We start from the raw sequence: 57,671 nt of genomic DNA on the forward strand, positions 1-57,671 counted from the left end.
GTCCTGGACATCAGTTTCGGGTACATATTTGGCCGCATCTGTTGCCGACACTAACGATTGTCTTCATGCAACAGTTCGTTCAGACATTAATGGTCCTGATCCATCTCTCGTTGTTCGGCTTGTTTTTTGGCGGAACACTCGTCTTATTCGAAGGTGGCGCGGCCCCGATTATTTTTGAATGGGCGTCCCAGTTCGGCTACTATTTCCTGCAATTCTCAGCCGTTTCGTGGATCAACCATCTGTTTTTAGTTCCGGCGATTGCTTTAGCTTTGCTCGTGTTCTTTGCCAATTTACTGACCAGCCGCCTCGAGCGTGCTTACCGCTTGCGCCGCCAACAAATAAGTAGTTCAACTCCATCCCTTGCTGAAGCGGAAGCAGCGACAGCCCATTTGTCTCACCCGTTTGATCCGGTCGACATTTCAATCAAATCCTAGGAGGATGTATGAAGCGAATAATCATTGGTGCCGTCATTGTTCTTTATATGGCGGTTTTTAGTTTTTCCATTTGGTCTTATCAACACCCTGTCCTGACCAGTTCCGATCAGTCAAACTTACTCCCGACCCGTGTCAAACAGATTCGGTCGGCAACTTCGACGGATGACCTGAAGTCCTGGATTGAGCAAGCAAAACAACGCCAGGAGACGGTGTCGATTGCCGGTATGCAACACAGTCAAGGCGGGCAGACATACCTGCCGGACACGACAGTCCTTGATATGACCAAGTACGATCAGATTCTAGATTATACTCCCAGAACGAAACGGATTACCGTCCAAAGCGGCGCCACCTGGGGTGAAATTCAAGACCGGATTCAGCCGGACGGTCTAGCAATTCAAGTCATGCAGTCGCAGAATATCTTTACAGTCGGCGGCGCACTCAGCGTCAATGTCCACGGCCGGGATATCCGTTACGGTTCCCTGCTTGATACGGTCGATTCGTTTCGGCTGTTGCAAGCGGACGGTTCCGTCGTCAACGTCAGCCGGACGGAACATGCGGATTTATTCCGCCTGGTCCCCGGCGGATATGGTCTCTTCGGTATCATTTTGGACGTTACTTTGAAACTGACAAACGATGAATGGTACGCCGAGCAGACTGTCTCCTTGAATTATCAGGATTATCCGGCTTATTTCCGGCAACATGTCCTCGGTGACGATGACGTCCGTATGCACATCGGACGTATTTCTGTCGCGCCGGACGGATTTTTCAAAGACATGTATGTCACGAACTATCGCAAAACAGAGCGGACAACTCCGATTGAAGAGGAACCGCTCAAACAAGAAACCATCATTGCTTTGCCGAAAGCATTACTCGGCATCTCCCGGTACAGCGACTTCGGAAAAAATCAGCTCTGGTCATTTCAAAAATCGTATTTCCTGAAGCAGAGCGGAACGTTCGAATCCCGTAACAATGTCATGCGTTCCGACAGTGCGTTTATGGAATATACGAGTCCCGGTCGAACCGAATTACTCCAGGAATACTTCGTGCCGGTTGATTCGTTTGTTTCCTACATCGATCAATTGCGGTCGATTTTGACAGCCGAGGAACTGAATGTCTTGAATATCACGATCCGGTATGTCGAGCAGGATGAAACAGCTGCCTTGTCCTATGCGAAACAGGATATGTTTGCCCTCGTCTGGCTGATCAATACGGAAACGGATCCGATATCGATCAACGAAACGAAACGGATTGTCCAAAAGTTGATTGATGCGACACTCGCACATCAGGGCAGTTACTACCTGCCGTACTATCCGTTCGCAACACGCAAGCAGTTCCATGACGCCTATCCGAATGCTGCTACTTTTAAAGAAGCCAAACAACAGCAGGATCCCGATGGCCTTTTCATGAACCAATTTTATCTCGACTATTTTAAGTAAGGAGACGATGATGAACTATTCACTTTTTGTTCGTATTCAAAGCATGATTTTAATGAGCAGCAGTATCATTTTTCCGTTTTATTTATTGCTTGTCCGGCAAATTGGAGATTCCTATGCCCAGTTCGGTCTTGCCTACGGTCTCTTCACGCTGACTTCAGCGTTCGCTTACCTCGGAATCGGTCGTCTGAGTGACCGGTTCGGCGACCGCTCATTGCTTGTCACCCACACGTTTGGCATGGCACTGGTTTTATTGTACGTACCGATTGTGACGTCCATTAGCCACGTCTACCTGATTCAAATCATCATGGGAATACTTGGTGCGTTGCAAAAGAACACGGAAAAAACAATCCTTGCCCGGCAGGAACTTGCCTTGACGACGGTTGGCCGGACAATCGGCCGCTATCATTTCAAGACATCATTATGGTCGGCACTTGGAATCATAGCTGCCGGTTATCTGATTGATTTTTTAACGATTGGCAGTCTGTTTTACATCATCTCTGCCGTCTATTTTTATGTAACGTTGCGTTTACTGTGGGACCGTCCACGTTCAGAAAAAAAACATACGGAAGATTCATCATCGGGTGTCGAAGCGGGTATAAAGAAGTAGAAGGGATGTGATCGTATGATTGACGTAACCCATTACTCCCAAGCGTTCGGGAAACGCACGGTCTTGAGAGATGTCCAGTTTTCAATTGGTCAAGGTGAAATTGTCGGTTTAATTGGTCCGAGCGGTTCCGGAAAAACGACTTTAATCAAGTCGTTGATTGGTCTGCAACAACCAACGACCGGGACGATCATGGTTCTCGGCACCAAACAACCCTCGCTCGCCCAAGCGGAGAACATCGGCTACATGGCACAGTCGGATGCGCTTTATGAAGACTTAACGGCGCGCGGAAATCTGCGGTATTTCGGAAAACTATACGGTTTAAAAAAAGCACGTCTTCGAGCGCGCATCGAAACCGTCCTTGAATTCGTCGATTTGAAGAAAGATGCCGATCGTCCGATCCATCAATTTTCCGGTGGAATGAAAAGACGACTCAGTCTGGCCATCGCCTTGATCCACGAACCGAGTCTTCTGTTGCTCGATGAACCGACGGTCGGGATTGATCCCGCGCTTAAGAAAACATTTTGGCATGAGTTTGAACAACTGCGCCAGTCCGGTGTAACGGTACTCGTCACGACACATGTCATGGATGAAGCTGAGCGTTGCGACCGGTTATTGTTGATCCAACATGGTCGTCTAATCGAAGCCGGTACCCCCAATGATTTGATTCAACGTTTTGGTTCCATCGATGAAGCTTTCATTCCAAAGGAGCGAGTATAATGCAAATTCTGACAGTAGCGGAACGTGTGATTTCACAAATTTTTCGGGATAAACGGACGATTGCCATGATGTTTCTCGCTCCCTTATTTGTTCTGTTCTTACTGTCGACGATTCTCGGTTCGAGCTCGGACGATGTGACAATCGGTACGGTCGATTTACCGGTGACCTTTCAAGATACACTGAAAACCAAAACAGACATCCGCACCTTTTCAAGCAAAGCGGCTGGTATCACTGCCATGAAGGATCGACAGATTGATGCCTTGATCACCTTTCAAAAGAATCAGCCGAAAATTTTAATTGAAGGCGGCGACATTTCAAAAAACGCCGCAGCGCTCCAACTCATTCAAGAAACCTTGATCACGATTCAAGGAAAACAAGCACTCACAGCCAATACGAAACTCACGGCAACCGTTCAACAGTTGCAACAACAATTGACGCAATTAACGAATCAAACATTCGATACGCCGCAACCTGCATCACCCACTCTTACCAAACCCGACATCCAATTTTTATACGGCAATCCGGATGCTGAATTATTTGATCAAATCGCCCCTGCCTTGATGGGGTTTTTCATCTTCCTATTTGTCTTCATCATTGCCGGTGTCAGCTTTTTACGGGAGCGGTCGAGCGGTACACTCGAACGGACGCTTGCGACGCCGCTCAAACGCTCGAGTATCGTCTTCGGTTATTTTGTCGGTTTCTTTTTATTCGTCACGATCCAGACGATTCTTATTCAGTTATTCATCGTCAACGTGCTTGACGTGACGCAACAGGGAAACTACTTCTTACTTTTGTTCGTCAATCTCCTGACGGCAAGTGTCGCCTTGTCGCTTGGTTTACTGCTGTCGAGTTTTTCCCGGACTGAATTTCAACTGATCCAGTTCATTCCGTTAGCCATCGTGCCTCAGATTTTCTTCAGCGGATTGTTTGATTTGGGTGATGCTCCCGTGTGGGTCGAAATCATTAATCGGTTGATGCCATTGACTTATGCCGCGCATGCTCTGCAAAATATCATGACTCGGGGCTACGGGCTTCAAGACATTTGGCTCGATCTTGTCGTATTGGCAGGTTTTGTCCTCCTGTTCGTCGCACTCAATATGCGGGCTCTCAAAAAACAACGCCCGGTCTAAGAACATCGACTTCATTTCCCAGACTCCATTGACAATCCATTTTTTTCCTTATACAATCAAAAAAAAAAGCGAAATGAGGCCGACCAATGTAAATCCATCTAGATTACCTACCCACTAACTAAATACGAACGATGTGGAGGTTTTATAGATGAACCGATTTACAACTTTACTGGTCAGCCAGTGGGTAGCAAATGCGGGAGATGCGCTCTACATCGTCGCTCTCATCGCTACCCTGTATGCTGAAACCGGACAGGCCAGCACAGCTGCCCTGTTCCCGATTGCCGTGACGGCAGGCATGGCCATGAGCGGATTTTTCTTTGCTTCTCTTGCACGACGCTTTCGACATGCATCCTTGCTGTTGTTTAGCCAACTTATTAAAACCGTCACACTGGGAGTGATCGTTTTTCTTGATCTTCCCATTGCTTCTCTTCTCGTGTGCGTCGTTTGGATTGCGTTCCTCGATGGTTTTGCACGTCCCATCGAGAGTGCCTTTCTGCCTCGGATCACCGATGATTTGCAAAAAGCCAACAGTTTGGTCCAAGGAACCAATCAAGTCGTCCAACTCGTGATGTGGCCGCTTGGAGCCATTTTCGTCAGTGTTGGGTCTCCGCATCTTGTTTTGATGATTTCCTTCGGCTTGTTTATCGGAGCGACCCTTTGGACAACGTTGTTTCATCGTCAAGTGCGTCAGCTGGCTGATCCGGTCGAAGATTCGGACGAATCGCCAACATTTCAATCGAGTTTTCGATATACCCGCACACATCCGGCTGCCCGCCTCAATACGACGTTGCTCGGCATCGATGCGTTTGCAAGCACTGCCTGGATTTCAGCGTTGTTTCTTGTTTATATCGATACGCACCTCGCGCTGTCCCGCAGCTGGTGGGGAATTCTCAATGCCTTTTACCTGCTGAGTATGATCGGCGGCAGTTACTATATGCTCCGTCGCACGAAGCGGAAACCCTTGTTGATTAGCAGTGTCGTATTATCGATTGGTGCAACGGTCCTCTTCGCCTCGGCACCGCATGTCGTCTTTGCCATCATTGCCTGTATCATGCAAGGCGCAGCCAGTCAGTTACGAGCCATTGACATGAACACGCGGTTGCAGGAAGCTACACCAATCGCCCGGTTACCTTATGTTTACAGCATGCAGCAAACCGTCTATACACTGAGTTTTTGTCTCGGCAGTTTAGTGTTTGGTCTGCTTGCGGACCGCTTGAACATCGAAATCGTGTACTGGATCGCCGCTGTCATCGCTCTGTTGATGCTTCCGTCGGCACGGCGGCTTCAACAGTCCGTCCCCGCCTCCGCGGAACGCCACGTTTCGTGATCGATCCATGTTTTGAATACGATCCATGAAAATGGGGCTGACTCAAAAGTCAATTTCTACACAGATGAGGGTGGCAGATTATAAGTCTGCCACCCTCATCTTGTTCAACAGGAATCACTCGCTTCTCGCAACTTTTACAGGAAAAAGTAAGCATCCTGAAAGCCAATTTGTATTATCAACCCTTTATCCGCAAGACAAACATCATTCCAAGTCCCAGCAACAGACCGGTCAGACCGAGGTAAAAGTACGCCCCGTTTCAATCGAGTTGCAATCCACTTGGGTCACTCAAAATCCAAAACAAAAGACAGTGCGTTCCGGGGAACCCACTGTCTTTTGTGTTCTCATCATCACTTGGAACGTCACTTATCGTTTACGAAGCTGACTGTTTGAAGCTGTTGGTGCCTCAATGATTTCTTCAAGCAATACATCTGCTTGAACGAATGGCAGTTCGACTGTAAAGACCGAACCCTTTCCTTCCGTCGATTCCACATGAATCAATCCTTCATGTGCCCGGACGATTTCTTGACAAATCGCCAGACCAAGACCGGTCCCGCCGATTTTCCGGCTGTCGGAGTTATCGACCCGATAAAACTTACCAAACAACTCCGGTAACGCTTGACGCGGAATGCCGATGCCTTCGTCCGTAACCGTGACGCGTAACCGGTCATCTAATTCTTCGAGTTTTAACTCAACCTGTCCGCCGTCCGGTGAATACTTGATGGCGTTGTTTATCAGGTTTCCAAACAGTTGCCGCATCTTCGCTTCATCTGCCTCAATCCAACGTAACGGTGTATCCCCTGTATCGAGACTCAATTGATGATGTGTCGCAGAACCGGCTTGGAATTCGGCCACTTCCTGAATCAAGTCTGCAAGGTCAAGTGCCTTGAAATGATACTGCTGTTGGCTCGATTCCATCCGCTGAACGTCGAGGAAATCATTAACGAGACTCGTCAGACGTTGTGTCTCGGTATGAATCGTCGTCAAGTAGCGTTGTTGTCGATCCGCCGGCAAATCTTTCGCAAGCATCAATTCCGTGTAACCAAAGATGGAAGCGAGTGGTGTCCGCAATTCATGGGAGACCGTCGATACGAATTCTGACTTCATCCGATCGATTCCCGTCTCAATCGTCACATCACGTAAGACGAGCATCGTCCCGCGGAATCGACCGCCATAATGGATGCCTTCCGCATAGACCTGGACGAACCGTTCTTCTTTATTCAGAGATAATGACAATCCTTCCGTCGGTATCTCATGGCTGCACACACGATCCATATAATCCAAAAACGCTTCATGTTGGTCGACTTGAACGGCCAACTCTTCGATTTTGACATCAAGCGTCATCAAACCGTCGTCGTTGAACTGATCATGTGCCGGATGGTGGAACAACGCCAACAACGGTTTATTGGCGAAGATTTTTCCACCTTCGATATAGATGACGGCTTCACGGATCGAGTGCAACAGTTTCGACGTTTTCTCGCGTTCCCGCTCGATTTCATCAAACACCCGCATCCGCAGGAGTGATAATGCCAACTGACGCGAGAACGACCAAATCTCTCCCGTCTGATCGTCATTAAACTGATCGCGGTATCGAACGAGATAAATGCTCGCAATCATCGTGTTCGTCGCCGGGTCCATGACCGGAACGACCGTTTCATACATGCTGTATGGATACGGAAGCGGATGATCACTCGTGACCTGTTTCGTCGATCGGACAGCCCGTTTGTGCATGCGCGCCCGCTCGAGCAAAGACATCGAGGACGTCAAGAGTTTACGTTCCTGATCGACGGTCATCCCGTAAGAGACGATATCCGTATAGCGGTCTTCTTCGAGGAAGACGATTGCCCCTAACTCGGCATCCGTGATCGTAATCAACTTCTCGATGATGGCCGGATAGGCCGTTAATGTCTCGCGTGACGCGAGGGTTTCCGTCAATTCGTTCCGGTAACGCAAATGTGTTTCATTGCGTAACGTTATATCAAGAGCTTCTTCCAGCTCTTCTTGTTGTGTTTGCAACTCTTCTTGTTGCGCCACCAATTCTTCTTGCTGACTTTGCAGTTCGTCGTTGCTTGAGACGAGTTGCATTTTTTGTGCGGAAATCGCCGCCGCCATTTGATTAAAGGTCGTCGTCAATTCCCCAATTTCGTCTCGCTCGTTCACGACGTGAATCGGTGTAGCGTCTTCCCCTTTTGCCAAACGACTGCTTTCCCGGTTGAGTTGACGCAATTGTCCGGTCAACTTCGACACGAACGGGCGAACGAGTAAGGCAATGATAAGTAACAGGACTGCTAAATTGATGAAACCAAGAATTTGCGACGTATTCACTTGTTTTCCAAGCTTATCTTGCGCTGCCAACTCTTGTTTGTTCAATGAGTTACGATACTCCGTGAACACCGTTTCCATATCAACGATGCTCGAACTCATATCAGCTGCACTTTTTGTTTGGATGTTGAAATTCCGGTCCGGATCAAGTTGCTGCGCCTGCGTCACTTTTCCGAGCGTCGCCATCTGCAGAAACGGTTCCGTCACATCACCGTCTTTTTTAGCGGCAACATAGTTCGTTAAACTTGGCATGACACGTTCCGTATAGGCACTGTAGAGTGTCCGGGCATCGGTTGCATATTGTTCTTCTTCTTTAAAACGCGCATTTTTTTCGAACCACGTCGTCTGGCGATTAATGGCGTCTTTTTTCCGTTCGATTTCTTCAAGCATCGCCCTATCACCTAACAGGACGAATCCACGCATTTCATATTGAAGACTCTGCCAGGATTCATATAAGTTCGTCGCTCGTGTTCGATGATCGTTCAACGTCAAGAGTTCCTGACGCGAATCCTGCACTTGATTTTTCGTATAAAAGTAAACACCGGCTGAGGTCAGCACGAGTGTCAGAATAATCATATAGAAGGCGAACATAATTTGGCGTCCAATCGTACGATTAAGCCATGATTTCATCTATTGATCCCCCTCTATCGTGTTCTTAATACACAATTTTTTTGTTTCTAAACTCTATTTTAAAGCTTTTTTATTGAATTCCACTAAATATGCTCAAAAAAGACCACTTTTCATCTAACTTTAATCTAAACGGTTGTATGTTACAAACAGATGTCGAAAAACAGTGTTTTGTTACTCTAGTGAATGGGTTTCATACCAAAAACCCACTCCGATGAACGGAGTGGGCAACGATTTAAAAATTCGAATGATTGGAATTTTGATGATCCGTGTGATGCTGATTCATATGCATTTGATGATGATCATGGTGTGTGCCCGAATGACGGCGGACCGGCTGTTCGTCCGCTAATGGATCACCTTCAAGCAGACCAAGCCGTGCATACTGCGCCACAATGTCTTGTTTTGTTGTTCCTTGGATTACATCCGTCTGTTGAATCAGCGCCAAAATTCCTTTTGCCAGTCGAACCGGTTCCAAATTCGTCTTTTCAATCGGAAACACTGACAAGGAACGCATGTATGTCAAATAGTCTTGTGCTCCTGACTCTGATGGTGTCACAAGTTGTGACGCATGATGCCGAAGTGATGTGGTGATTCCACTCGTCGAAATTCCTTTTGAGGCTGCTGAAATCAATGAAATGACAATGACGGAAATAATCAGAACAAAAAAGATGACCATGAAAACCGGCATCCCGGAAAAAAAGCCGTCGCCTTCGATATACAGCAACAGTCGGTTGCCGTTAAGCAATGAAGCGAATCCTGATAACGCCATAAAAACCCTCCTCGTTTCGTATAATAGTTACTTTTACGCAACACGAACAAGGCGGGTTTCCGTTTTTTGTTAAGTTTCTAAGGAAACTTCAGCATTAAACCAATCTTCAACAAACAAAAAACCGTTCGGGGCATCAATCCGATAAGAATACAGGACGGCAAAGTCACCGTCCGCCATCATCGGTAAGGTGATTTCCCGTAATATGGCCTTCACTTCTTCCGTCATGACGGTCTCATAGCGGACGAAATCGTCTTCCCGGGTTTCCCGTTCCGTCAAATACGGTAACAATAATGATTTCCCAAACGATTGGGGATCATCGATGACTTCTGCCGTCACTCCGAATAATTCTTCCGCTTCTTCAATCAGCGCATCAGCCTGCCCGACCGTCACTTGATTCGGGAACCAGACCGTCAGTTTGGTCCCTTCTTTTAAAAATTGTTCGAACATCGGTATAAAGGTCTTATTTTCCATCAAATCGTAATGCATCAAGCTTCTCCCTTCACAAACTCGAATTTCAATTGATTTTGTTCCAAATACAGCATCGCCTGGAAGGTCCGTCCATTTTTTTTCATATCAAGCGGCTTTGTTTTTCCATTCGCAAGCAGTTTTTTCAGTTCGGTTTGCGTCAGGCGTGCCCCGAGAATCGTCTTCGGCAGGGTAAACCCGCAATTGTTCTTCTGATAGGCACTGCACCCGTAAAATTTGCCTCGATCGAGCAACTCTGCCTGACAGACCGGACAGATGCCAACCAGCCGGTTCGTTGCGCCCCGCGCCCGTTTTGCCGGTACCTGGGTCGGATCGACTTCTAATTGTTCGACCCGTGTTTTTGCATCCTGAACTAAATGTTGCGACAGTTTCTTCGCCTGATCGACGAACTGAGCCGCTGAAGCCTCACCCTTCCCGATTTGATCCAGCCGGCTTTCCCATTTCGCAGTCATCTCCGGCGAGGCGAGAATACTTCCGCTGACGGCTTCAATCAGAATCCGTCCTTTCGCCGTCGGATGAAGTTCTTTTTTCTTCACTTGAATGTATTCCCGGCGTTTCAGTCCGTCGATGATACCGGCACGGGTTGCTTCTGTTCCAAGTCCCTCGATTTCCTTCATGATGGCTTGAAGTTCATTTTCAAGCACTTTTCCGGCCGTTTTCATCCCGAGAATCAAGGTTCCTTCCGTGTAGCGTTTTGGCGGTTCCGTTTGTTTCTCGAGTAACTTCGCGCTTTTAATCGGTACCTGTTGTCCGATTTCAAGTGCCGGCAGTTCCTGCTCTTTCGCTTCAACCTTCAAGACTTTCTTGAATCCTAACTCAAGCGACCGGCTGCCTTTTGTGATGAAGCGGTCCTGTTCTCGTTCCGTAATGATTTCCGTTTTTTCCGACCGGGCATCCGGAGCAAACGCCGCTAAGAAACGACGGACGATCAAATCATAGACTTGTGCGTCACGTCCTGTCAGTTTCGCAACAGCTCCCGCTTCTTCCGTCGGGATGATCGCATAATGATCGCTGACCTTCGCTGAATTGACGTACCGTTTATTGTTCGTAATGTTGTTCGTCACGATATCCGTCAGTTCGGTATACTCCGGCTGTTTCAAAAGTCGTTTTAAAATCTTCGGAAACTGGCTCGCTTCATCTTTTGAGACAAACGACGAATCAGTCCGCGGATAACTGATCCAACCCCGGATGTACAGTTTTTGCGCAATATCGAGTGTTTCTTTTGCGCCGAGTCCGAAACGCCGGCTCGCTTCCGTTTGCAACAACGATAAACTGAACCAAAATGGCGGCTTTTCAACTTGTTCCGTCTTATCGACCGCCGCTACGACACCTGTTCCTGGAGTTCGGGCAACAATCGTTTCCGCGAGGCTCCGTTCTGTAATCTTCGTTTGTTTTTTGATATTGATGTATTTTCCTTTATACCGGGTAAAGTCCGCTTCGACTTCAAAAAACGTTTCCGGACGGAAGGTCTCGATCTGCTTCTCCCGCTCAACGATTAACGATAGCGTCGGCGTCTGGACCCGTCCCAGTGAAAAGACGTCGGCGATACCTTTTTTCTTGAGCAACGTCGTATAAGCCCGTGAAGCATTCATCCCGATTAGCCAGTCGGCACAGGCGCGACTCATCGCCTCATGGAACAGATTCTCGGTTTCTTTGCCATCGAGCAGATTCGCAAAACCGTGATCTACGGCCTGCGGTGTCAGACTGGAAATCCAAAGGCGCTGAATCGGTTTCGCGTTATTGGCCAATCGGAGAATCAATCGGACGATTGCCTCTCCCTCTCGCTCGGCATCCGATGCTATAATGATGGAAGTCGTCGTCCGTTCGTTCAGTAACTTCTTGATGACTTGGAACGCTTTGCTTTTTCCCCGGGATAACCGGTAGTCGAACCGTTCCGGGATGATCGGAAGATGGTCATAGTTCCATCGTTTCCATTTGGCATCGTAATGGGCCGGTTCCTGGAGTTCACATAAATGGCCGACGGCATAAGCAAGCTTTGCCCCGGCCGGAAATCGGTCACACGGTTTGATTTCAATATAGCCGTCCCGCTTGACCGATGGATACGGCGCTGCCAGTTTTTCAGCTTGTTTCGGTTTTTCCGCAATGATTAATTGCATTGGTTCACCCTCATTTCCTTACTTCAGACACGCGGAGGTTAACATGCCCTATTTCACTTTATTCATGGCACTCTTTTTTATCTCGACATCTGCAATTTTCGTTAAATGGGCCGAAACCCCGATTGAAGCGGTTGCTTTTTACAGAATGTTGTTTTCGACACTGTTGCTGTTACCGTTGATTCACCTGAAAGAATTACTTAGTCTCAGTTCAACGACCATCCGACATATGATTTTAAGCGGAATTCTCTTAGCCGGTCATTTTTGGCTGTGGTTCCTGTCCCTTGATTATACGACAGTTGCCAGCTCGACGCTCTTCGTAACCGCGAGTCCGATTTTCGTTTTGATCGGGAACGCTGTCTTCTTTAAACAACATCCGTCAAGAAAAGCCCTCTTTTTCGTCGGCGTCGCGTTGCTTGGCGGCGGACTTGTCGCTTACGGTGACATCGCGGTCGGTCCAAGAGCGCTGATCGGAGACGGACTCGCCTTGCTTGCGACGATTCTTGTCGCCGGTTACTGGCTGCTCGGTCAGCATGTCCGGACAAGCGTCTCGACGAACACGTATTCATTCGGTGTCTATGCCGTGTCCTCCGTCGTTCTGTTACTGTTTTCGCTCATTCAGTCGGTCAATCTAGTCGGTTCATTCCAAACTGATTGGAAAATTTATATTTTACTCGCTGTTTTCCCGACGCTGCTTGGTCACAACTTATTTAACTGGGCCTTGTCGCGTGTCAGCGCTAGTATCGTCAGCATCACGATTCTCGGTGAAGCCGTTTGGGGGATGATTTTCGGATACTTCCTGTTCCAAGAGTCGTTGACCTGGATTCAAATCACCGGTGCTGCCTTACTGCTCGTCGGAATCGGTCTGTTCCTCCGGCGCAACGAACGGGATATCCGGGAACAATTCGCCAAACAAAATGCCGCTACGACTGCGGAATAAAAAAAACGAACACCAGTCAGACCCGCTTCTCACAGAAGGTGGCTGACTGGTGTTTTTTAATTGGTCGGATCTTCCGGACGGACTTTCGGCAGTCGGAAGGTCATGAAAAAGGCAAGGATGGCACAGACGAGCCCCCCGATGAAGACGAGGTGCAGTCCGTTTGCGAGCGCCTGTTCCGCGGCCGATTGAACGTCTGCTCCGTAACGGGCTGCCGTACCGGCCTGGAAAAACGGATCAATCGAGTAGCCGGAAAGCAGCTTCGAGTCGGAAAATGCCTGGATGATCGAGACGTTAAACAATGTTCCGAATATCGCCACACCAAGCGTTTGACCCGTCGTACTCAAAAACGAGTTGACGGCAGTCGCCGATCCACGGAGCGACCAGTCGACTGATGTCTGTAAGACGACCATGAAGACCGGTTGTGCCAATCCGAAACCGATCCCGATCAACGAGACAGCCAAATAAATGAAGACATCGCTTGATTCCCGTCCGATTCCGATTAAAATCGTCATCCCGATGACGAGTAATCCCATTCCGGTCATCGTCCGGTAGCGCGGCGAGGCGATGCCAATCGTCCGCCCGCCAACGATCGCAGTCAGTGTCCAAAACAAGGATAACGGCATCAGCATGAAGCCGGCTTCGGTCGGACTTTTCCCGAGAACACCTTGCGCAAAAATCGGGATGTACGCCGACATCGAGACGAGTACCCAGGCAGAAAAGAAGACGGCCAGATTGATGACGAGAATGACCGGATGGCGGATGACCACAGGTGGCAATAACGGATCAGCTGCTTTTTTCTCGACCCGGTAAAACCAAAACAACAGGACCACACTGACCGCAAAACTGATTAAAATCAGCGGTTCGGCAAATGATTCGGTCTCACTCCCGGAGAGTAATCCGTACAGCAGGGCACTCATCCCGGTCGCAAATAAAATCGCTCCCCGGTAATCAATCTTGCGTGACGTTTCGGTAACATTTTCTTTATAGAACAGGACGATCATGATAAAGGAGATCAAGGCAAACGGAACATTTAACAAAAAGATATAGCGCCACGATAACGTCTCGACCAAAAAACCGCCGACTAGCGGACCGGCGACACCGGAGATTCCCCAAACCGCACTTAAAACGCCCTGGATTTTTCCGCGTTCCTCGTATGTATACAAATCTCCGATGATGGTCATCGCAATCGGCAGGACGGCTCCGGCACCAATTCCTTGCGCGGCCCGGAACAGAATCAATGTTTCCATCGATTGAGCCAGTCCACACGCAAGCGATGCGACCGTGAAGACCCCGATTCCGAACAACAGGACTCGTTTTCTTCCGTACAAGTCAGCCATCTTTCCATAAATCGGTGTCGATACGGCCATGAACAGTAAGAACCCGGCGAAAATCCAACTGACGAGTTTAGCACCATTCAACTCGCTCGCCATGACGGGTGTCGCTGTTGCAACGATCGTTCCTTCAATCGCTGCCAAAAATGTAGCTAATAATAAGGCAATCGTGACATTTTTCCTCAAGACACTCAGCTCGCTTTCTGTGTTTGTACCATTCTCTTATCATACAGTGAATGACCGAACTTCTAAAAGGAGATGCTTATCAAGCAGGAATCAAGGGAACAATAGGGAATGATAAAGATTAGAGAATGAGTCATCAATTGAATGGAGGAGTATGACATGTTACGAAAAACTGCTTTGATTACAGGTGCTTCCGGTGGGATCGGTCTTGACTTAGCCGTATTGGCGGCACGCGATGGATTTGACTGTGTCTTGATTGCCCGCAACGAAAAGAAACTGACCGAGCTTAAGCATGTCCTTGAAAAACGTTACCAAATCAAGGCTTACACATTCGCAGTCGATCTCTCACAATCAGACAGCGTCTCCCGTGTTCTCAGTTTCCTCGAGGAACATGAACTGACGGTTGATTTATTATTCAACAATGCCGGCTTTGCGACATCAGGCCGTTTCGCGGAAATCGATCCGTCAGAAGATTTAAATTCGATTCATGTCAACGTCGTCGCCTTAACGGAACTGACGAAACGTCTGGTGCCGGGCATGCTTGATCGCGGGTTCGGTCGTATCCTGAATGTTGCCTCTGTTGCCGCCTTCATGCCGGGACCGTATATGAGCGTCTACTATGCCACTAAAGCGTATGTCTTGTCGTTGTCCGAAGCACTCGCATCTGAACTCGATGGCTCCGGTGTCACGGTTACCTGTCTTTGTCCGGGACCGACGGATACGAACTTCTTTGATCGTGCCCAAATCACGTTACCATTCAAAAGTATGCCGTCTCACCTCGTCGCATTTGCCGGATACCGGGGAGCATTAAAAGGAAAACGAGTTGTCGTACCCGGAGCAAGTAACCGCGCTATGGTGACGTTCGCTAAACTGTTACCACGCCGTCTCTTAACGGAAGTTACTGGACGCATTCAAAATCCAGATCAGCAACAACAAGAGACACCGGTCGAAGAATTCGCTGTTTCCAACTAATCCGAACACAGAAAAGACGTTCATCCTTTCTTACTGGAAAGTGATGGACGTCTTGTTTTGTTTAATTTGGTTTTGGACGATGAAAATGATCCGTCATCCATTTTTGAACGTTTTTCGGAATGGAGGTATACCGGTACACGTACCGAAGCGTGACAGCCCCCGTCACCATGACCAGATAACCGCTCGACAGGACTAACAACCAGGCAACAATCGACAGGAACAAATCTGTCTCAAAAAAGAGATGTCCGATCAGTCCGCCTTCGACGGAGGTAATCAGCATCGCTCCGGGAAAAATCGCTGCTGCCAGTAAATAAAACCCCGCATAACGTCCACGAATCGTTTCCTTCAACAATAAGATACTTCCAAATAGCAGACCAAAACCAGCAATAAGTAACAACCCGACGAGATACGTTATGGACAGCGGCGAACTAAGCATCACGCTTCACTCCAATCGAAATGGGATTACTTATCATGTACCCTGATTTCCATCAAACGAGTGCAAAATCCGCAAAAAAATCGGGTACAAAAACCAGATGAAGACAGCATTCGAAACGCCGTGCAATAAATCAAATAGACCGCCTGTCAAGAGTAGTGTCCAAAACGCTTCTCGCGAAAACTCGGTAAAGATTAAAAAACCTAAATTGCTGATCCAGCCATAAAAAAACCCCGCCGCCAGTCCATAGATCGTTAAAAGCCATCTCGTTCGCATACCCGGTAAGACACAGAGAAGACTGATGACCGTGTACGCCACGATTTGAAATAACACAAAAGGACCACTTCCTAAAAATAAACTCGTCAAGACGACAACGAGCATTCCGACAATCGTTCCGGAAACCGGCCCTACACAGGCTGCGACCAGGAGAACTAGTGCGGTCGCCGGTTGAACATTCGGAATGCTTGCAAAAATCAGCCTTCCGACAATCGCCGCTGCCGTGATGAGGGCCATGAACCGAAGCATGGACTCTGAAATCGGACGTTTTTCGAAACAGAGAATAACTAAACTGATGAGGAGGACTGCTGCGCCGATCAACTCCATTCGTACAACCTGCTTTGCTCGATGAACATCGATGTCGGACCATCAAAGGCAATTTCCCCTTGGACAAGATACACGATGCGGGTCGCACAAAAAATCAGGTCGGGATCGTGCGTGGCGAGAATAATCAACTTGTCCGGATGATTCAGCATAGTTTGAATAAAATCAGACCGTTGCTGATTGGTTAACCCCGCCGTCGGTTCATCAAAATAACAGGCTTCTTCCGTCCAGGAAAGCCGTTCGATCAATTGTTTTTTTTGTTCGGAAAAAGTAGCGCCCGGCTTATCCAAGACAGGTGCCAGGGCAGGATGTGCCGGAACATAACATTTTTCCCCGGTTCGTTTGACCTTTCCGTAAAGCGGCCGGTCAACCCCAAGCAACAGGCGTAGCAAGGTTGATTTCCCACTTCCGTTGGCTCCAATCAAGGCTACCCGCTCCCCTAAGCGAAACGACATCTGTTCGACCAGCAAGGCGTATTTTGCCTGCAACGGATAACGGTGCCGGATGCGTAACATCTCGTCGATGACCTTTCCTTTGACCGCTCTCGTTCCGCTCTGTTTTTTGAGTGGATGCTGTTGTACCACGGAATAGGTGATGTGACAGGAAAAACGACGTTCGATTTCCTCAAACAACAGTATCAACCGGTTTTTACGGACTTGATCTAAAAATAAAAACGGTTCCGCCAAGAAAATCCGTTCCGGTAAGCTAGACAATGTATACCCGAGCGAAACCAGTTGCTGTTCCCCCGAAGACAACTCACTTGTCTCTCGGTCAAAAAAAGCTTCCAGCCCAAGTAATGTCGCCAGTTCTCCTGCGACAAATAAACTGGTCGTCGCTAACATATCGCGAACACGACCATGCAACAGGCGGTCCGGATGAATCACTTCGGCTCCGGCCGTATGGGCCAGTTGTTCCAGACGTTCAAGTGAACCTTCTTCGTCGGTAATGATGGTAGGCATCCCGTATTCCTCCTTTTGAGAACATTACTAATCCGGGTAACACTAACGCGGCCCCGACCGCAACAGGAGACCATAAGGCAATGTATATTACTGTAATCAGAAGTCCCATCAACAGATCAGAACGCGTCAAGTGACGTAACGGACTCGGGACTGCTTCGACCGGTAACAGATGATACAACGCAACCCGTTCCATCTTTTCTGCCACCGGTTGTTTGGCATGGCTCATCTTCACTTCCGGCCACGTACGGAGCAACGATGGCAAGATAGCCAGGACCATCCCCGTTAAGCGCGTCAGTCGCGGTAGAATCCGAAATAACGGACCCATCTGATCGAGTCGGACCAATGTAAAAGTCAATTGACTTGATGTTACGAACAAGGCAACCGTCAGTCCGGTCAACCAAATCCCGTATGGATCAACGGAAGCACCGACGAGCAGAGGGGCATACATCATTCCGATATAAATCAGAGGTAACGTCAGATAGCGCAAAACGTTCCATTGACGCATCCATGTAAAGAATACGAAATGTCCGGTCAAAACAATCAGTATGCCGGCATATGTGTGCAAAAAGAACGGGACCGATAACATCGCCACTAAAAAAAGAGCGACATTCAGTGGATGAAGTCGCTCCCGTTCCGCCTTACTGAAAATAAGCCATTGCATCTTTTTCAAATCGCCATTCCAGACGGTCGCCGTCTTTTAGTTCGTACGCCCCTGCCCCGACTTGTGCCGGTTTGTCATTGACGCCAAATACCCAGCCGCTGCTTGCTCCGGCTGATTTTTCACGGATACCGTCAACGGCCGTCACGTACGCCATTTCACCCTTACCGGTCTGTACGACCGGCAGTTTTGTCTCTTCCAGTGCATCGAGCGCCGTTTCCGATTTGCTCAAGCACATCTCTTTTTCGAATAATGTCGTCGTTTTTTTCTTTGCATGATTGACGACCGAAACGTCTACGGAGCGGTCACATGCTTTTGAATCCGCCGTCTGATCCGCCGGTTTTTCCGTACATCCTGCAAGCAACAAGATTCCACTCATCAGCATCCATTTTTTCATCGTACGACTCCTTTTCGTCTTGAGGTCTCAAAACTGTAATTGTATAAAAGTATTGTTTTCTCCCGTAACGATTGCCCGTCGGAACGAAGATACGTCAATCGAATCGCGTTGGCCAACACATCTTCTCCGGTATTCACATACGGAATCAATTCACCTTGATCGTTAATCAATAGAACCGTAGCATCCTGTAAGCTGAACGTTTCATACAAACCATCCAAATCCATCTCGACATACGGTGTCTTCGATTCATGGAGAATCTGCTTGATAGATAAAGTCTTCAACGTTCGAAACGAGGTCGAGGCATCAATCAATTTTTGATAGTACGACTCGAGCGAACGGGTCAGTACTTCTTCCCGGGGACGGTACGTCAATGTGCCCGTCACTTCTTGATAGGTCACTTCGTACCGGATGAACCGCTTCGGACTTTTCGCGATCAACTCAAATGTCGCATTCCGCAGGTTGCCTCCTTGGTCAAACAACAATTGACTTTGTTCCAGTCGCAGCGAGTCGTCTCCGATCCGCCGGTCAATGTGCGTCATCAGTGTGTCAAAAGATTCATCTGTAATCGTGACCTGTCCGATTTGTTGTGTCTCTTCCCGAAGCGTAAACGTATCGAACGGTCCCAGGATGAGCTGAAGCAGGAAAAAAAGAAATCCGAATAAGGCCATATATCGTTTGTATCGAGAATTTTTTTTCGGGTGCAGGACAATCAGGAATAAGATGATTCCCAGCGGCAACTGAATGTCATAGACAGGAAACGATACCGCTCCTAAACATGCATAAAAAACGAATTTCAAGTAAAGATATTGTTCCTTTTCCGTCCGTTTTTCTAAAAAGAAACCAAGAATGATACTTGCTAGCAGAAACAATGACCATTGGATGAGAAAGTCCATGTTGTTTACCCCTTAATCACGACAGATTGATGATCTGTCATGAGGTATGACTCTTCAAATACTTCCCGCGCCTCCACTTCCAACCGTTGTTCTTGATCAACATACCGTGCAGAAATATGCGTCAGCAACAATTTTTTAGCCTGTGCTTTTAAGGCGATTTCAGCAGCTTGTCTTGCTGTCGAATGACCAAAACGTCCGGCATGATCTTGTTCCGAATCAGCAAATGTCGCCTCATGCACAAGGACATCTACTTCTTGTGCCAAACGGATACTCCCGTCACATGGCACCGTATCTCCTAACACGGCCAACTTGATGCCCGGCTTTGGGTCTCCAAGAAAATCAGTCGACCGGTGTTCGATTCCCTCAAATACAAACGTTTCCTGCTGTTTGATTTGACGATAGAGTGGTCCAGAAGGAATGCCCAGTTGTTGTAACGCTTCGACACGTAATGCTCCTTTTTCTTCCTGACCTTCAATCCGGTAACCGTACGCCAAAAATCGATGTTCCAATTCTTCGACAGTGATTCGGAATCCTTCCTGTTCGTATGTCCCGCCTGCCTCGACTTCAATGATGTCGAGCGGATAACGCAGATACGTCCCGGTAACCCGTAATGTCGCCTCCAGCCACTCCTTTAATCCTTTTGGTCCATAGATCGTCAACAACGTCGTACCTTCCAGTGCAGCCCGGGTACTGATAAAACCCGGCAGTCCAAAGATATGATCACCGTGCAGATGTGTGATGAAAATCGTACTGACCTTACGCGGTTTGATCGGACTGTGCAACATCTGATGTTGCGTTGCTTCACCGCAATCAAATAACCAGGTCATCTTCGGATGTAACAGTGCGATGGATGAAACATTCCGTTGTTTGGACGGCATCCCGGCTCCTGTTCCTAAAAAATAAAATTCCATCTTTTTCCCCTTTTCGTAAAATTAGCAATTTTTATACACAAAATACACCTTTCTCGAGTGGAAGCATGATAAACTGTACCCATACTGATTCGAAAGGTGGTTTTTCCATGACCAAAATCGAACGGACTTATGCACGAATCGTACAAAGTGCCCGGATGTTAAACGAAAACTATCGGCAACAGTATGGGAAATCAATCCAAATTCAAGACATTGCAACAACCTTACTATGTACGGAAGAACTTGTTCTTGAGTCGATGGAATATTTCGAACGTCCACAATTAACTTAATCGTACAACGACAAAGAGTGTACCGCAACGTTGCGGTACACTCTTTTTAGTCTGGCATCACTTATTCGTGATGTAATCCACTAACGTCACACATAATTCTGCTGTCTTGACGAGCTCTTCAATCGGCATTTTTTCGTTTGTCGTATGAATGTCCTCGTAACCAACAGCCAAATTGACGGTTGGAATCCCAAATCCAGCAATCACGTTTGCATCTGATCCCCCACCAGAATGCAACAAACGTGGTGTCCGACCGAGTTGTGTAATCGCTGCTTTCGCCACTTCGACGACTTGATCGCCGTCTTCGAATTTGAAACCAGGATACATGACTTTGACTTCGACTTCCGCACGCCCTCCGAATTCAGCAGCAACTTCTTCGAAAGCCGCTTTCATTTTCGCCGTTTGGGCCTCCATTTTAGGCGCAACGAGTGAGCGGGCTTCCGCAAAGATTTCGACGTAATCACAAACGATGTTAGTCGATGGACCACCTCCGCTGAAGCGTCCAATGTTCGCCGTCGTCTCTTCATCGATCCGGCCAAGCGGCATTTTAGCGATTGCTTTTGCTGCAATCGTGATGGCAGAGATTCCTTTTTCAGGTGCAACACCAGCATGAGCTGTTTTGCCGTAAATTTTTGCATTTACTTTCGCTTGGGTTGGTGCAGCCGTAATGATATCGCCGACTTTACCGTCTGAATCCAGAGCAAAACCGTAGTCTGCATCAATCTTCGATGGATCCAAAACCATCGCCCCCACTAAACCGGACTCTTCGCCGACCGTGATGACGAATTGAATTTTCCCGTGCGGTTGATTCGTTTCGTTCAAGACATGGACCAATTCGATTAATGAAGCGAGTCCCGCTTTATCATCTGCCCCAAGAATCGTTGTTCCATCGGTTTTAACATATCCGTCTTCGATGATTGGTTTGATTCCCTGTCCCGGAAAAACCGTATCCATATGGGAAGTGAAATAAATCTTATCGACTCCGTCTTTTGTTGCCGGAAGCGTGATGATCAAGTTGTTTCCTTTATGTTCGGTTTTTGATGAAGCGTCATCTTCGAATACGTCACAGCCGAGTGTCGTAAACGTTGCTTTTAAGTGGGCACAGATTTGTGCTTCCTCTTTTGATTCCGAGTCAATCTGGACCAGTTCTAAAAAGGTATCAAGTACACGTTGCTCATTCACCATGTTGCATTCCTCCTCATTTTTTCAGTTCGACTAGCGCTTTTTTAGTATACCATCTATAGGCAGATTTGCACTTCGCAAGCGTTGTTTGTACAATGGCTATAATCAATCGTTCTATGAAAGGAGTCGTTTTATTATGGCAAAACCATCAAAACAACAACGGATCATCAAATGGACCACGATTACGATTTTAGCAATTTTCTTACTCGGTACTTTTGCGTCGACGATGTTCTACCTCTTCTGATCGACGAATCGTTGCTTCAGTTTCAAATACTGTTCCGCTTCCTGCAACATGTGCAACAGAGCGGACCGGACTTCGAACTCATCGCGTGTCTTCGGTAACGGTGACTCGCGAAATTCTTCGAGTAGACGTTTGAGTTCCATCAAAAATAACGTCGCGTCGGCATCGGGTCGGACATTGTCACCAATCGTCCGGAACAGGTCGGCGACTTTTTTACCTTCGTCTACGACAAGGACTAAATCATCGACGTTGCGGACGATTCCACTCAACAATTCAAATTGTTGTTCGCGCATTCGGAAATACAGATAGTCTTCATCATCATTTCGCCGACCGATGGCATTCCCCATCCGTTTCAAGGAAGCATCCTTCCCCTCTTTCAACAGCCGTTCCGTCTCATGTAGCGTCAGCGAATGTTGGTTGATCCGCCCCGTCTCGATCGCCGCGGCCACTTCGAAGAACAAGGCGGCAATCCGTTGATCGATTTGCAGTCGCCGCTCGGCAATCGTCCGGTCGAGACTCGGCATGTACATATTAACGAGTAATCCGACCCCGACACCAATCAGCAACAAATACAATTCGTTTAAAAAAATGCTGAGGTTTAATTGGCGTGCGACATACAGATGGGTCAGGATGACGACACTTGTGATAAAACCGTCCTGTAGGCGGAGGCGTTGTGTCAGTGGAAGAAATAAAATGAAATAGAGTGCAATAGCAATCGGACGGTATCCGATGACTTCGAAGATCACAAAACCAAGTCCAATCGCGAGGACCGAAGCCATGATCCGTTCATAAGACGAACGAAATGATTTTTTTCTTGTCGCTTGAATGCTCAAAATAGCGATGATGGCTGCAAAAACGTAGTAATCCAGTTGCATCTTTTCCGCAATCCACATCGCGAGTGCCGCTGCGACAGCGGTCTTTAACGTGCGATATCCGATAAACACAGACTTCCCTCCATTCTTTGTTAGGGTACCTATTCTTTACCCAGGTTGTCGATTGATTTTTTTGAAGGACGTGATTTTTTGACTAAACGTACGATTCGCCCCACTCGCCCGGTCCGTCGAACGGGCTCCTTCAAGGGGCTTGTCTTTTTTTTCTTACTCGGTTGCGGATTGTTCCTGTTGTTACGGGACAAACCCCAAACCATTCTTCCTCCGGCTTCCCCATACGTCGCGGAACTCTACCGGGACGGGAAAGTCATCCGGGAAGAAGAATTCGATTCCGTCACCGAAGCGAAAGCATTTATCAACGGACGCCGTGGCGCTATCAAACGGACGTCCGATGAACGGTATCTCTATTTGACCGGAAGCGGGATTGGAATCGTCAATTCAAATCAGACCTTAAATATTTATTCGGACCGTGCGTTGAAAAAACGACATACGTATGTCGCGCCCGGCAGTCGACTCGCTTTACTTGCCTATACGGATTCGGTCAGTCGGGTCGAGATTGCCGGTCTGACCGGTTATGTCGCTTCCGATCGGTTGACTCTTTATCCGCTCGAACAATCCAGTAATCGGTCCTATTATGAAAAACAAGACGAGCGTCTCTTGCATTATATCGTCGCCGATGCCGGTCTCGGTGGTTTGATTACGGCTGGTGAAGCACCGGCGTCATTAGACGACCGAACGATGCAGTATGTCGAGTCCAAAACGTTGACGCAGGATTTACGGAAACCGACCGCTTTGACAGCCAAGCAACTGGATGCCTATATTAAAAAAAATGCTCCCGACAGTCCCTTGATCGGCACGGGCAAGACGTTTAAGCAGGTTGAACGCACTTATCAAATCAATGCGGCCTATTTGCTCGCCCATGCGATTCACGAGTCCGATTACGGACGGTCCGACATCGCTAAAGACAAGTTTAATCTATTCGGGGTTAATGCAACGGATATCGCTCCCGGTCAAAATGCGACGGCGTATACTTCCTTTGAAGACTCGATCCGTAAGACGGGCCGCTTCATCGCCCGTGATTACCTTGCTAAAGACGGGAAATACTACCGCGGTCCGTTTCTCGGAAACAAGGCACGCGGAATGAACGTGTTTTATGCCTCCGATCCGTACTGGAGCGAAAAAATCGCCGGAATCCTCTTGAAAATGAACGCCGTCTAAAACCGACTTATGGTACACTAATGGGCGAGACATCAATCATTTAGGAGTGAATACACATGGAAAAAGTTTTAGTATTTGGTCATAAAAATCCGGACACGGATACGATTGCATCGGCCATCGCCTATGCCGAATTAAAAAAAGAGCTCGGTGTTCACGCTGAAGCCGTTCGTCTTGGTGAAATCAACGGAGAAACGCAATTTGCGCTCGACTACTTCAAAGTCGCCCGTCCCCGCCTCGTGACAGAAGTATCAAAAGAAGCACAACACGTCATTCTCGTTGACCACAATGAACGTCAACAAAGTGCCGACGATATCGATGCCGTCAAAGTAACGGAAGTCATCGACCATCACCGGATTGCCAACTTCGAAACGTCTGATCCGATTTATTACCGGGCAGAACCGGTTGGCTGTACGACGACAATCTTAAACAAAATGTACAAAGAACACGGTGTTGCGATTAAACCGGAAATCGCCGGTTTGATGTTATCAGCCATCGTTTCCGACTCGTTATTATTCAAATCACCGACATGTACGGAGCAGGACGTCATTGCAGCACGTGAACTCGCGACGATTGCCGGCGTCGATGCCAACGTTTATGGTCTCGATATGTTAAAAGCCGGTGCTGATTTATCAATGAAAACTGTGGATGAGCTGATTGCACTTGATGCAAAAGAGTTTTCGATGGGACCATTCAAAGTCGAAATCGCACAAGCAAACACAGTCGATACGGCAGAAGTTTTGCTTCGTCAAGCAGAACTCGAAACACGGATCGAATCATTGATTGCTGAAAAAGAATTGGACTTGTACATGTTGCTCGTCACCGATATCTTGACAAACAACTCGGTCGCACTTGTTCTCGGACCTGAAGCTTCACTGGTCGAACGGGCCTTCGGACTTGATGCTACGAATCACCTCCTTTATCTTGAAGGTGTCGTTTCACGGAAAAAACAAGTTGTTCCGGTCTTGACGAATACGGCAACAGCAGTCGAATAATTTCCATCCAAAAGAAGGAGTTTGCTCCTTCTTTTTTGAATACTTATACTGAATGGTTATTCATTCAGTATATAAGGGGGATTTACACATGACAAAAACAGTACTTGTCACCGGTGGTACGAGCGGCATGGGGAAAGCGATGGCCCTCGCTTTAAAAGAAGCCGGCTGGAACGTCGTCGTGACCGGGCGAAATGCCGAACGGTTGCAACAAACCGACCAGGACTTACAGGCGATTGATGGAAAACACAGTGTCATTCAAATGGACGTCCGGGATCCAGACGCCTGCCTCGCTGCTGTCAATCAAACCCGGCAACAATACGGACAACTCGAAGCACTGATCAATAACGCAGCCGGTAATTTCATCTGTCCGACTGACGAACTCTCGCCAAACGGGTGGAAAACGGTCATTGATATCGTCTTGAACGGGACATTCAACTGTTCCCATGCGCTCGTCAAAGGCTGGCAGGAAGACGGGGTATCAGGAGGACAAATCTTGAATATTGTCGCTTCGTACGCCTGGCAGGCCGGTCCAGGGGTCGCACCAAGTGCCGCTGCAAAAGCCGGGGTCCTGAACCTGACACGGACACTTGCTGTCGAATGGGGGTACAAATACGGGGCCCGGATCAATGCAATCAGCCCCGGTCCGATTGAACGGACAGGCGGAGCCGATAAACTCGCCATGTCACCGGAACACGCAGAACGAATTCGACGGAACGTCCCGCTCGGGCGATTCGGGACACCGGAAGAAATCGCCGGTCTTGCGACTTGGATGCTGTCCGATCAAGCGAGCTACTTAAACGGAGAATGTATCGCCCTCGACGGCGGACACTGGTTAAATAAACAACCGTTTTGATGCTGTTCTCAGTCTCCCGTCTCCATTGCGGGAGACTTTTCAAATGGTTTTCTGCCCGCCCCTTCTTATTTTCCCATTTAGCTATGTTTATCAATCATTTTTTTAGGAAAATAGTAATACAGATAGTCAGGAGTAAGGAGGATATATAAATGGGAATCGCTTTTATGTGGGGGGCAATCGCAGGAGGAGCTGTCGTAATCGGGGCATTAATCGGCTTGTTCATTCCTCTTAAACAACGTCTAATCGGGTACGTCATGTCGTTTGGAACGGGCATTTTAATCGGAGCGGCGACGTTCGAGTTATTGGATGAAGCCTTAAACAAATCCACGACGATGATTGTCGGTATTTCCTTTATCGTCGGGTCACTCGTGTTCACCGGTTTTGACATGTTCGTTTCCTCACGTGGTGCCAGTAAACGAAAAAGATCGTCCGGCGGTAACGAAGGCACAGGAACTGCCATCTTCTTCGGTACGATTCTGGACGCGATTCCGGAATCAATCATGATCGGTGCCAGTCTTTTATCCGGAAATGTCAGCGCCGCTCTCGTTGCAGCGATTTTCGTCAGTAACATCCCGGAAGGTCTCTCGAGTACGACCGGCTTACAAAAAGATGGCTTCTCAAAGAAAAAAATTCTGGTCATGTGGGGAATCGTCTGGTTGATATCCGCGCTCGCTTCCCTTGCCGGTTATTCCATTTTAGCGGAATTACCGGATATGCAGTTTGCGATGATCGGTGCCTTTGCGAGCGGCGGCATCATTGCCATGCTCGCTTCGACGATGATGCCGGAAGCCCATGAGGAGGGCGGTGCCATCGTCGGCCTGTTCGCTTCACTTGGTCTGATTACAGCTGTCATCTTAAGTTAACGAACAGGGATCCGTTCCATTTGGAACGAATCCCTGTTTTGTTGTGGTTACCGGCCTTCCCATTCCTGTTTGAACCGTTCGACGAACTCGAGCATATACTGATGGCGATCTTCGGCGATGCGTTTCGCTGTCTTCGTGTTCATTAACTCTTTTAAACGAAATAATTTTTCATCAAAATGGTGTAAGGCACTCGTCTTTCCCGTCCGGTCACCCGGCTTGCGGGGAACGAGTCCCGGTACATACATCGGTTCCTTGAATTGGCCGGCAAACTGGAACGTCCGGGCGATGCCGATTGCACCGATCGCGTCCAACCGGTCTGCATCCTGGACAATCTTCCCTTCGAGTGTCTTCATCGGTGGACGGTCGCCGGCTTTAAATGACAAATTGCTGATGATTTCGAGGATATGCAGGCGGTCCTGTTCCGATACGCGTGATTGCAGATGCTGATCAACGTTTTCGCTCGTTCCGCCGAGTTTACTGTCTGCTACATCATGCAGTAGTGCGGCATGTTCAATGATTCGGACATCCCCCCCTTCAATTTCCGCAATCCGTAATGCCATCGTCCGGACACGTTCGATGTGGGCAAAATCATGTCCGGAAAAGTCATCTGAATGGAATATCCGGACGAACTGTTCCGTTTCTTCACTTAACATAAATACCCTCCCTTTCTTAAAAAAGCGCCGACTCGTCTAATCGAGTCAGCGCTTTTTGTCATAATACTTTCTCCAGGAATTTCTTAGCCCGATCCGTTTTCGGATGATCAAACAATTCGACCGGACTGCCTTCTTCCATCAAAATCCCTTCATCGAGGAACAGGACACGATCCGCGACTTCTTTCGCGAAGCCCATCTCGTGCGTGACGATGACCATCGTCATCCCGCTTTCTGCAAGTTGCTTCATGACGTCCAGCACTTCATTGACCATTTCCGGATCGAGCGCCGACGTCGGCTCATCAAACAACATGACGTTTGGTTCCATCGCTAGCGCACGAGCGATGGCAACACGTTGTTTTTGACCACCCGACAGCTGGTTCGGGAAGTTGTCCCGCTTTTCTGCCAAACCGACCCGATCAAGCAAGACTTCCGCCCGCTTGATAGCCGCGTCTTTCGAGAGACCCAGTACGTTAATCGGTGCATAAATCAAGTTATCGAGCACTGATTTATGCGGAAAGAGATTAAACTGTTGGAACACCATGCCGATGTTTTGACGGGCTTTCGCGATGTTTGCTTTGGGTTTCGTCAGTTCAAATCCATCTACGTTGATTGTTCCGCTTGTCGGTTGTTCTAGTAAATTGATACACCGTAAAAACGTTGATTTTCCGGAACCGGACGGACCGATGACGGCAACCACTTCTCCCCGCCCGACAGTCGTCGTAATACCTTTTAATACTTCCAATTTTCCGAACTGCTTATATAGATCAGTAACTTGAATCATAGGTTCCATCTGATTACCCACTCTTTCTCATAGCTTTTTCGACTTGTTGACCAATCAAGGACAATCCCATGACAAGTACGAAATAAACGAATCCTGCAAACAATAACGGTTCAAAATACAAGGCCTTTTCTCCACCGACGACTTGCGCCCGGCGCATGACGTCGAGCACGCTGACCGTCGAAACGAGTGCCGACTCTTTCGTCAACGTGATCATTTCGTTCATAAGTGCCGGCAGGATGTTTTTAAAGGCTTGCGGCAAGATGATTGAACGCAGTTGTTTCATGTACGGAATTCCGAGTGCATCGGCCGCTTCCCATTGTCCGCGGTCGACGGCTTGAATCCCGGCCCGGATGATCTCCGAGATGTACGCGCCCGAATTTAAGGAGAAGGCGATGACGGCCGATTGATAACCGGTCGTGACGTATCCCGTCAATTGCGGTAAACCAAAGTGAATGATCGCCAGCTGTAAAATGAGCGGTGTTCCGCGGAACACGGCCGTATAGGCATGACCGATGAACCGAACGAATCCGTTTTTCGTGATTTTCAGGGCGGCGACCACGATTCCGATCAGCATCCCGGCAATTGCCGCGACGACCACAACTTGGAACAGAACCGGAATCCCTTGCAGGATGTATGGGATTGAATCTTGAATCTTTGTAAAGTCTATCATAACCAATCTCCTAACGTCGCACAAAAGGGATGAGGTTACCCCCACCCCTATGCACTACTCTTATTTTGCTTCTTTTTGGAACCATTCTTCTGCGAGTTTGTCGATGTCTCCGTTGTCGATCATCTTTTTCAACTCTTTGTTGAAATCGTCACGCATCTTGTCCCCTTTTTTGAAGGCGACAGCAGAGCCGGTTGGTCCATCTTCTTTAATTTCATACGTTTTTAACGCCTTGTCTTGATTCATGTATTTGACGGCGACGGCATCCTCAATGATCAATGCGTCAATCCGGCCCGTATTTAATTCTTGAATAATTTCCGGAATCTTGTTTAACGAAACCGCTTCACTGTCCTTGTACCGGTCTTTTGCTAATGCTTCCTGGATTGATCCAAGCTGGACACCGAGTTTCTTGCCTTTTAATTCGTCATCCGAAGCGATCGCTTTATCTTTTGTCATGACAAGATTTTTAGATTGGAAATAAATATCCGTGAAATCAGCATTCTTTTTCCGTTCGTCAGTCGGCGTCATGCCTGCCATGACGAAATCGACACGACCTGCACTGAGTGCTCCGAGCAGACTACCAAATTCCATGTCCTCGATTTTTAGATCGTATCCGAGATTTTTTGTCACTTCTTTCGCGATGGCGACATCAAATCCGACGATATCATCACCCTTTGCTGTATCGATATACTCAAACGGGAAGTAATCCGCTGACGTTCCCATCGTCAATACTTTATCGTTCTTTTTCGTCGTGTCGCCTGTTGATTCCTCCGAGGCACCACATGCTGCCATCGTGACTGCGAGAATTCCTGCCATTGCCGTTGCTACTAGTTTCTTCATCAATAAATTCCCCTTCCAACGCTCAATTGTCAGAACTTTAACAATAGTATGACTTATGTTTTTTTCTAATTCAATACTAAAAAGTTCGACCTGATTTATTGCTTTTAGAATATACGAATATTTATTCATTGTAAAGCATAATAATATACAAATAGTGCATAAAACATGAATTTATTCATACCAGATGCGTAATCCGTTCTTTTGTTAACGTTTACATTTATTTTGATTCCAATCTTTCGTCTGATAACTAGACGGCTTCACAAAAAAACCTGTTCCGGACGTCCGGAACAGGTTTTTGATTTACTTAGGCGTAGATTTCAATTAACGACTCTAACTTCTCGACGACTTCTTCTGCTGTAAACGATTCGATGTCAAACCGTTCGACCATCGACAGGATGTTTCCATCTTGCATCAATGCGAATGATGGCGATGATGGCGGATATCCTTCGAAGTATTCACGCGCCCGGTCTGTTGCTTCCCGGTCTTGCCCTGCAAATACCGTCACGAAATGATCCGGTTTTACACCTTCCATCCGGTTGATGTAAGCGGCAGCCGGACGAGCAATCCCACCGGCACATCCACAAACCGAGTTGACGAGGACAAGCGTCAAACCGTCACGCTTCATCGCTTCATCGACGCTCTCGACCGTCGTTAATTCTTCAAAGCCAGCAGCTGCTGCTTCTTTACGTGCCGTTTGAACGACATCTTCAAAATACATTTGGAAATCCATTGTATTTGTTTCCCCCTTTAAATCGTTGTCTTCTTTATTGTACGAGTTTCGGTGAAATCTGTCCAAGTCTGCCGCTCAATTCACGTTCTAAATACGGTTTAGCGTGTAACAGGTCTCGGAAAGCGATATACCGGTCAATTTTTTCTTCCGTTGGTTGCTTCGGATTTTTATAAGCCCGAATCAAGATATTTTTCGGCGTGTTTTCTAAATCAATGAATTCAAGTAATTGCGTTTCGTACCCGACAAGTGTCAACAACTCTGCCCGGATGGAATCTGTTGCGAGCGAAGCAAACTTTTCTTGAATCAATCCGTGTTGCAGCATGACGTCAAGCGGTGAACAGTCCAGTTGACGGTTTAACTCCTTCTGACAACACGGGACACTGAGAATGACCGATGCATTCCAGTCGACTGCCCGGGCAAGCGCGACATCCGTCGCAACGTCACAAGCATGTAGCGTCACCATTAAATCAACTTCCGTATCCTGGTCGTAATCATGGACATCACCGACACGGAACGATAAATCATCATACCCTAAATCAGCAGCGATGGCTGTACAGTCTTCGATGACTTCTTTTTTGAGATCAAGACCGGTGACGTTTAAATCAAATCCCTTGACGATTTTCAAGTAATGATAGAGAGCAAACGTCAGATACGACTTCCCGCATCCAAAATCTAAAATCCGTAGCGTCCGTCCTTTCGGCAATGCTACGATACTGTCTTCGACGAATTCAAGAAAACGATTGATTTGTTTAAACTTATCGTATTTTTGACGCTTGACCTGTCCTTCTTCCGTCATGACACCAAGACGAATCAAAAACGGTACCGGCACGCCGTCTTCTAACAAATGGCTTTTCTTTCGATTGTGAGACAGTTCGGCCTTTACCGGTTCCTTGCCTGTCGTCTTCAGTGAAACTTTCATTTTCTTCGAGAGTTGGAACTGGACTTCTTCCGTTTCAAAACGGAATAAAAATTGACGAAATTCGTTAAAATAGTCGTCCATTCGCAAAATAAATTCTTCTATACTTAAATTCTCATGCTTAATGATCCGCTCATGTTGAAACTCTAACTGGATTGCATACGTATCTCTAAGTAGAATCGGTTTTAACTTGATTCGACGCAGATCGTTTGATTTTTGGCGCGGACCGCTAATCGTCGCGTGTATGAGTGAAGTTGCCTGCAGTTTTTCAGTGAGCAGGTCTTTTAATTGGTCTAGTTCCACGTATCGTCCCGTCCTTTTTTTGTTTGGTCTTTCGAAACTGTAGCAAATTCACCCGCGTTCGACAAGCAAGCAAGCTTTATTTTTAGTCGTCATACTTAATTTAAAGGAGGAACACAACATGTTCAAAAAAATTCTTTCACAAATCGGCATCGGTGCCGCAACGGTCGATACACGACTCGAACAAGATCACTGTGAACCCGGTGGAACGATTCAAGGGGTCGTTCATATTAAGGGCGGTAACGTCGATCAGGAAATCGCCCGGATTTATCTCGCCTTCAATACCCAGTACAAACAAGAAGTCGGGGACAGTACGGCATTCACGACGTTCACACTGGACCGGTTTGCATTAAATGAAGCCCCGTTTACGATCGAAGCAGGCGTCGAACGAGAAATACCGTTTACGCTTCAAGTCCCTTTTAATACACCACTTTCCGTCAGCCAATCGAAGTCGTGGATCGAGACGGGTCTTGATATCGCGCAGGCGGTTGACCCTTCTGACCACGATGCTGTCGTCGTCAAAGCCAATGACTACCAATCGGTCATCCTTGAAGCGATGGAAGATCTCGGATTCCGCCTCAAGAAAGCCGATACAGAAAAATTACCGGGTCGCTTCCGGAAAGATTTGCCGATCGCGCAGGAACTTGAGTATTCCGCCCGCGGTACCCATTATGCTCACAAGCTGGACGAAATCGAAGTCATCCTGTTGCAAGACCGGTCCGGCATCGTCATCGTCGTCCAAATCGACCGCCGTGCCCACAGTCTCGGTTCGCTGTTCAGTGAGATGGCCGGTACGGACGAGACGATGACAAAACTTTCGTTATCGAACCAGGACTTAACTAACCCGTCACTTGTAAAGCAACGTCTTGCCGATTTGATTGAACACCACAGTTGATTAATGTCTTCTATAGAACAAACACCGGATCCGCTTTCTGTCGGATCCGGTGTTTTTATTTCAGTCTTTTTTACTTGAATGATGTCATTTCCATCGTCTGTTTATACTGCTGTTCGAACGTCTCTTCCGTCCAGCCCATCTGCCAAAACATCAATTCGTAATAACAGCTTTTGACAAAATGTTGTTTCATCCGTTCCCGTTCTTCGGCACTTGCCCGCTCCGCCAAATCATTCAGACGATCGATTTGTTCAAAGACGACCCGCTCGAACCACTCGGAACTGTATGTCGAAATCCATTGCTGATAAATCGGTGAAGCCGGTGAAGCCGCCTGTAACTGTTGTCCAATCTCATAGTAAAGCCAGTAACACGGTAAAATCGCAGCGATGGTCTCCCCGAGCGTCCCTTCACTTGCATGGTGCATATGCGAAATATAAGCGTATGCTGTCGGTGCTGGTTCAAACTCTGCCAGTGTCTTGTCCGAAATCCCAAGCGGTTCAAAAAACGATTGATGCAGACTGAGTTCTGCAGCATAGGTCGACGTCGCATGTTCCGCGAGTTCGGCAATCGTCGCGAAGTCCTGTGCCTTCGACGCGGCCCGCGCCTGAATTTTCGCGAAATGTTTTAAGTAATAGGCATCCTGTAGGACGTAATGGCGAAATTTTGCTTCCGGTAGTGTTCCATCCGCAATCCCTGTCACGAATGGATGGGTAAAGCTGCTGTCCCAATACCGTCTTGCCGCTTGCCGGATTTCTTCACTGAATGTCATGTTTTTTCCCCCTTTTGTAATCAAAAAAACGCCACACCCGATGTCAGGCATGACGTGAAAAGACCATAAAAAGAGGATCGTCCACGCCACTTCCCTCCGTAAGTCCAAACTTAATCAGGTTCAAAGGGTCCGAACGTCTTCGTCGTCTCAGTCAGCCTACTGACTCCCCTAGTGGTCGCTATTTGATTTATTTTGAGTTTATCATGATTTGATGTGGAATTGACCCATTCTCGTCATTTCACTCCATTTTTTTGTACAATGGAACATGACGGAAGGTGGATGACGGCTCGTCCTTGAGACCGATTCTCTTCTGTCGCCGGTCGATTAGACTAAATTTAGTACCTGATACTTAACTTATGGAGGAACTTTTATGAATAAAACCATGACATGGACCGCTTCGGCATTACTTGCTACGACGTTATTACTGCCAACGGCCGCATCTGCCGAGCAGGTCGTCGACAAAACGATTATCACACTGGGCGAATCGCTCGGAGCGAATGATAAAACATGGGTCTTGTCCCGTCTGAACGCACCGGAAGGCATCACCCCGATCATCGCGACATCTGCGGATGAAGAAAAATATCTCGGGAAAAACATTCCCCAGTCCCAACGCGGCGGCGGGATGTATTCGTCCGCCAAGATCGAGTTGGCTGAAAAAGGCGACGGTCTGTCCGTTGCAACGGAAAACATCACCTGGGTCACAAAGGACATGTACCTCAATGCGCTTGTCACGGCCGGTGTGACCGATGCGGACATCACGATTACGTCTCCTTACAAGGTAACCGGAACATCTGCCTTGACCGGAATCATGAAAGCCTACGACCAAACGTCGGCTGAGACCGGCATTAAACTGACGGATGAACGAAAAGATTTGGCCCAGCAAGAATTGTCGGTCACGTCAGATGTCGGGAAAACAGTCGGGACGGACAAGGTCGCCGACTTGATGAACGAAATCAAAGCGGAAATCGCCAAACAGAAACCGGAAACGAAAGTCGAGATTGAGAACGTCATCGTCCAAGTCATTCAAAATAACAATATCAATCTGTCCGACGCCCAAATGGACCGTTTGACCGGTTTGTTTAACCAAATGGAACAAGCCGACCTCAACTGGGGACAGATTGAGAGTGGACTGAAGGATGCCGGGCAAAACATTCAGGCCTTTGCAACATCAGAAGAAACAAAAGGATTTTTTGCAAAGCTGTTTGACGGCTTAAGTGCCTTCTTCAACTCGATCGCCGGCTTATTTAAATAATCTGTTCTTTCTTTCCTTCCAGGTGACATGGTAAAATAAAGATATCGAATGAGAAAAGGTGGTGGGAAGAAATGGGTTTTGCTGCGTGTAAGCATTGGTTGATGGAACAACTTTATCTGTTGCGCGCAATTTTTCATGGAATGGCGTTCTAAGGGGTCAGTCTGCCCTTTTTTGAAGAACTCCATACTCGAAAAATAAAGCAAAGCGCATCTTCCACGAGTCGAGGAGAGTGCTGTTTGCACTCTCCTTTTTTTGATGCGTCAGAGAGGAAATTTTAATATGATGATCTGCGACATCCAACACCTGACAAAACAATTCGGAGGCGATGACATCTTAACCGATGTGTCCCTCTTCATCCAACCACATGATCGGATCGGTTTAATCGGACGCAATGGTAGCGGAAAAACGACCCTCCTGCGTTTGATTGCACGACTAGATTCACCCGACGCCGGAACCATCTATCAAAAAAGTGGACTATCGATCGGTTACTTGGAACAGTTACCGGTATACAATTCCGACATGACCGGACTGGATGTCCTGTGGACCGCGTTTGCCCCGTTGCTCGACTTACGACAATCACTACACGATCTCGAACAAGCTATGGCAACGAACACGGATCAAATTGAATCGTTGCTTGAGCAGTACACGAAGGTGACGGAAACATTCGAGCGGCAAGGCGGTTATCTGCTTGAATCCAAGGTCGACCGGATGATCAACGGTTTACGGCTACATCCTCTACTCGACCGGTCGTTCGAACAGCTCAGCGGCGGCGAACAAACGAAAATCTGCCTCGGACGGATGCTGTTAACCGAACCCGATTTGTTGATTCTCGATGAGCCGACGAACCATCTTGATCTCGAAGCCGTCGAATGGCTTGAATCATTTTTATCGAGCTATGCTGGCGCCGTTCTAATTGTGTCACACGATCGTGTATTTCTCGATACGGTCGTGACGAGCATTGCCGAACTGGAAGATGGTCAGATCCAACTATACCGGGGGAATTATTCGTACTATATGACGGAAAAAGAACGTCTGTTGCTCGAACAATTCCATGCCTATCAGGAACAACAAAAAAAAATCAAGCAAATGAAGGATGCGATCCGCCGCCTCCGCCAGTGGGCGAATGAAGCTTCTCCACCGAGCGAAAAGCTGTTTCGGAAAGCGAAATCGATGGAACGGGCACTTGAACGGATCGAACGCATTAAACGTCCTCAACTCGAAGCCGAGACGCCGGATGTCGTTTTTAATGCACAAGGCAAAACAAGCCGGATGGTCTATCGACTAGAAAACGTCAGCCTCTCCTTTACTGAATCTCCATTGTTTCACTCCTTAACTGTTGAAATCGCCGCAAAAGACCGTTTAGCTATCGTTGGTGCCAATGGCAGCGGAAAAACAACCCTGTTACAACTGTTGTTAGGACGTATCGAACCGACAAGCGGGCTCATCTCGCAGGGTCCTTCGGTAAAAGTCGGCTATTTATCGCAACACATCGATTTTCCTGACGATCAACGCTTGATTGATGTCTTTTGGTCAGCCATCGATAGCGATGAAGGAACAGCCCGAAAACGGCTTGCCCAGTTTTTATTTTTTGGTCCACGTGTCTTTTTACCTGTAGCTGCCTTGAGTGGAGGCGAACGGATGCGGTTGATGCTCGCAATCCTCGTCCACTCGGAATTAAATGTATTGATTCTCGATGAACCGACGAACCATCTCGATATCGAATCGCGTGACTCTCTCGAAGAAGCCCTTGAGTCGTTTGAAGGGACGTTGATCGCCGTTTCACATGATCGTTACTTTTTGAATCGTCTGTTTACGAAAACACTTTGGCTCGATCAAACGCCCATCCTGTATCCAGGTCCTTATGCGTATGCGGTAAGTAAACATGCCGGAAAGCCTTCTATTGCTGATACGGAGCACATCCCTTTCAATAAAAAACTGCCTAAACAATCGTCTCCGATTAGTTCGGTACAACCATCCCGACAGCTGGAAGAAACAATCAATCAAGCAGAGCAAGAGCTTTTCCTTCTGGAATCGCAACTGGAACAGGCAAGTGATTATGAAGTACTGGCGAAACTTTTTGCCACTCGTGAAGAGCTGGTCCACCAGCTCGATGATCTCTATGAACAATTCCTTGCTTCAGAATGACCTTTCCGCCGTATATCACGCTATTTCGACCTGTCGTAACCTGCGGCAGGTCTTTTTGTATAGTCGTGAAACAAGTTTATTTTTTACGTTATGAATAATTAACCTGATTAGTTTTTGAAAAAAAGTTTTAAAATTTATCTTGCATATTATCTGAAAATTCGTATAATTTAGCGTATAGCCATTTTACTAAAACACATTAGGAGGAATTTTCAGATGGATGCTTTTCAGCAAGCAGTACAATCAGGAGTCGATTTTGCCAACAACTTATTATGGTCTTATGTTCTAATCGCGGCACTGATCGGAGTCGGCATCTATTTCACAATTCGGACAAAATTCATCCAGTTCCGGTACTTAAAAGAAATGTTCCGCGTTACGCTCGATAAAAACGAGAAAACAACGGATGACGGAGGAGAAAGCATTACCTCGCTTCAATCCTTCTTCATCGGTGCCGCCACACGAATCGGGACCGGCAACCTGGCCGGTGTCACGATTGCCATCACACTCGGTGGTGCGGGCGCCGTCTTCTGGATGTGGATGGTTGCTTTACTGGGAGGCGCAACTGCCTTGATCGAAAGCACGCTCGCTCAAGTCTATAAAGTCCGCGATAGCAAAACGAATGCGTATCGTGGCGGTCCTGCCTACTACATCGAAAAAGGTTTAAAAAACCGTGCTCTCGGTGTTGTGTTTGCCATCTTAATCGCTGTCACGTTCGGCTTAATCTTCAACTCCGTTCAATCGAACACGATTGCTGCCGCCTTTGATAATGCGTTTGGAATCAATAAAGCCGTCGTCGGTGGTGTACTCGTCGTCTTAACAGGACTTGTTATCTTCGGTGGCGTTCACCGGGTAGCGAAGTTCTCAGCTATCGTCGTCCCTGTCATGGCCGGACTTTATCTCATTGCTGCGCTGTTCGTCGTCGTCACGAACCTGACGGAACTTCCGGGCGTCTTCGCGATGATTTTCAAGAGTGCTTTCGGCATCGAACAAGCATTTGGTGGATCAGTCGGAGCCGCCATCTCACTCGGAGTAAAACGTGGTCTGTTCTCAAATGAAGCCGGTATGGGGTCTGCACCAAACGCAGCAGCAGCTGCGGAAGTATCTCATCCTGCGAAACAAGGTTTCCTGCAAACACTTGGTGTTTTCCTTGATACGTTGATCGTCTGTACGGCAACTGCTGCCATCGTTCTTCTCAGTGACAGTTATGCGACAGGCAACGGGGAAGGAATCGCGATGTTACAGAACGCATTAGGTGAACAACTGGGTGCCGTCGCTCCTGCCTTCATCGCAATCTGTGTCTTCTTATTCGCTTTCAGTTCAATCGTCGGCAGTTACTACTACGGTGAAACGAATATCGAATTCATTAAAAACAGTCCGGCTGCTGTCTTCGGATTCCGGATCGCGACAATGGCCTTTGTCTTCATCGGTTCTGTCCTCAGTCTCGGAGTGGTCTGGAGCTTCGCCGATCTCTTCATGGCAGGTATGACGTTGATTAACTTGACAGCAATCTCGCTCTTAGGCGGCATCGCCCTCAAAGTTATCAACGACTACCAGGAACAACGGAAGAAAGGGCTTGATCCGGTCTTCTCGGCAAAAGCACTTGGAATCGAAAATACAGAGTGTTGGGACGAAGAAGAACCCGTCCGTCCGGCAGCAGGAGAAGCATCCCCTCCTCCAATCGCCCGTCGCTAATTTCATGATTGCCTTGGACATGACGTATCTCGTGATGTCCAAGGTTTTTTTCTGTCCAGGATTATGTTTATCTAATGTTGGGAAAATAGGAACAGATAGAATTAAAGGAGGAATCATTTGTGTCAAAAGTCATGCTCATCATCAATCCGTCATCCGGTAAAGAACTTGGAAAGAAACACGCTGAATTTGCAGAAGGAACATTGGCTCAACGGTTTACGGAAGTCGATGTGCGCTTCACAGAAAAAGAACGCGATGCAACTGAATTCGCCACACAAGCTGCCATCGGGCACTATGATGCCGTCGTTGCTATGGGCGGAGATGGGACGGTCAATGAAGTCATCACCGGTATCGCGGAACAGGGGCATCGTCCGACACTCGGAATCGTTCCTCTCGGGACGGTCAATGATTTAGCGCGTGCTTTACACATCCCGACTGATCCCGAGGAGGCCATCAGCGCTTTAGAAGATGCTCCGCCCCGTCCACTCGATATCGGTAAATATGACGATCATTATTTCATGAACGTCATCGCTGTTGGATTGATTGCAGAAGCGGTCGAAGAAGTCAGCGTCGAACAAAAAACATCACTTGGTTCCGTCGCTTATTTCATTGAAGGATTAAAAGCCTTTAAGGACCACAGTCCTTATCCAATCCGACTGACGGCGGAAGAAAAATCATTTGATGGTGAAACGCCTCTCTTGATTATTTCCCTGACTAATTCCGTCGGAGGTTTTGAGTCGTTCGCGAAGGATGCCCGTGTCGATGATGGTCTGTTACATGTCTTCATCGTCAAGCAGCTTGGTTTCTTTGATGCTTTACAGGCCTTACCGAAACTATTGACCGGAAATATTTCCGATGCAGATCAAGTGGACTATTTTACGACAAAAGAAGTTCATATTGATTCGAAAGAACGTCTTCCGATTAATGCTGACGGCGACACAGCGGGTCATCTTCCCGTTACGGTTCAAGTTTTAAATCAACATTTAACTGTTTTCGCACCCATTTCTAACTGATTCTTTTCACCTATATCCCGTGACGATGTGCCCCCTCACATCGTCACGTTTTTTGATATTTTCTCAAAAGACGAACCATATATTCTATTTTGATAAGAATAAATTCAGATACTAAATGAAATATTATCCATTACAATATATGTTATACAACTATAATCTTGCAATGAAACTGAAATATTTTTGTGTTATTTGCGATGCTATAATCATGCTAGCAAGAAAATATTTATACATATTAAATACATATGCTTTGTATCTTACAACTTTGAAAGGGTCTTGTTCCCTTACATAATCGTCCGTCGTCTTTCACACTTTAGGAGGAACTTCTACATGAAACGCATGATTACAACTATGACAATGACAGCACTGATGGTTTCCGGTTTCGCTACAACGGGTATAGAAAAAGTTGAAGCAGCAACAACGTACAAAGTAAAAATAACCGCAGACGGGTTACGGGTTCGAACAGGTCCCTCAACTGCTTACAGAGTTGTCGGTAGTGTCAATTCTGGTCAAACTTTCAATTATTTAGGGGTTTCCGGATCTTGGACAAAAATTTCTTACGGCGGTGCATCCCGTTACATTTCTTCTACATATGCTAAAAAATACAGTGTCACGACATCATCGAAAGCAACAAGCGGGTTTTCACGACCAGCTAGCGGCCGGATTGCTCAAGGATATGGTGCCGCAAGCGGTTCCTACGGTTACACATTCCATAATGGAATCGACATCGCCGCACCGACCGGAACACCGGTTTATGCATCGGCTTCTGGAACGGTCATCACATCACGCTACTATGGTGCTTACGGCAACCACATCATGATGAAACATACAGTTAACGGAATTTCTTATACGACGGTGTATGCACACCTAAGCAGTCGTGCGGTTTCTGTTGGACAAACGATTGCTAAAGGTTCACGAATCGGAAACATCGGCAATACCGGAAACTCATTCGGCTCACACCTGCATTTCGAAATGCATCGTGGAAACTACGTTTACAGTGCTTCATCTGCTGCGAACAGCGTCAACCCACTGAACTACTTTAATTAAGAACGGAACTTTCCTCACACGAAGCTTTGTCTTCGCGTGAGGTTTTTTGTCGTTCGTTCGAGATGAAATCCTTTGCAAAGAATGATACGGTTATAGGACAGACTTTCCGTAAAGGAGGATTTCCCTTGAAGAAGACACTCCCGCTTCTGCTTTCGACCAGCTTCGCACTGACTATACTTGCCGGGTGCCAAAATCAACCGACACCCGAAGAACGACTGGATGCCTATATTAAATTATGGGAAAAACAAGATTACGATAAAATGTATGCTGATTATGCCAGCAAGGAAACTAAAAAAACATACGGTAAAAAAGAGTTTGTCGATCGGACAAAAAAATTAGCCGATTCTCTTGCCATTGAAAAAATCTCTGTCGAACGAATGAAAACCAAAGAAAACGAAGAGAAGGAACAGACTAGTTTACCGGTGACAATTTCTTTTGAGACACTGGCAGGACCGGTTTCCTATAAAAAAGACATCCCGTTAACGTTCGAGAAACAACAAGATACGGAAAACTGGTTCATTGACTGGGATTCTTCGTTTGTTTTAAAGGATTTCAAGAAAGAGGATCAAGTCCAGTTGACGACGCTCGATGCCAAACGCGGTGATTTACTTGATGCCAAAAATCAGCCTCTCGCCACGACAGGTACCGGTTACCAAGTGGGTGCCGTTGCAGGTGAAGTCAATGATCTTACGGCGCTTGCAAAACAGTTGGACCGTCCCGTCTCAGCACTTAAAGATGCCCTCGGTGCCAGTTGGGTCAAAGACGGACAATTCGTTCCGCTGAAGACGTATACAGCAAACGATAAATCAAAAATCGACCGCCTCAAGCAACTCGACGGTATCAACGTCAAGGAAACGGAAGTCCGGACATATCCGTTCGGGAAAGCGACTTCCCATTTGATCGGCTATACTGGTTCCGCAACAGCCGATGAAATCAAACAATCAAAACAAACGATCCAAGCAGGCGAACAAGTCGGAAAACGGGGACTTGAACAAGTGCTCGACGAGACGTTGCGCGGTACGTCCGGTGCGCGAATCAACATCGTAAAGCCGGATAAAACAACGGTTAGCGTCGCCGAGACGCAAGCAAATGATGGACAGGATATCGTGTTGACGATCGACGGGAAGTTACAACAAACGACCTATGCGACGATGAAAGATGATCCGGGGACTGCGACCGCGATTGATCCCCGGACCGGTGAGACCCGTGTCCTGTTAAGTTCTCCCGGTTTCGATCCGTCGGAATTTACAACAGGTATTTCACAGGCCCGTCTCGATACGTTGACGAACGATCCGGATCAACCGCTGTTGAACCGGTTTACAAGTGCCTTTGCTCCCGGCTCGACCCAAAAACCGTTGACGGCAGCGGTCGGCTTAAAAAGTCAAACGCTCGATCCGGAAAAAGCGTATACGATTGACGGGTTAAAGACAAAAGTCGACGGTTTCAACGTCACCCGGATTCACGAGACACCGGATCCGGTCAATCTCCATAATGCCTTGGTCTACTCGGATAATATCTACTTCGCAAAATCGACACTCGAACAAATCGGAACCAGCACGTTTACTTCCGGTCTTGAAGCACTCGGATACGGAGAAAAGATTCCCTTCACCTACCCGATGCGGGCGTCACAAATTTCAAACGACGGTTCGATTGCTTCCGACGGTCAGCTGATGGATACATCTTACGGACAAGGACAGATGCTGACGAACATCCTGCACCTTGCTTCGATGTACGAAATCTTTCTGACGGACGGGACAATCTATCGACCGACGTTGCTTGCAGAAGAAAAAACGAAGCAGGTCTGGAAAAAAGACGTACTCGACGCAAAAGATGCTGCAATGATCCGCGACGATCTGTATGATGTTGTTCATGCCGGCTATTCCTTACCGGCTGATATTCCGGAAATTAAAGTTGCCGGCAAAACCGGCACAGCTGAACTAAAGAAGTCCGGTGAAGAAAACGGTCAGGAGAACGGGTTCTTCGTCGGCTATGATAATGATAAAAAAGATCTGCTCGTCGCGATCATGATTGAATCGGTCGAGAAGGAAAACCGGGGCAGCCCGTATGTATCGGGTCTTGTCGCTGACGTTTTAAAGAGTCATGCCAACAAATGAAAACTGATGCTACAGCAAAAGAGGATGCCGGATTTACAATCCCGGCACCCTCTTATTTTGATTTCCCTAAATTGCTTACACAGTCACGTCCGGTAACCGGGCAGCCATTAACTGTTCAATCGCTGCTCGATCGTCTTGTTGCAACAACTCGACGATTTTACTACCAACGATGACACCGGCAACACTTGTACTCAGTTGACGTACATGTTCCGGCGTACTGATACCGAATCCGGCCATAACCGGAACCGGACTCAGTTGCGCGACTTTCGCCAAATGCTGTTCGAGCGAATCCCCAAAGTTGGTTTGTCCGCCGGTCGTCCCGTTGACGGTCACAGCGTAGAGGAATCCTTCACTATGTGTAGCCAGTTTTTCAATTCGTTCAATCGGACTGGTCAGCGAGACCAGTTGAACGAGTGCGATGTCTTGTTTATTGCGACCAGCAAAAAACTGATCACTTTGTTCGAGTGGCAGATCGGGAATGATCAACCCGTCGACGCCGATTTCACGGCAAGTCGATAAAAAGGAATCGATGCCAAATCGGAAAATCGGATTTAAGTACGTCATGACGACGATTGGAACGCTTGTTGATTGACGCGCAACCCGAATCGCCTCAAGGACGTCCTTTAAGCTGATTTGATCTGCGAGTGCCCGCAGTCCTGCTTCCTGAATGACCGGACCATCGGCGACCGGATCGGAAAACGGCACACCAACTTCAATCGCAGTCGCACCGGATCGTTCAAGGAATGCCAAGATATCCGGCAGACGATCAATACCTCCGTCGCCTCCCATGACATACGGGATAAAGGCCTTTTCACCACGTGCATTAACTGTTAGAATCGCTTGTTCTAATCGCATCATGCTTCCCCCTTCAAGGCATTTCTGACGGTCATGACATCTTTATCGCCACGTCCTGAGAGACAGATGACGACGACTTCTTCCGGTTGCATCCCTTTTGCGAGTTCCGTCGCCTGCGCGACCGCATGGGCCGACTCCAGTGCCGGAATGATGCCTTCTTTTTGGCAGAGCAGTTGCAAGGCATCAAGTGCCTGTTGGTCCGTCACGGCCTCATACTGAACACGACCGATATCTTTTAGCAGACTGTGTTCCGGTCCTACCCCCGGGTAATCCAGACCGGCCGAAATCGAATGGGCTTCCGTGACTTGCCCATGCTCATCTTGTAAGAGATACATCATTGAGCCATGCAAGACACCGACCTCACCTTTAGACATCGTAGCCGCGTGTTTGTCCGTCTCGAGTCCGCTTCCGGCTGCTTCGATGCCGTACAATGCGACTTCTTCGTCGTCGATGAACGGGTGGAACATACCGATCGCATTACTTCCGCCCCCGACACAGGCAACGATGGCTTCCGGTAACTTACCTTCTTTTTCAAGAATCTGCGCCCGTGTTTCCTGACCGATGATGGCTTGGAAATCACGGACGATTTCCGGGAACGGGTGGGGTCCGAGGACCGATCCCATCAAGTAATGCGTATCGTCGACATGTTTGACCCAGTAACGCAACGCTTCGTTGACAGCGTCTTTTAACGTCCGGCTCCCTTGTGTTACCGAAATGACTTTGGCACCAAGTAACTCCATCCGGAAGACGTTGAGCTCTTGCCGGCGGATGTCTTCTTCACCCATGAAGATGACACATTCGAGATCAAGCAAGGCACAGACGGTCGCTGTCGCGACCCCGTGTTGACCGGCACCTGTCTCCGCAACGATTTTTCGCTTGCCCATCCGTTCGGCGAGTAGCGCTTGCCCAATCGTATTGTTGATTTTATGGGCTCCTGTATGATTCAAGTCTTCGCGTTTCAAGTAGATTTTGGCGCCGCCGATCGCCCGCGTCAAATGTTCCGCGTAATAGAGTGGCGTTTTTCGTCCGACATAATTTTCAAGTAAATCATTCATCCGTTCATGAAACGCCGGATCTTCCTTCACTTCGGCATACGCTTGTTCGAGCTCAAGAACGGCTTGCATCAACGTTTCCGGAATGTAACGTCCTCCGTAGATTCCGTATTGTCCCAGTGCATCAGGTTGTGAATAACGTGTCATTTAAAAGTCTCCTTTACGGCATCATGAAATGCCTGCATTTTTTTCGTATCTTTTTGATCATTCGTTTCAATACCACTTGAGACATCAACAACAAACGGTTGATAGCGTTCGATCACTTGTTTGACATTGTCCGGCTGCAGACCACCTGCGACGAACATCGGTTGATCGACCCGTAAATCGGTTGTCCAATCAAAGGTTTGGCCGCTTCCTGCTTCTGGTGCATCAAATAACACATAATCGGCGTCCGGATGAATCGTAGCCTGTGTTCCGGCCGCGAGTGCCTGAATGATCGGTACCCGTTTCTTCCGGTACAGCTCGTCCGCGACCTGTCCGTGGATTTGAATCAAATCCAGTCCGACCTGCTCAATCGCTTCTTCGACCTCTTGTTGCGTCGGTGAGACGAACACACCGACGACTTGGACCGTTTCCGGAATCTCTGACCGGAGCGTCGCTGCTTCCGTCAGTGTGACCTGCCGCTTACTCGGGGCAAAGACAAATCCGATATAGTCGGCCCGTTCGATGGCGAAACGGACGTCTTCTTGCCGTTTCAGCCCACAGAATTTAATGCGTGTCATGTTTGACTCCACTGACAGCTTGAATGAAATCAGCCGGATCTTCCGCCCGCATCAAGGTTTCGCCGATTAAAATCCCATCCGCTCCCGCTGCGTGCAACATTTTCGCTTCCTCGACCGTTTTAATCCCACTTTCGCTGATATACCGGACATCCGGTGACTTCGTCTTCAGTAACGCAAGCGACGTGTCGAGACTCACTTCGAACTTCTTCAGGTTCCGATTGTTGATGCCGATGATTTTCGCCTGCAACTGTTCCGCCCGCTCGAGCTCCGTCGCATCATGGACTTCGACCAAGACTTCAAGCCCACTTGCATAAGCATAGTCATACAGATCGTGTAACGTGTCATCATCAAGCGCCGCGACAATCAATAGAATCAAACTGGCGCCGTGTGCTTTCGCCAAATCAATTTGAATTCGGTCAACCATAAAATCCTTGCACAGGACCGGCACATCGACGGCTGCGGTGACCGCTGCCAGATCTTCCATACTCCCTTTAAAATACGTCTGGTCCGTCAAGACCGAGATGACGGTCGCGCCGCTGGCAGCATACCGTTTCGCCTGCGCCACAGGATCGACGTTTAATGAGATGTCGCCTTTTGACGGTGAGGCCCGTTTGATTTCCGCGATGACGGATAAATCGGTTCCACCAAGTGATTGATGGATCGATGGATTTGACGGGCGATGCTCCGCCGAAGGGACCCCGGTCATTTTCAATTGTGCGACTTCCAGTCGTTTCGTCTCGATGATGCGGTCTAAGATATTCATCCGATTGCCTCCTGTTGTTTCATTCGTTGTAAATATTGTAGTTTTTCAAGCGCCCGACCGGAATCAATGCTTTGCGCTGCTCGTTCGATTCCTTCACGAATTGTCTCGACCCGTCCTTCCGCAAACAAAGCAATGCCGGCATTGAGTAAGACCGTGTCCCGGTATGGACCTGCTTCTCCGCGCAGGACCCGCAATAGAATATCCGCATTTTCCGCTGCCGTACCACCACGGATGGCTTCAATCGGCGCAACGGATAATCCGACTTCTTCCGGGTGGAGACTGAACCGGATCAGTTCGCCTTGATCGAGCAGGACCAATTGATTTGTCCCTGCGAGTGATGCTTCGTCCATCCCGCACGCTCCGTGTAAGACGATGGCACGTTTTCGTCCAAGCCGATGCAACGTCAAGGCCATCGTCTCAAGCAAATCTTCCCGGTAAATTCCGAGTAACTGTGTTTTTAGCGGCACTGGATTCGTCAGCGGTCCAATCAGATTAAAGATTGTCGGAATCCGTAAATCGCGGCGAACTTTCATGATTTGTTTGACACGCGGGTGCATCCGTTGGGCGAACAGGAAGGCAATCCCGTTTACTTCAAGCAACTTCGCAATATCTTCTGCCGTGATATCGAGCGGAACACCCAGTGCTTCGAGTACGTCGGCACTGCCCGTCTTGCTTGAGACACTCCGGTTTCCGTGTTTCGCTACTTTGGCTCCGGCACCGGCTAAAACGAATGCCGCTGTCGTGCTGATGTTAAAGGATTGGGAACCGTCGCCGCCTGTTCCGCAGTTATCGATAAAGTCCGTTCCCGTCACCGGAATGTCGAGCGCAACTTCCCGCATGATGGAAGCAAGACCGGCTAGTTCTTCCGCCGTTTCCCCTTTTGCTTTCAGCGCAACGAGAAAAGCTGCGATTTCGCTGTCTGTGACATCCGCCGCAAATAACGCGCGGGCTGCCTGTTGCATTTCTTCATAGCGGAGATGATTGGCATTCGTCAATTTCGTCAATACGTCCTTCATTCCTGTCACTCCTTCGTCAGTTCGATAAATCGTTGAATCATTTGTTGGCCAAGCGGAGTTCCGATCGATTCCGGATGAAACTGAATCCCGTATGTCGGATGCGTGTGATGCTCAAGAGCCATGATTGTCCCATCCTCGGTCACAGCGGTCACTTCCAGCACTTCCGGTAAGGTCGTCCGGTCGACAATCAAGGAGTGGTAACGCATGACGTCGAGTTGTTCCGGAAGACCGGCAAACAATCGTCCGGTTTGCCGGATTGTTGACGTCTTTCCGTGCCGGATCTCATCCGCTTCGACGACGCGTCCGCCAAATGCTTGACCGATTGCCTGGTGTCCGAGACAGACACCGAGAATCGGAATTTTTCCGGAGTATGTCTCAATCACGTCGAGACAGATGCCGGCATCTTTCGGATGGCCGGGTCCCGGTGATAAGATGATGCCGTCCGGATTCAAGTCGGCAATCGCATTCACTTCAATCGCATCATTGCGAATGACTTGGATTTCATCGTAGACGGCCGCATATTGATACAGGTTATAGGTAAAGGAATCATAGTTATCAATCAGTACAATCATTTCCAGACCTCCAGTAGTGACTTCGCCTTATGCAACGTCTCTTCATACTCCAAGGTCGGATCAGAGTCATAGACTATACCCGCTCCGGCCTGAACGTACGCTTTTCCATGTTGGATGACCATTGTCCGGATGGCGAGCGCAAAATCAAGATTTCCGCTGACATCAAAATATCCGACCGCTCCGGCATAGACTTCCCGTTTTTTTGTCTCATATTGATTGATCAGCTGCATCGCCCGGATTTTCGGGGCTCCCGAAACGGTACCGGCCGGCAAACAGGAAATCAACGCGTCAGCCCCAGTCCGTCCTTCTGCAAGCGTTCCTTCGACGACGGAAACAAGATGCATGACATTTTTGAAACGTTCGATTTCCATTTCCCGCGAGACATGGATGCTACCGACCTGACAGACTTGACCAAGATCATTTCGACCTAAATCAACAAGCATCCGGTGTTCGGCTTGTTCTTTCTCGTCGTTCAATAACTCATACGCCAGTTGTGTATCTTCCTGTTTCGTTTTTCCGCGGGGCCGGGTCCCGGCAATCGGATTCGTCGTGACATGGCGACCTTTGACTTGAACGAGACTTTCCGGTGACGCCCCGAGGACGATGACTTCCCCTAAATCGATGTAAAACAGGTATGGGCTCGGATTGTCCTGCCGCAACTTCCGGTAAAAATGGAACGGGTCGCCAGCGAATGTTGCGTCTAACCGTTGCGAGAGCACCAGTTGGAAGACGTCCCCCTGACGAATATGCTGTTTCGCCTGTTCGACAAGCGATAAAAAGGTTTCTTTCTCAATCTGCGGTTGATAGACGATGTTTTCAAGCGGGCGCTCGATCCGGGTCTGCTGACCGGTTTGTTCAAGTAAGGTTTTGCGGAGCTGCAGTTTCCGAATCATCTCCTGCCGATCCGTCAGTCCGCCGAGTGACGTATGAATTAAATGCACCCGGTGTTCCAGGTGGTCATATAAAATGATTTCGTCATAGACGGCAAGCAAGGCGTCCGGCAAATTGCGGTCACTGTCCGGTACCTGTCCGATGTTTTCATACGACCGAATCGCATCATAGCCGACATAGCCGATGGCGCCGCTTAAGAACGGAAAGTCGGCATCGGTTGTTCCCCGTGTCACAGACTGTTGCAGGAGTTGGACCGGATTCCCTGTCATCGTCACGGTTTCTTCCGTCTGAAGATGGTGCCGCGTCACTTGATTGCCTTCCGCCCGAAGCAATTCGACCGGATTGACGCCGATGATCGAGTAACGACCGTTACTGCCGCTCGCTGAGCTTTCAAGCAGACATTTCCGGTCCCCCTCGAGATTTAAAAAGATGGAGATGGGCGTCAACTCATCGCCGTTCATTTCGATTTGCTCGATTATCAATTGTTCTGTCTCGATCATCCTGTTCGCCTCCTGATATATAAAAAAATCCTCCATACAGCAAATGCCGTATGGAGGACGATAGACTCGCGGTGCCACCTCACAATTGGAACTACAAACGTTCCCACTCTTCCGATGCGTCTTGACGAGACATCGTAGCCTAAGATAACGGGGGCTTCCGTCACGACCTACTTACCGTTCAGTCATGCTCTCATGAGACCATTCATCAGACATCGCTGTACGGAAGTTCCACCTCTCTCCCGCTCTCTGGAACAACGATTCGTCTGACTACTTAACTCATTCATCGATTTACTTATTCAATTGAATACGAAAAGGGTTTTCCCGCCCATTCATGCTAAACATGAAGGACGGGAAAACCCGCGGTACCACCTTCGTTGACTATTACTAGTCCCCTCGAACAAACCGGTTACCCTGATTCGTCGTCCTTGATAACGGAAGGTACCCGTCAGAGCCTACTGTGAGTTCGGTCTGATGCTCAGAAGCCCATTCACCTGTTTCCCGATACTGATTCGCACCATCCATCAGCTCTCTTCAATCGTTTCATAGGTTACTTTTCTTCGTCATTGCGTCTGTTTTCTTTAATTGTTTTTTATGTTACGTGGGAAACCGTTTTCTGTCAATAGATTTGTCTCAATCAATATAAAGACAGTTGATTCGGGTCGATTGACTCGAGTGCTTGTTTGACCGTCTGCAGGAACTGACCGGCAACAAGTCCGTCGAGCACCCGGTGGTCAATCGACATACAGAGGTTGACCATGTCGCGTGCTGCGAACATGCCGTTCACCCAGACAGGACGTTTGACGATTGATTCGACCGACAAAATCGCTGCTTGCGGGAAGTTCAGAATCGGTGCTGACTGAATCGATCCAAATGATCCGGTATTGTTGACCGTAAACGTTCCGCCCTGCATCTCACTTGACGACAGTCGTCCGGCTTGCGCCCGTTTGCCGAAATCATCAATTGCCCGGGCCAGTCCTTTAATGCTGAGTTCATCCGCATTTTTGACGACCGGTACGAACAAGGCTTCTTGCGTCGCGACCGCGAGGGACAAGTTGATTGCTTTTTTCTGGATGATCTTGTCGCCCGCCCACGTCGAATTCATGATTGGATGTTTCTTTAATCCTTCAACGGTTGCTTTCATGAAGAACGGAAGGAATGTCAATTTGACCCCTTCTTGTTTAAAGAATGCATCTTTATGACGATTCCGGGCTTCGACCAGGTTCGTCACGTCGACTTCAATCATTAACCAGGCATGCGGTGCTTCCTGTTTCGAGCGGACCATGTTCGTTGCGATTGCTTGGCGGACACCGGCCGTCGGAATTTCGATGTCTCCGGCTTCCGTCGTGCTTGCTGTCAGTTTGGCTGCTTGCGGACGTTCCGGTTGCGATGATTCCCGTTGCTCGGCTGGTTTTGCTGCTGGAACCGATTCAATCGTCGGTGCTTCGACCGTATCCGGTTGTGCGATTTGTCCGGTTTCGATGATTTTGAGAAGGTCTTTCCGGGTAATCCGACCACCGGCCCCCGTTCCCAAGACCTGCTCCAAATCAATGCCGTGCTCGGCAGACAATTTAAGAACGGCCGGTGAATAACGTTTCTTCATCGATTGATCACTTGAGACCGGTATTTCTGCGACCGCCGGAACGGCTTCTTCCGTTGCTGCGACTTCTGTCGATCCGCCGCTGACCTGCAAGGTCACGATCGCTTCCCCGACTTGCAACGTGTCCCCTTCTTCTGCTAACAGTTTATCAATGACACCGTCGAAGGACGACGGGACTTCCGCTGTCACTTTATCGGTGATGACTTCCGCAATCGGATCATATTTTTTGACCGTATCACCCGGTTTGACGAGCCAGAGGGAAATCGTCCCTTCCGTTACACTCTCACCAAGTTGTGGCATCGTTAATGTTTCGGTTTTCATTGACGTTTCCCCCTTAGTACGCGTGTAGCGTCCGGATTTTATCTTCGATTTTTTCGCTCGAGACGTTAAAGAATTTTTCCATCGTCGGCGCGTATGGCATCGCCGGGACATCCGGACCGCACAGACGCTCGATTGGCGCATCGAGATCAAACAGTGCTTCTTCCGCAATGATCGCCGACACTTCACTCATGACGCTGCCTTCTTTGTTGTCCTCTGTCACGAGCAAGACTTTACCGGTTTTTCGGGCTGCCTCGACGACCGCTTCCCGGTCAATCGGATAAACCGTCCGTAAATCAAGAATATGAACATCGATGCCGTCTTTCTCAAGACGTGCTGCTGCTTCAAGGGCGAACTGGACACAAAGACCGTACGTGATGACCGTTAAATCTTCACCTTCCCGTTTGACATCGGCTTTACCGATTTCAACAGTATAGTCTCCTTCCGGCACTTCGCCTTTGAGCAGACGGTAGCCGCGTTTATGTTCAAAGAACAGTACCGGATCGTTGGAACGGATGGCTGCTTTCAGCAAACCTTTAGCATCATATGGATTAGACGGAATGACGATTTTTAAGCCCGGCGTCGAATTGAACATCGCTTCGACGGATTGGGAATGATAAAGGGCGCCGTGAATCCCTCCGCCGAACGGTGCGCGAATGACGATCGGGCATGACCAGTCATTGTTCGAACGGTAACGGATTTTTGCCGCTTCACTGACGATCTGGTTGACGGCCGGCATGATGAAATCCGCAAACTGCATTTCAGCAATCGGACGCATCCCGTACATCGCAGCACCGATTCCGACTCCGGCAATCGCACTCTCAGCGAGTGGCGCGTCGATGACACGTTCTTCCCCGAACTGCTCCAGTAATCCTTGTGTCGCGCGGAAAACACCGCCGCGGACGCCGACGTCTTCTCCGAGGACGAAGACGGATTCATCACGTTCCATCTCTTCTTTGATGGCACTGTTAATGGCTTCGATTAAACTTAATGTCGTCATTTCGTTTCCCCCTCATCGTACACGTAACGGAGTGCATTTTCCGGTGCATCGTAAGCTGCCGCTTCCGCGTACGCCGTCGCTTCATCGACTTCTTGTTCAAGTTTCGCTTCGATGTCTTGTGCCGTTTCTTCCGTCAAGACACCCATTTGAATCAATTTTTCACGGAACAGTTTGACCCCGTCACGTGTTTTCAGTTCAGCCAGTTCTTCGGCTGAACGGTAGGATTTATCATCATCATCGGACGAATGCGGTACGAGACGTTCGACTTCAACTTCAATCAACGTCGGACCGTCACCGCGCAGACCGCGCTCACGTGCTTCTTTGACCGCTTTGTAGACAGCAAGCGGATCAATCCCGTCAATCGTCACACCAGGCATCCCGTATCCGATCGCCCGGTCGGCAACGTGTTTCGCCGATAATTGTTTCGAGAGTGGTGTCGAAATCGCATATTTATTATTTTCACAGAACAGAATGACCGGTAATTTGTGGATGCCGGCAAAGTTTGCTCCTTCATGGAAGTCCCCTTGGTTCGATGACCCTTCACCGAACGAAACGTAGGCGACAAGCGGTTCCCGACGCATCTTCGCAGCAAGGGCAATCCCGACGGCATGCGGGACTTGCGTCGTCACCGGGCTAGATCCCGTCACGATGTTGAGGGCACGCGAACCGTAATGACCCGGCATTTGGCGTCCGCCTGAGTTCGGATCTTCTGCTTTTGCGAAAGCGGACAACATGATGTCACGTGACGTCTGTCCAAAATGCAACACGACGCCCAAATCGCGGTAGTACGGCAAGATATAGTCCGTCCCTTTTTCAAGCGCGTAAGCGGCACCGACTTGGGCCGCTTCCTGCCCTTGACAGGAGACGAGGAACGGGATTTTTCCAGCCCGGTTCAATTTCCACATCCGTTCGTCAATCTTGCGTGCCCGGACCATCGTTTCGAACATTTGAATCGCATCTTGCTCCGTCAAACCCAGTTCGACGAGTTCTTTGAATTCTATTTTTTCCATCTGTTTTTCCTCCTTAGGCATGAACCGCTAATCCGTCAACTGCGAGTGCTGCCTCACCGAATGCTTCCGAAAGCGCCGGGTGTGGGTGGACGAGTTGTCCGACTTCCCATGCCGTCGCATTCAAAACAAGTGCAAGACCGCCTTCACTGATTAATTCAGTTGCTTTTGGTCCAACGATATGGACGCCGACCAAATCATCCGTTTTCGCATCGGAAACGAGTTTAATGAATCCTGCCGCTTCCCCTTCAATCCGTGCTTTTCCGAGACCGTTAAACGAGAACATCCCCGTTTTGACGTCCAGTCCCGCTGCGACAGCCTCAGCTTCCGTCAAGCCGACCGAGGCTGCTTCCGGCACACTGTAAATACAACGTGGAACAAACGCATAGTTCAGTGGTGTCGTCGAACCGTTGACAATCGTCTCGACCGCTTTTGCACCTTCTGCCGATGCGACGTGCGCGAGTTGCAGGCGTCCGATGACATCACCAATCGCGAAGATGTGATTATCCTTCGTCCGGAACTCGTCATCCACCTGGATGAATCCGTTTTCGACGATGATATTCGTATTTTCAAGCCCGATGCCTTCAACATTCGCCATCCGACCGATCGCGACTAACAACTTCTCTGCCGCAAGCGTCGTCTTGTCCCCATTACGGTCGACATCAATCGTCACGCCGGACTCGGTTAACTGGAAGCTGTCGCTTTGTGCTGCTGCACTCGTCATAATCTTGACACCGCGCTTTTTGAGCTGACGGGCCACTTCCCGGCTGACAGCTTGATCTTCCGTCGGTAAAATTCGATCGCTGAATTCGACGACCGTGACCTCGACATCAAAGTCCGTCAACATCGACGCCCATTCAATCCCGATGACACCGCCGCCGATGATGACAATTGATTTTGGTAAGGCATTCATGTCGAGTGCCTCATCTGAACTGAGCACATACTCGGAATCAAATGCCAGACCATTCAACGGACGTGGGCGTGAACCTGTCGCGACAATCAGTTGGCGCGGTAAGATCAACTCGCCGTCGCCTTCTTCCGGCTCCACGCTGATCGTTCCCGGCATCGGTGAAAAGATGCTTGGTCCAAGAATCGAACCACGGCCATGAAAGACTTCGATTTTTCCTTTTTTCATCAGATGCTGTATGCCTGATTCGAGACCGTCAATAATCTCTTGTTTCCGTTGTTTGACCTGTTCGAATCGCAAAAACGATTCCGGTACGTCGACGCCATATGTAGCGGCGTGTTTAACTGTCTGATAAACGGCTGCCGACTTTAAAAATGCTTTGGACGGGATACATCCACGATGCAGACAGGTTCCCCCGAGTTTCCCTTGTTCTACGATTGCTACCGTTTTCCCGGCTTGTGCAGCGCGAATCGCTGCGACATACCCACCGGGTCCACCACCTAGGACAACGACGTCGAATTCTCTAGCCATGTTAGTTCGCCTCCATATTCCTTCGCTTGTTCCTCTTGACGCAGTACACGTAACACGCCTTCTGCGAGCGCACGTAACTCATCTTCACCCGGTATCCGGATGACAGATCCGATATGTGCAATCCGTTCTTCAATCGCTTTTGTCAATCGGTCACTGTATGCGAGTCCGCCCGTTAAGATGACAGCATCGACTTGACCATATAAAACAGCACTTTGGGCTGCGATTTCCTTTGCAACTCGGTATGCCATCGCCTCATAGAGTAGAGCGGCTTTTTCATCTCCATCGTCAATCCGACGTTCGATTTCAATCGCATCATACGTGCCTAAGTGCGCGACAAGTCCGCCTGACCCAACGACCAGACGCTTCATTTCCTCGAGTTTATACTTGGTACTATAACATAGTTCTACTAGTTGACCAACAGGCAAGGACCCGCTTCGTTCCGGTGAAAAAGCACCTTCTCCGTCCAGTCCATTGTTGACATCGATCACACGTCCATTCAGATGGGCACCAACTGTAATTCCACCACCCATATGGGCAACAATCAACCGCAATTGCTCGTACGGTGTCCCAATCTCTTTCGCATACCGCTTCGCCACTGCCTTTTGATTTAAGGCATGGAAAATACTTTTCCGTTCGAGTTCAGGTAAGCCTGTAAGGCGGGCAATTGGCTCCAGTTCATCCACAACGACCGGGTCAACGATGAATGCCGGAATCGAAAGCGTCTGACCAATCTCGTCCGCAAGCAGCCCTCCAAGGTTCGAGGCATGAACCCCAAACGTTCCGTTCAACAAATCCTCACGCATTTCTTGATTGACCCGGTACGTCCCGCTAACGAGAGGACGAAGCAGACCACCACGACCAACGATAGCCGTAAGCGCTTTCAATTCAATCTGTTCTTGTGCCAATACATCAAGGACGACTTGGCGTCTGATGGTCAGCTGATCTGAAAGCGGTCCTCCGACCGCTTCAGCTGAATGGCGCAACGTTTTCGTAAACACTTGCTCTGTTCCATCAAAGATTCCGATTTTCGTTGAGGTTGAACCCGGATTGATGGTTAAAATACGTTCGCTCATTAAAATCCTCCTCTGATTTAACCGCGTGATCCCAGAATGTTTTTATCGCGACGTAAAAACTGGCTGCGGGCACTGCCCATCGTCGCAATCCGTTCTTCCGCCATCTTTTCAGCCGCCCGATAAGTCGGCAGATGATCACGTTTTGCGATTTCGATGACTTTTGCTACCGCATCATAGACAAGTTCCACTTTTTTCATTGCCCGCTCGCGGTTGTATCCGTCGAGTTCGTCCGCCACATTGATGACACCACCTGCGTTGATGACGAAGTCTGGTGTATAGAGAATACCGCGTTCTTGGAGCATGTCCCCATGACGGTCTTCTTTCAATTGGTTGTTTGCGGCACCGGCAATGATTTTGACTTTCAGTTGTGGAATCGTCTCATCATTCAATGTCGCACCCAGGGCACACGGCGCAAAGATATCAGCATCGACACTGTAAATTTCATCTGGTCCGACGACTAAAGCACCAAACGCTTCTTCCGCGCGGCGTAACGCATCTTGATTGATGTCCGTGACAATCAATTTTGCACCTTCTTCGTGCAGATGACGGCATAAGTTAAAAGCAACGTTACCAACGCCTTGAATCGCAACTGTTTTTCCACCGAGTGAATCTGTACCGTATACTTCTTTGGCTGCTGCTTTCATCCCGCGGTAAACACCGTATGCCGTGACAGGTGAGGGATTACCACTTGATCCGAATGCCGGGCTCACGCCTGTTACGAAGTCCGTTTCCATATGGATGTAATCCATATCGGCTACTGTCGTATTGACGTCTTCCGCTGTGATATAACGTCCGTTTAACGACTGTACGTAACGACCGAATGCCCGGAACAAAGCTTCTGATTTTTGAGTCTTCGCATCACCGATGATGACGGCTTTCCCGCCACCGAGATTAAGACCGGCTGCCGCATTTTTATACGTCATGCCTTTTGCCAATCGTAAAGCATCAATCAATGCTTCCTCATCCGACGCATAGTTCCACATCCGGAGTCCGCCGAGTGCCGGTCCAAGTGTCGTATCATGAATCGCGATGATGGCTTTTAACCCTGAGACTTTATCGTGACAAAAAACGACCTGTTCGTAATCTTCCATTGCCATTGTTTCAAAAATACTGAATCGTGCTTCTACGTTTGTTTCGACCATTGTTAATTCCCCCTTAGATTGTTTGTTTAACTTTTTTTGTAGGTTGCGCATTAAGTAGAGCAAAGGCTAATGAATACAGTTTCGCTTCTGCCGTATCGGCTCGACTCGTCAAGACGACGGGAGCCTTCGCCCCCACCAAAATGGCAGCGACCGATGCCTGTGCAAAATACATCAATGATTTATAAATCACATTCCCGACTTCAATCTGAGGAACGACGAGAAGATCCGCTGCCCCCGCAACGTCCCCTGTCAGCCCCTTTTGCTTCGCCGCTTCTAAATTGACAGCATTATCGAGCGCGAGTGGACCATCAACAAGGCAATCCTTGATCTGTCCACGCCGATTCATTTGAGTCAGTAAGGCAGCATCAATCGTTGCCTGCATCGTCGGATTAACGACTTCGACAGCCGCTAGCACTGCGACTTTCGGCAAAGAGTATCCGACTGCCCGAAGTGCGGTCACTCCGTTTTCAATGATGTGAACTTTATCCTCCAGTGTCGGTGCGATATGAATCGCAGCATCCGTCAATCCGATGGCAGTCTCCCGTCCCGGTACTTCAAACAACGCGACATGAGACAACACATTTCCTGACCGTAAACCTGTTTCCTTATTTAAAACAGCTTTCATGAACGTTGCTGTCGGAACAAGTCCCTTCATCAAGACATCCGCATCCCCTTTGCGGACAGCATAAGCGGCACGCTCGGCTGCTTCTTGTGCCGTGGCTGTATGCGTGATGACGAATTGTGACTCCCTCAGCTGTCGGTCATGAATCATTTTTTGAATGCGTGTCGCATCCCCAAACAAATGAAAACGGGCTAAATTGTTCTCAATTGCCAGCGACACGGCATCCATTACTTCTTCATCATCTGCTGACGCAATCGCAACGACTGCATCTTCAAGACCTGCTGCTTGCTGAACCATCTGTTCAAACCTCAAGCCATTTCCCCCCTTACCTGTCGTTCTCTTTATTTAATAGCAATTTTCATGCCAGTTCTAAAACGACGCTATACCAACATCTACTTTTTTATTTTTGCATGGAATTGCATTTTTTTGCAATATATTGCACGCAAAAAGTTGCAAACTAACATTGGATGTTAAACCGCTCCACCTTGTAATAGAGGGCTCGTAAAGAAATCCCTAATTGTTTGGCCGCTTCAGT

At 48.4% G+C, this 57,671-nt stretch carries 56 protein-coding genes, 1 riboswitch and 2 other annotated features (2 of these 59 only partly in view); of the genes, 20 read left to right on the forward strand and 36 right to left on the reverse strand.

Annotation, left to right across the window (positions count from 1 at the left end):
* The 6 genes from P402_RS0111620 to P402_RS0111645 all read left to right on the forward strand — a co-directional run.
* Positions 1-434, forward strand: partial view of an ABC transporter permease gene (locus tag P402_RS0111620; protein WP_026828848.1) — the final stretch only. 586 nt of this gene lie to the left of the window's left edge; 434 of the gene's 1,020 nt are visible here — the last part of the coding sequence; its start codon lies beyond the left edge, outside the window; its stop codon occupies positions 432-434.
* Between the two features lie 8 nt (positions 435-442).
* A complete protein-coding gene (locus P402_RS0111625; protein ID WP_026828849.1) occupies positions 443-1,870 on the forward strand; it encodes an FAD-binding oxidoreductase in 1,428 nt (475 codons plus the stop codon).
* A gap of 10 nt (positions 1,871-1,880) precedes the next feature.
* Positions 1,881-2,477 (forward strand): MFS transporter, encoded by a 597-nt coding sequence (locus tag P402_RS0111630; RefSeq protein WP_026828850.1) that lies wholly within the window; start codon positions 1,881-1,883, stop codon positions 2,475-2,477.
* Positions 2,478-2,492: 15 nt separating this feature from the next.
* Positions 2,493-3,194, forward strand: coding sequence for an ABC transporter ATP-binding protein (locus tag P402_RS0111635; protein WP_026828851.1), 702 nt, complete (start codon positions 2,493-2,495; stop codon positions 3,192-3,194).
* Positions 3,194-4,324: an ABC transporter permease gene (locus P402_RS0111640; protein ID WP_026828852.1), complete on the forward strand. Its 1,131-nt coding sequence runs from the start codon at positions 3,194-3,196 to the stop codon at positions 4,322-4,324. The genes P402_RS0111635 and P402_RS0111640 overlap by 1 nt, the downstream gene beginning before the upstream one ends.
* 148 nt (positions 4,325-4,472) lie before the next feature.
* Positions 4,473-5,651: an MFS transporter gene (locus P402_RS0111645; protein WP_026828853.1), complete on the forward strand. Its 1,179-nt coding sequence runs from the start codon at positions 4,473-4,475 to the stop codon at positions 5,649-5,651.
* A 363-nt stretch (positions 5,652-6,014) separates the two neighbouring features.
* Here P402_RS0111645 and P402_RS16520 read toward each other — a convergent pair whose 3' ends face one another.
* The 4 genes from P402_RS16520 to P402_RS0111665 all read right to left on the reverse strand — a co-directional run bounded on the left by P402_RS16520 (position 6,015) and on the right by P402_RS0111665 (position 11,969).
* Positions 6,015-8,600 carry a HAMP domain-containing sensor histidine kinase gene (locus tag P402_RS16520; protein WP_051525161.1) on the reverse strand — a complete coding sequence of 862 codons (2,586 nt, stop codon included), beginning with the start codon at positions 8,598-8,600 and terminating at the stop codon, positions 6,015-6,017.
* Between the two features lie 232 nt (positions 8,601-8,832).
* Positions 8,833-9,366 carry a hypothetical protein gene (locus P402_RS0111655; protein WP_026828854.1) on the reverse strand — a complete coding sequence of 178 codons (534 nt, stop codon included), beginning with the start codon at positions 9,364-9,366 and terminating at the stop codon, positions 8,833-8,835.
* A 69-nt stretch (positions 9,367-9,435) separates the two neighbouring features.
* On the reverse strand, positions 9,436-9,852 hold the full coding sequence (locus P402_RS0111660) for a hypothetical protein (protein ID WP_026828855.1): 417 nt from the start codon (positions 9,850-9,852) through the stop codon (positions 9,436-9,438).
* On the reverse strand, positions 9,852-11,969 hold the full coding sequence (locus tag P402_RS0111665; protein WP_026828856.1) for a DNA topoisomerase III: 2,118 nt from the start codon (positions 11,967-11,969) through the stop codon (positions 9,852-9,854). Before P402_RS0111665 ends, P402_RS0111660 begins: the two co-directional genes overlap by 1 nt.
* A gap of 43 nt (positions 11,970-12,012) precedes the next feature.
* Here P402_RS0111665 and P402_RS16525 point away from each other — a divergent pair, with 43 nt between their 5' ends.
* The gene (locus tag P402_RS16525) at positions 12,013-12,906 is read left to right on the forward strand and encodes a DMT family transporter (RefSeq protein ID WP_034769947.1); all 894 of its coding nucleotides are present in this window, start codon (positions 12,013-12,015) and stop codon (positions 12,904-12,906) included.
* A gap of 56 nt (positions 12,907-12,962) precedes the next feature.
* On the opposite strand, the gene P402_RS0111675 is transcribed toward P402_RS16525, so the two are convergent.
* A complete protein-coding gene (locus P402_RS0111675) occupies positions 12,963-14,423 on the reverse strand; it encodes an MDR family MFS transporter (protein WP_026828857.1) in 1,461 nt (486 codons plus the stop codon).
* Between the two features lie 156 nt (positions 14,424-14,579).
* Between P402_RS0111675 and P402_RS0111680 the strand changes: the two genes are divergently transcribed.
* The gene (locus P402_RS0111680) at positions 14,580-15,392 is read left to right on the forward strand and encodes an SDR family NAD(P)-dependent oxidoreductase (protein ID WP_034769949.1); all 813 of its coding nucleotides are present in this window, start codon (positions 14,580-14,582) and stop codon (positions 15,390-15,392) included.
* A 61-nt stretch (positions 15,393-15,453) separates the two neighbouring features.
* Here P402_RS0111680 and P402_RS0111685 read toward each other — a convergent pair whose 3' ends face one another.
* From P402_RS0111685 to rnz, 7 genes are read right to left on the reverse strand one after another with little or no spacing between them, the layout of a single operon-like run.
* A complete protein-coding gene (locus tag P402_RS0111685) occupies positions 15,454-15,828 on the reverse strand; it encodes a hypothetical protein (protein ID WP_026828859.1) in 375 nt (124 codons plus the stop codon).
* Between the two features lie 33 nt (positions 15,829-15,861).
* Complete coding sequence (locus P402_RS0111690) at positions 15,862-16,428, reverse strand: ECF transporter S component (protein ID WP_026828860.1); 567 nt, start codon at positions 16,426-16,428, stop codon at positions 15,862-15,864.
* Positions 16,419-17,384: an ATP-binding cassette domain-containing protein gene (locus P402_RS0111695; protein WP_026828861.1), complete on the reverse strand. Its 966-nt coding sequence runs from the start codon at positions 17,382-17,384 to the stop codon at positions 16,419-16,421. The genes P402_RS0111690 and P402_RS0111695 overlap by 10 nt, the downstream gene beginning before the upstream one ends.
* A complete protein-coding gene (locus tag P402_RS0111700; RefSeq protein ID WP_026828862.1) occupies positions 17,347-18,045 on the reverse strand; it encodes a hypothetical protein in 699 nt (232 codons plus the stop codon). Before P402_RS0111700 ends, P402_RS0111695 begins: the two co-directional genes overlap by 38 nt.
* The gene (locus P402_RS0111705) at positions 18,023-18,439 is read right to left on the reverse strand and encodes a DUF4430 domain-containing protein (RefSeq protein WP_026828863.1); all 417 of its coding nucleotides are present in this window, start codon (positions 18,437-18,439) and stop codon (positions 18,023-18,025) included. The genes P402_RS0111700 and P402_RS0111705 overlap by 23 nt, the downstream gene beginning before the upstream one ends.
* Positions 18,436-19,332 (reverse strand): hypothetical protein, encoded by an 897-nt coding sequence (locus tag P402_RS0111710; protein ID WP_026828864.1) that lies wholly within the window; start codon positions 19,330-19,332, stop codon positions 18,436-18,438. Before P402_RS0111710 ends, P402_RS0111705 begins: the two co-directional genes overlap by 4 nt.
* A gap of 5 nt (positions 19,333-19,337) precedes the next feature.
* Positions 19,338-20,243, reverse strand: a complete 906-nt coding sequence (gene rnz, locus P402_RS0111715) for a ribonuclease Z (RefSeq protein ID WP_026828865.1) — start codon at positions 20,241-20,243, stop codon at positions 19,338-19,340.
* A gap of 107 nt (positions 20,244-20,350) precedes the next feature.
* On the opposite strand from rnz, the gene P402_RS0111720 reads away from it, so the two are divergent.
* Positions 20,351-20,530: a hypothetical protein gene (locus tag P402_RS0111720; protein WP_026828866.1), complete on the forward strand. Its 180-nt coding sequence runs from the start codon at positions 20,351-20,353 to the stop codon at positions 20,528-20,530.
* A gap of 57 nt (positions 20,531-20,587) precedes the next feature.
* On the opposite strand, the gene P402_RS0111725 is transcribed toward P402_RS0111720, so the two are convergent.
* Positions 20,588-21,712 (reverse strand): M20/M25/M40 family metallo-hydrolase, encoded by a 1,125-nt coding sequence (locus P402_RS0111725; RefSeq protein WP_026828867.1) that lies wholly within the window; start codon positions 21,710-21,712, stop codon positions 20,588-20,590.
* A 228-nt stretch (positions 21,713-21,940) separates the two neighbouring features.
* Positions 21,941-22,894, reverse strand: a complete 954-nt coding sequence (locus P402_RS0111735) for an aromatic acid exporter family protein (protein WP_026828868.1) — start codon at positions 22,892-22,894, stop codon at positions 21,941-21,943.
* 78 nt (positions 22,895-22,972) lie between these two features.
* Between P402_RS0111735 and P402_RS0111740 the strand changes: the two genes are divergently transcribed.
* The 4 genes from P402_RS0111740 to P402_RS0111755 all read left to right on the forward strand — a co-directional run bounded on the left by P402_RS0111740 (position 22,973) and on the right by P402_RS0111755 (position 26,766).
* The gene (locus tag P402_RS0111740; RefSeq protein ID WP_026828869.1) at positions 22,973-24,058 is read left to right on the forward strand and encodes an N-acetylglucosaminidase; all 1,086 of its coding nucleotides are present in this window, start codon (positions 22,973-22,975) and stop codon (positions 24,056-24,058) included.
* 56 nt (positions 24,059-24,114) lie between these two features.
* Positions 24,115-25,050, forward strand: a complete 936-nt coding sequence (locus tag P402_RS0111745; RefSeq protein ID WP_026828870.1) for a manganese-dependent inorganic pyrophosphatase — start codon at positions 24,115-24,117, stop codon at positions 25,048-25,050.
* Positions 25,051-25,138: 88 nt separating this feature from the next.
* Positions 25,139-25,903 carry a 2,4-dienoyl-CoA reductase gene (gene fadH / locus P402_RS0111750; RefSeq protein ID WP_026828871.1) on the forward strand — a complete coding sequence of 255 codons (765 nt, stop codon included), beginning with the start codon at positions 25,139-25,141 and terminating at the stop codon, positions 25,901-25,903.
* 149 nt (positions 25,904-26,052) lie between these two features.
* A complete protein-coding gene (locus P402_RS0111755) occupies positions 26,053-26,766 on the forward strand; it encodes a ZIP family metal transporter (RefSeq protein ID WP_026828872.1) in 714 nt (237 codons plus the stop codon).
* 47 nt (positions 26,767-26,813) lie between these two features.
* On the opposite strand, the gene P402_RS0111760 is transcribed toward P402_RS0111755, so the two are convergent.
* From P402_RS0111760 to P402_RS0111785, 6 genes are all read right to left on the reverse strand, one after another.
* Positions 26,814-27,419, reverse strand: coding sequence for an HD domain-containing protein (locus P402_RS0111760; protein ID WP_026828873.1), 606 nt, complete (start codon positions 27,417-27,419; stop codon positions 26,814-26,816).
* Positions 27,420-27,477: 58 nt separating this feature from the next.
* Positions 27,478-28,200, reverse strand: coding sequence for an amino acid ABC transporter ATP-binding protein (locus P402_RS0111765; protein ID WP_026828874.1), 723 nt, complete (start codon positions 28,198-28,200; stop codon positions 27,478-27,480).
* A gap of 13 nt (positions 28,201-28,213) precedes the next feature.
* The gene (locus P402_RS0111770) at positions 28,214-28,870 is read right to left on the reverse strand and encodes an amino acid ABC transporter permease (protein ID WP_026828875.1); all 657 of its coding nucleotides are present in this window, start codon (positions 28,868-28,870) and stop codon (positions 28,214-28,216) included.
* Between the two features lie 60 nt (positions 28,871-28,930).
* Positions 28,931-29,707, reverse strand: coding sequence for a transporter substrate-binding domain-containing protein (locus tag P402_RS0111775; RefSeq protein ID WP_026828876.1), 777 nt, complete (start codon positions 29,705-29,707; stop codon positions 28,931-28,933).
* Positions 29,708-30,011: 304 nt separating this feature from the next.
* Entirely contained in the window at positions 30,012-30,437 is a 426-nt protein-coding gene (locus P402_RS0111780; RefSeq protein ID WP_026828877.1) for a BrxA/BrxB family bacilliredoxin, read from the reverse strand.
* A gap of 34 nt (positions 30,438-30,471) precedes the next feature.
* Positions 30,472-31,656, reverse strand: a complete 1,185-nt coding sequence (locus P402_RS0111785) for a class I SAM-dependent methyltransferase (protein ID WP_026828878.1) — start codon at positions 31,654-31,656, stop codon at positions 30,472-30,474.
* Between the two features lie 118 nt (positions 31,657-31,774).
* On the opposite strand from P402_RS0111785, the gene P402_RS0111790 reads away from it, so the two are divergent.
* A complete protein-coding gene (locus tag P402_RS0111790; protein WP_026828879.1) occupies positions 31,775-32,548 on the forward strand; it encodes a sporulation protein in 774 nt (257 codons plus the stop codon).
* 70 nt (positions 32,549-32,618) lie between these two features.
* On the opposite strand, the gene tenA is transcribed toward P402_RS0111790, so the two are convergent.
* Entirely contained in the window at positions 32,619-33,314 is a 696-nt protein-coding gene (tenA, locus tag P402_RS0111795; RefSeq protein WP_026828880.1) for a thiaminase II, read from the reverse strand.
* 74 nt (positions 33,315-33,388) lie between these two features.
* Positions 33,389-33,494: riboswitch (TPP riboswitch) on the reverse strand.
* Positions 33,495-33,684: 190 nt separating this feature from the next.
* On the opposite strand from tenA, the gene P402_RS0111800 reads away from it, so the two are divergent.
* The 6 genes from P402_RS0111800 (at position 33,685) to P402_RS0111830 (ending at position 42,568) form a co-directional block, all read left to right on the forward strand.
* Complete coding sequence (locus tag P402_RS0111800; RefSeq protein WP_026828881.1) at positions 33,685-34,566, forward strand: DUF1002 domain-containing protein; 882 nt, start codon at positions 33,685-33,687, stop codon at positions 34,564-34,566.
* A 255-nt stretch (positions 34,567-34,821) separates the two neighbouring features.
* Positions 34,822-36,711, forward strand: a complete 1,890-nt coding sequence (abc-f, locus tag P402_RS0111810) for a ribosomal protection-like ABC-F family protein (protein ID WP_235188874.1) — start codon at positions 34,822-34,824, stop codon at positions 36,709-36,711.
* Positions 36,712-36,924: 213 nt separating this feature from the next.
* Positions 36,925-38,400, forward strand: coding sequence for an alanine/glycine:cation symporter family protein (locus tag P402_RS0111815; protein ID WP_026828883.1), 1,476 nt, complete (start codon positions 36,925-36,927; stop codon positions 38,398-38,400).
* 119 nt (positions 38,401-38,519) lie between these two features.
* Positions 38,520-39,410 (forward strand): diacylglycerol/lipid kinase family protein, encoded by an 891-nt coding sequence (locus P402_RS0111820; RefSeq protein ID WP_026828884.1) that lies wholly within the window; start codon positions 38,520-38,522, stop codon positions 39,408-39,410.
* Between the two features lie 327 nt (positions 39,411-39,737).
* On the forward strand, positions 39,738-40,454 hold the full coding sequence (locus tag P402_RS0111825) for a peptidoglycan DD-metalloendopeptidase family protein (RefSeq protein WP_026828885.1): 717 nt from the start codon (positions 39,738-39,740) through the stop codon (positions 40,452-40,454).
* 125 nt (positions 40,455-40,579) lie between these two features.
* Positions 40,580-42,568, forward strand: coding sequence for a penicillin-binding transpeptidase domain-containing protein (locus P402_RS0111830; protein WP_026828886.1), 1,989 nt, complete (start codon positions 40,580-40,582; stop codon positions 42,566-42,568).
* A gap of 75 nt (positions 42,569-42,643) precedes the next feature.
* Here the strand turns inward: P402_RS0111830 and trpA are convergent, their stop codons facing one another.
* The 15 genes from trpA to P402_RS0111905 all read right to left on the reverse strand — a co-directional run.
* Positions 42,644-43,423: a tryptophan synthase subunit alpha gene (trpA, locus tag P402_RS0111835; RefSeq protein WP_026828887.1), complete on the reverse strand. Its 780-nt coding sequence runs from the start codon at positions 43,421-43,423 to the stop codon at positions 42,644-42,646.
* Complete coding sequence (gene trpB / locus P402_RS0111840; protein ID WP_026828888.1) at positions 43,423-44,622, reverse strand: tryptophan synthase subunit beta; 1,200 nt, start codon at positions 44,620-44,622, stop codon at positions 43,423-43,425. Before trpB ends, trpA begins: the two co-directional genes overlap by 1 nt.
* A complete protein-coding gene (locus tag P402_RS0111845; RefSeq protein ID WP_026828889.1) occupies positions 44,619-45,197 on the reverse strand; it encodes a phosphoribosylanthranilate isomerase in 579 nt (192 codons plus the stop codon). The genes trpB and P402_RS0111845 overlap by 4 nt, the downstream gene beginning before the upstream one ends.
* Positions 45,184-45,960 (reverse strand): indole-3-glycerol phosphate synthase TrpC, encoded by a 777-nt coding sequence (gene trpC / locus P402_RS0111850; protein WP_026828890.1) that lies wholly within the window; start codon positions 45,958-45,960, stop codon positions 45,184-45,186. Before trpC ends, P402_RS0111845 begins: the two co-directional genes overlap by 14 nt.
* Complete coding sequence (trpD, locus tag P402_RS0111855) at positions 45,957-46,976, reverse strand: anthranilate phosphoribosyltransferase (RefSeq protein WP_026828891.1); 1,020 nt, start codon at positions 46,974-46,976, stop codon at positions 45,957-45,959. Before trpD ends, trpC begins: the two co-directional genes overlap by 4 nt.
* A gap of 5 nt (positions 46,977-46,981) precedes the next feature.
* On the reverse strand, positions 46,982-47,548 hold the full coding sequence (locus tag P402_RS0111860; protein ID WP_026828892.1) for an anthranilate synthase component II: 567 nt from the start codon (positions 47,546-47,548) through the stop codon (positions 46,982-46,984).
* Positions 47,545-48,939 carry an anthranilate synthase component I gene (gene trpE / locus P402_RS0111865; protein ID WP_034769957.1) on the reverse strand — a complete coding sequence of 465 codons (1,395 nt, stop codon included), beginning with the start codon at positions 48,937-48,939 and terminating at the stop codon, positions 47,545-47,547. The genes P402_RS0111860 and trpE overlap by 4 nt, the downstream gene beginning before the upstream one ends.
* Positions 48,940-48,989: 50 nt before the next feature.
* Positions 48,990-49,232 (reverse strand) — a binding site (T-box leader).
* A gap of 47 nt (positions 49,233-49,279) precedes the next feature.
* Positions 49,280-49,512, reverse strand: a binding site (T-box leader).
* Positions 49,513-49,573: 61 nt separating this feature from the next.
* A complete protein-coding gene (locus tag P402_RS0111870; protein ID WP_026828894.1) occupies positions 49,574-50,857 on the reverse strand; it encodes a dihydrolipoamide acetyltransferase family protein in 1,284 nt (427 codons plus the stop codon).
* A gap of 13 nt (positions 50,858-50,870) precedes the next feature.
* A complete protein-coding gene (locus tag P402_RS0111875) occupies positions 50,871-51,854 on the reverse strand; it encodes an alpha-ketoacid dehydrogenase subunit beta (protein ID WP_026828895.1) in 984 nt (327 codons plus the stop codon).
* Positions 51,851-52,864, reverse strand: a complete 1,014-nt coding sequence (locus P402_RS0111880) for a thiamine pyrophosphate-dependent dehydrogenase E1 component subunit alpha (protein WP_026828896.1) — start codon at positions 52,862-52,864, stop codon at positions 51,851-51,853. Before P402_RS0111880 ends, P402_RS0111875 begins: the two co-directional genes overlap by 4 nt.
* Positions 52,865-52,877: 13 nt before the next feature.
* A complete protein-coding gene (gene lpdA / locus P402_RS0111885) occupies positions 52,878-54,299 on the reverse strand; it encodes a dihydrolipoyl dehydrogenase (RefSeq protein ID WP_026828897.1) in 1,422 nt (473 codons plus the stop codon).
* Entirely contained in the window at positions 54,269-55,372 is a 1,104-nt protein-coding gene (buk, locus tag P402_RS0111890; protein ID WP_026828898.1) for a butyrate kinase, read from the reverse strand. The genes lpdA and buk overlap by 31 nt, the downstream gene beginning before the upstream one ends.
* Positions 55,373-55,389: 17 nt before the next feature.
* Complete coding sequence (locus P402_RS0111895) at positions 55,390-56,514, reverse strand: Leu/Phe/Val dehydrogenase (protein ID WP_012369820.1); 1,125 nt, start codon at positions 56,512-56,514, stop codon at positions 55,390-55,392.
* A 13-nt stretch (positions 56,515-56,527) separates the two neighbouring features.
* Entirely contained in the window at positions 56,528-57,448 is a 921-nt protein-coding gene (yqiS, locus tag P402_RS0111900) for a phosphate butyryltransferase (RefSeq protein ID WP_026828899.1), read from the reverse strand.
* Positions 57,449-57,593: 145 nt separating this feature from the next.
* Positions 57,594-57,671 carry the end of a sigma-54-dependent Fis family transcriptional regulator gene (locus P402_RS0111905; RefSeq protein ID WP_026828900.1) on the reverse strand. 1,578 nt of this gene lie beyond the right edge of the window, so only the last 78 of its 1,656 coding nucleotides appear in the window; the start codon falls outside the window, past its right edge; its stop codon occupies positions 57,594-57,596.

This window comes from Exiguobacterium sibiricum 7-3, assembly GCF_000620865.1.
GTDB lineage: Bacteria > Bacillota > Bacilli > Exiguobacteriales > Exiguobacteriaceae > Exiguobacterium_A > Exiguobacterium_A sibiricum_A.

What these genes read in the sequence shown, in the direction of transcription:
- P402_RS0111625 (WP_026828849.1), top strand. Translation starts at nt 443, where the DNA reads ATGAAGCGAATAATCATTGGTGCCGTCATTGTTCTTTATATGGCGGTT.
- P402_RS0111630 (WP_026828850.1), top strand. Translation starts at nt 1,881, where the DNA reads ATGAACTATTCACTTTTTGTTCGTATTCAAAGCATGATTTTAATGAGC.
- P402_RS0111635 (WP_026828851.1), top strand. Translation starts at nt 2,493, where the DNA reads ATGATTGACGTAACCCATTACTCCCAAGCGTTCGGGAAACGCACGGTC.
- P402_RS0111640 (WP_026828852.1), top strand. Translation starts at nt 3,194, where the DNA reads ATGCAAATTCTGACAGTAGCGGAACGTGTGATTTCACAAATTTTTCGG.
- P402_RS0111645 (WP_026828853.1), top strand. Translation starts at nt 4,473, where the DNA reads ATGAACCGATTTACAACTTTACTGGTCAGCCAGTGGGTAGCAAATGCG.
- P402_RS16520 (WP_051525161.1), bottom strand. Translation starts at nt 8,600, where the DNA reads ATGAAATCATGGCTTAATCGTACGATTGGACGCCAAATTATGTTCGCC.
- P402_RS0111655 (WP_026828854.1), bottom strand. Translation starts at nt 9,366, where the DNA reads ATGGCGTTATCAGGATTCGCTTCATTGCTTAACGGCAACCGACTGTTG.
- P402_RS0111660 (WP_026828855.1), bottom strand. Translation starts at nt 9,852, where the DNA reads ATGCATTACGATTTGATGGAAAATAAGACCTTTATACCGATGTTCGAA.
- P402_RS0111665 (WP_026828856.1), bottom strand. Translation starts at nt 11,969, where the DNA reads ATGCAATTAATCATTGCGGAAAAACCGAAACAAGCTGAAAAACTGGCA.
- P402_RS16525 (WP_034769947.1), top strand. Translation starts at nt 12,013, where the DNA reads ATGCCCTATTTCACTTTATTCATGGCACTCTTTTTTATCTCGACATCT.
- P402_RS0111680 (WP_034769949.1), top strand. Translation starts at nt 14,580, where the DNA reads ATGTTACGAAAAACTGCTTTGATTACAGGTGCTTCCGGTGGGATCGGT.
- P402_RS0111685 (WP_026828859.1), bottom strand. Translation starts at nt 15,828, where the DNA reads ATGCTTAGTTCGCCGCTGTCCATAACGTATCTCGTCGGGTTGTTACTT.
- P402_RS0111690 (WP_026828860.1), bottom strand. Translation starts at nt 16,428, where the DNA reads ATGGAGTTGATCGGCGCAGCAGTCCTCCTCATCAGTTTAGTTATTCTC.
- P402_RS0111695 (WP_026828861.1), bottom strand. Translation starts at nt 17,384, where the DNA reads ATGCCTACCATCATTACCGACGAAGAAGGTTCACTTGAACGTCTGGAA.
- P402_RS0111700 (WP_026828862.1), bottom strand. Translation starts at nt 18,045, where the DNA reads ATGCAATGGCTTATTTTCAGTAAGGCGGAACGGGAGCGACTTCATCCA.
- P402_RS0111705 (WP_026828863.1), bottom strand. Translation starts at nt 18,439, where the DNA reads ATGAAAAAATGGATGCTGATGAGTGGAATCTTGTTGCTTGCAGGATGT.
- P402_RS0111710 (WP_026828864.1), bottom strand. Translation starts at nt 19,332, where the DNA reads ATGGACTTTCTCATCCAATGGTCATTGTTTCTGCTAGCAAGTATCATT.
- rnz (WP_026828865.1), bottom strand. Translation starts at nt 20,243, where the DNA reads ATGGAATTTTATTTTTTAGGAACAGGAGCCGGGATGCCGTCCAAACAA.
- P402_RS0111720 (WP_026828866.1), top strand. Translation starts at nt 20,351, where the DNA reads ATGACCAAAATCGAACGGACTTATGCACGAATCGTACAAAGTGCCCGG.
- P402_RS0111725 (WP_026828867.1), bottom strand. Translation starts at nt 21,712, where the DNA reads ATGGTGAATGAGCAACGTGTACTTGATACCTTTTTAGAACTGGTCCAG.
- P402_RS0111745 (WP_026828870.1), top strand. Translation starts at nt 24,115, where the DNA reads ATGGAAAAAGTTTTAGTATTTGGTCATAAAAATCCGGACACGGATACG.
- fadH (WP_026828871.1), top strand. Translation starts at nt 25,139, where the DNA reads ATGACAAAAACAGTACTTGTCACCGGTGGTACGAGCGGCATGGGGAAA.
- P402_RS0111755 (WP_026828872.1), top strand. Translation starts at nt 26,053, where the DNA reads ATGGGAATCGCTTTTATGTGGGGGGCAATCGCAGGAGGAGCTGTCGTA.
- P402_RS0111760 (WP_026828873.1), bottom strand. Translation starts at nt 27,419, where the DNA reads ATGTTAAGTGAAGAAACGGAACAGTTCGTCCGGATATTCCATTCAGAT.
- P402_RS0111765 (WP_026828874.1), bottom strand. Translation starts at nt 28,200, where the DNA reads ATGATTCAAGTTACTGATCTATATAAGCAGTTCGGAAAATTGGAAGTA.
- P402_RS0111770 (WP_026828875.1), bottom strand. Translation starts at nt 28,870, where the DNA reads ATGATAGACTTTACAAAGATTCAAGATTCAATCCCATACATCCTGCAA.
- P402_RS0111775 (WP_026828876.1), bottom strand. Translation starts at nt 29,707, where the DNA reads ATGAAGAAACTAGTAGCAACGGCAATGGCAGGAATTCTCGCAGTCACG.
- P402_RS0111780 (WP_026828877.1), bottom strand. Translation starts at nt 30,437, where the DNA reads ATGGATTTCCAAATGTATTTTGAAGATGTCGTTCAAACGGCACGTAAA.
- P402_RS0111790 (WP_026828879.1), top strand. Translation starts at nt 31,775, where the DNA reads ATGTTCAAAAAAATTCTTTCACAAATCGGCATCGGTGCCGCAACGGTC.
- tenA (WP_026828880.1), bottom strand. Translation starts at nt 33,314, where the DNA reads ATGACATTCAGTGAAGAAATCCGGCAAGCGGCAAGACGGTATTGGGAC.
- P402_RS0111800 (WP_026828881.1), top strand. Translation starts at nt 33,685, where the DNA reads ATGAATAAAACCATGACATGGACCGCTTCGGCATTACTTGCTACGACG.
- abc-f (WP_235188874.1), top strand. Translation starts at nt 34,822, where the DNA reads ATGCGTCAGAGAGGAAATTTTAATATGATGATCTGCGACATCCAACAC.
- P402_RS0111815 (WP_026828883.1), top strand. Translation starts at nt 36,925, where the DNA reads ATGGATGCTTTTCAGCAAGCAGTACAATCAGGAGTCGATTTTGCCAAC.
- P402_RS0111825 (WP_026828885.1), top strand. Translation starts at nt 39,738, where the DNA reads ATGAAACGCATGATTACAACTATGACAATGACAGCACTGATGGTTTCC.
- trpA (WP_026828887.1), bottom strand. Translation starts at nt 43,423, where the DNA reads ATGCGATTAGAACAAGCGATTCTAACAGTTAATGCACGTGGTGAAAAG.
- trpB (WP_026828888.1), bottom strand. Translation starts at nt 44,622, where the DNA reads ATGACACGTTATTCACAACCTGATGCACTGGGACAATACGGAATCTAC.
- P402_RS0111845 (WP_026828889.1), bottom strand. Translation starts at nt 45,197, where the DNA reads ATGACACGCATTAAATTCTGTGGGCTGAAACGGCAAGAAGACGTCCGT.
- trpC (WP_026828890.1), bottom strand. Translation starts at nt 45,960, where the DNA reads ATGAATATCTTAGACCGCATCATCGAGACGAAACGACTGGAAGTCGCA.
- trpD (WP_026828891.1), bottom strand. Translation starts at nt 46,976, where the DNA reads ATGAAGGACGTATTGACGAAATTGACGAATGCCAATCATCTCCGCTAT.
- P402_RS0111860 (WP_026828892.1), bottom strand. Translation starts at nt 47,548, where the DNA reads ATGATTGTACTGATTGATAACTATGATTCCTTTACCTATAACCTGTAT.
- trpE (WP_034769957.1), bottom strand. Translation starts at nt 48,939, where the DNA reads ATGATCGAGACAGAACAATTGATAATCGAGCAAATCGAAATGAACGGC.
- P402_RS0111870 (WP_026828894.1), bottom strand. Translation starts at nt 50,857, where the DNA reads ATGAAAACCGAAACATTAACGATGCCACAACTTGGTGAGAGTGTAACG.
- P402_RS0111875 (WP_026828895.1), bottom strand. Translation starts at nt 51,854, where the DNA reads ATGACGACATTAAGTTTAATCGAAGCCATTAACAGTGCCATCAAAGAA.
- P402_RS0111880 (WP_026828896.1), bottom strand. Translation starts at nt 52,864, where the DNA reads ATGGAAAAAATAGAATTCAAAGAACTCGTCGAACTGGGTTTGACGGAG.
- lpdA (WP_026828897.1), bottom strand. Translation starts at nt 54,299, where the DNA reads ATGGCTAGAGAATTCGACGTCGTTGTCCTAGGTGGTGGACCCGGTGGG.
- buk (WP_026828898.1), bottom strand. Translation starts at nt 55,372, where the DNA reads ATGAGCGAACGTATTTTAACCATCAATCCGGGTTCAACCTCAACGAAA.
- P402_RS0111895 (WP_012369820.1), bottom strand. Translation starts at nt 56,514, where the DNA reads ATGGTCGAAACAAACGTAGAAGCACGATTCAGTATTTTTGAAACAATG.